Here is a 57386-nt window from a genome sequence, read left to right on the forward strand (position 1 = left end):
CCTTGTCCGGGCCGGGTCGTACATCGACTCGAAGTTGGCAAGTTGCTGCGGGTCGAACAGGGAATGAATGAGTTCCGGGCGCAATTGCAACATCACCACCGCCGCGATCAGCGACAGGAAGAACAAGGCGGCCGAGACTGCCATGACGCGCCATTGCGCCCGCACCAGACGTGGAAACTGCGAAGAGAAGAACGCAAGCATGTGCTGCAGGCGCGGCGGCGCGGGCTTGTACAGCACCTGGTGTCCGCGCTGGGCCAGTGCGCGCAGCCGGTCCCTCAGTCGCACGCTGTATTCGCGCCGCTCGGCCAGTGCCAGTTGCTGGCACAAACGACGCAAGGCCAGCGGGAACTGCCCGGCGGGTATGAGTCCCTCGGCCGTTTTGCGGTCGCGCTCGCGCCGCCCCGCGTGTGCGTCAAGCCAGCGCTCGAAGTTGAGCCAATCCTGCTCGTGCTGCGCCTGGAACGCTTCCTGCTTCATGCGCGCCCCAGGAATGAGGCCGCCAGACCATGCAATCGACGCACCGCGACCGATTGCCGCGCGCCAGTGAGCATCGGCAGCAGATCCGCGAGTTCCGCCTGCCGTTCGGGCGTAAGCCGCGCACTGCGCTCGGCGAACTCGATGATCGCCGCGCGCTCCGTTGCGGGCAGCGAAATGGACGAAGCCAGCGCAGGTACGCTCGGCAACTCGCCGACGCGAACAGGGACGTCGACGTACACCACGAGGGTACCTGCGACAAGGTCGCCCAGACGCCGGCCATATGGATCGGCCAGACTCGCCACCAAACCGAATCCATAGGCAATCGGCAACATGTCGACCGTGCGCATCAGGTTGCGCACGATCGAGGCAAGCCAGGTGACCGGCGTGCCATTGGCGTTGACGACCCGCAGGCGCATGATTTTCTTGCCTGGCGTCTGGCCCTCGAGCAGCACCTCGAACAGGATCGGATAGAGCCAGATCACGGTGAACAGCGCGAGCAAATAGACGCCCGAGCCGCTCGCGCCCAGCGCAGCCAGCATGCCCGCCAAGGTGAACAGCGCTGCGGCACGGATGAGGAAATCCAGCGCCCATGCACAGGCACGCGGCAAGGCGCCGGCCGCGCGCATCTGCAGGAAGATTCCCTCGGGCGTCTCGGCGACGCGCAGTGTATCGATCATCGCACCACGGGTTCAGGCGGCCTTGACCACGATCGTGTCGGCAATCAGGTCATGCAGGCAGCGACGGTCCTCGCGGAAGATCATCAGCGGATCGCCGAGTGAAAACAACCAGCCAACGAGCGGAATCGCGCCGAGCAGGCCCACCGGCAGGCCGCGCGCGAAAATCACTCGCAGCAAACTGCAGCGATCGCCATTGCTGCGCACGATGCGCACCTTGAGCAAGCGCTTGCCCAGCGTCTGACCGTAGCGATGCAGCCAGATGCAGTTGAGGACGATCAGGCCCACCACATAGACAAGGAAGACCAGGCCGATGCCACCCAGCAGGAACTCCGAGGGCCCACCCTCATCGGAACCACCTTGCGAAAACGCGAATGCCGGAGCCAGCACCGCCACCACAATCGCGGGAACCGCGTAGCTGGCGCCATCGATGATGGCCGCTCCCAGGCGCGTGACGCGCTCGGCAAGTTCCTGACTTTCCACACCAATCCCCGGATCGATCCGGGCGGTGGGTGCGGCGTAAGGGTTGGCTGAGGACGAGGGGTTGGGTGTTGACATGAGATCCGGTCTCCCGTTCGCGGATGGGCATCGAACTGAACGATAACGGCCATTCAGCTAGCTGACTCTATCAGGAACACCGCCGCGACCCGACGGGATCCGGGCAACGGACCGCAAAGCGCGCGCTGGCGCGCTCCCATTCGGTTTTCGGCCCCTGGATCGCCAGACGACCCCTGTCTTCAGTCATGGGGACATTCCCTTGACGCGACCAAATATGGTGTTATAGTTGACTACAACACTACTTCATCAAGCGCCGACGGAGGCGACCATGTCCAAGCCCATCAGCCGCACCTACAACTTCCTCAATACCGCAGCGCGTCTGCCCAGCCGCATCCTGAACGCCTTCTACCTCGCTACAGCTGTCGCGGTGACCGGTGCGACCTTGTTTGCACTGACCCACCTGCCCAAGGTCGACCATCCCGCGCTGAGCGCAAGCGCACATGCAAGCCGCCTGACCGACAACAGCGTCTGGCCGGGCGCCGTAACCTTGCCGACCGTGACCGTGCGCGCCAGCGATGGCCAGACGGGAACGCGCCATGCATCGAACCCGACGGCGCTGGACGCCTTGGGCAACGCGCCGGCCACTGCCGCGGCGGCGCTCTCGCGCCGTGCCAAGGCCAGTCTGGCAATGCCCTACTATTCCTTCGCCAATCCGCTGCAGGTTGCCACCGAGGAATGAACGCAATGAGCATCGCCTGGAGCGACTCGACGCCGATCTATCGCCAACTGCGCGACCGCGTGGTGGCCATGATCCTCGATGGCGTCCTCAAACCGGGTGATCCGCTGCCCTCGGTGCGACAGGTGTCCGGGGACTTCCAGATCAACCCGATCACGGTGTCGAAGGCTTACCAGGAGCTGGTCGACGAAAACCTCGTGGAAAAACGCCGGGGACTTGGCATGTACGTCAGCGATGGCGCGCCCGAAGCGCTGCTCAAATCCGAACGTGAGCGCTTCCTGCGCGATGAATGGCCGCAACTGCGCGCACGCCTGGTCCGGCTCGGACTCGATCTCAAGCAATTGTTGGCGGATGCCGCCAAGGAAGATCACTCATGACCACGCTCGTTCAAGCCCGCCATCTGAGCAAGGCCTACGGCACGACCAAGGCGCTCGACGACGTGAGTTTCGACATCGAGCCGGGGCGCATCGTCGGACTGGTCGGCCCCAACGGTGCCGGCAAGACCACCGCGCTCAAGGCCATCCTCGGCCTCACCGATTTCAGCGGCGAGCTGCAAGTCAACGGCGTCGACCCGCGCAAGGATCACCCGCGGCTGATGCAGGATGTCTGCTTCATCGCAGACGTCGCGGTACTGCCACGCTGGCTGCGGGTGCGCGAGGCGATCGAATTTGTCGCCGCGGTACATCCGCGCTTTTCCCGCGAGAAGTGCCTGGCCTTTCTCGCCCATACCAAGATCGGCCACGGCATGCGCGTGCGCGAGTTGTCCAAGGGCATGATCGTGCAATTGCACCTGGCCCTGGTGATGGCAATCGACGCGCGCCTGCTGGTGCTCGACGAGCCAACCCTCGGTCTGGACATCCTCTATCGCAAGGCGTTCTACGAGAGCCTGCTCAACGACTACTTCGACGCCGACAAGACCATCATCGTCACCACCCACCAGATCGAGGAAATCGAGCACATCCTCACCGACCTCATGTTCATCCGCGACGGCAGGATCGTGTTGTCGGCCAGCATGGATGCGATCGCCGAGCGCTATGTCGAAGTGATGGTCAATCCCGACAGGGCCGAGGCGGCACGGGCGCTGGCGCCGCTCAACGAGCGCCAGATTTTCGGCAAATCGATCTTCCTGTTCGACGGCGTCGACAAGGCAAAGCTGTCCGAGCTGGGTGAACTGCACAAACCCAGTGTGGCCGACCTGTTCGTCGCCACGATGAAGGGGACTTACTCATGAAGAACCTGCCCATCCTGCTCAAACGCGAATACTGGGAACACCGCGGTGGTTTCCTGTGGACCCCGGTGTGGGTGACCGGCGGCGTCCTGATCCTCACCGTGCTGGGCATGATCGCAGCGGAAATTTTCCGCGCCCGCGCCCAGGTGCAGCTCGGCGGCTTCTCGCTCGATGCGGTGCGCGCGAGCATCAGCGCCCATGACTATGCCAACGCCGGTCGTGCCTTCGACATCAGCCAGGTGATGCTGGGGGTGGTTCCGTGCATTGCCCTGTTCTTCGTGCTGTTCTTTTACCTGCTCGGCGCGCTCTACGACGACCGCCGTGATCGCAGCGTGCTGTTCTGGAAATCGCTGCCGGTCAGTGATGCCGCCACGGTGGTGTCCAAGGCCGCGTCGGCGATGCTGGTGGCGCCGTTGATCGCGCTGCTCATCTCGACGCTTGCCTATCTCGTGTTCGTGGTCATCGTCGGCATCTGGTTCGCCCTGCATGGCCTCAACGTGCTGCCCGCGCTGATGGCTGCGCATCCCCTGCGTACCTTTTGGCACATGCTGCTGACGGTGCCGCTGGACGCGCTGTGGGCCCTGCCGGCGATCGGTTGGCTGCTGTTCTGGTCGGCCTGGTCACGCAGCAAGCCTTTCCTGTGGGCGGTGATGCTGCCTTTGCTGGTGATCTTCGCCAACGCCTGGATCGGCATGCTCGGCGGCCCCAGTTTCGGATCGACCAAACAGGTCGCCCACGTGACCGGCCGACTCCTGCTGAGCGTGATGCCCGGCAGCTGGCTGACCTCGGACATCTCGGTCGCCGGCGACAGTTGGCAAGCGGCACTGCGCAGCGAAGGCAGTCCATCGATCCTGGATCCATCGCGGATGGCGGCGGTGCTCACTTCGGCCGAGCTGTGGATCGGAGTCGTGGTCGGCGCGGCGCTGATCGCTGCGGCAATCTGGGCACGTGGGCGGCGCATCGAGACTTCGGTGTGAATGCTCCGATCCGATGCATCACGGGATCCGGAACTGCATGAACGAAAAGGGCCGCTCACGCGGCCCTTTTTTTCGCATTGGGCAGGATAGCCCGCCGCCACGCGGCAACGGCATCCCTCAGTGGATCGAATCACTGATGATGCGATAACGATTGGCAGCTTCGCGCAGGATGCCTTTCTGGTTCAGATCGATCGATCCGTCCAGCCAGTAGCGCGTGAAGATGATGCCATCGCGGCGGGAGACCACGATTGCATCGCCGTCGACATTGAGCACATCGCCATTGCGCAGATCCTTGATCGACATGCTGTCGTTGATCGCATTGCCGCCATTGACGCTCATTTCGAGCGACTTGCGCGCAGTCGAGGTCGCCGACGGCAGCTTCGCCTCGACGCGCTTCTCGGTTGCGAATTCGCGCCGCAGGGTTCCTTCGCCCTGGATCAAACCCAGCACCTGGTAGCGGTTGGTCGCGGTCTCCTTGAGCTCGCTGCGACGCAGGTCGAGGTCACCCTCGAGCCAAAAAAGCAGCGGTTTGCCTGCATCGCGCCGAACCACCGCAATCACGCCATCATCGACATACAGCGTGTCGCCGGAACGCAGCTTGTTGACAGCCAAGTTGCCCGAAGCCGCGCGTCCATCGTTGAGCGATTTTTCCATGCGCTCGCGCACTGCAGCCTCACCCGTCAGCGCGCCCGCTCCGGTCGCCTGCCCCGCCGCTGCCCTCACCCCTGCGCGACCATTGCCATTGGCCGCAGGCGCGGTCGCAGCCGCGGCAAGCTCACGCTCCAGGCGCGCTTTCTCGGCGGCGACGCGCTCGGCCTCAAGACGCGCCTTGGCGGCTTCGGCCTCGGCTTGCACCTTGGCCGCATCGGCTTCCGCGCTGGCCTTTTCCGCTGCCGCCTTGGCGGCTTCGGCTTCAGCCTTGGCGGCTTCCGCTTCAGCCTTGGCAGCTTCGGCTTCGGCCTTGGCTTTTTCGACCTCGGCGCGGCTGCGCTGCGCTTCGATGCGCGCGCGCTCGGCAGCCGAAGGCTCCGCGGCTGCCTTGGCTGCATTCTTGTCCTCGATGCGCACCAGCACGTTTTCGTAGAAGCCATCGCGCATCACGACGTTGGCCTTGCCACCCGCACGAACCTTTGCCGCGATCCTGGCGTGCCATTCATGCGGCGCGGTAATGATCAGACGGGCGCCCGAAGCGGCAGCCTCGCGGCCAAGCTTGGACAATGTGGCGTCGGCGCTGCCGCTCTGGAAACTCGCTCCGCTGATGTCGGCGCTTTCCTGGGCAAACGCAGCCGATGCGACCAGGGCGAGGGCAAGGAAGGATTTTTTTAGCATGACGATTGCAACCTTGTGTTGAGCTTTCAGGCGCCGCCTTCAGTCAAGTCGACCGGCGCGACGAAATGCGCGACCCGATGGATCGCAGCTGCGTGAAGGCGTCAGGGCACGCCTTTTTGATGCGCCAATCGGGCGCAGAAGAAGCAGGCTTGTGCGCAGCCCCCGTTGGACCCGCGCGCCGCCGCGAGGGCGCCGATTATCCGGATCGAGCGCGCCCGTGCATATGCCATAGATCACATGTTGCGGTTTCGTTCAGCCACCGGCCGAACCCCCATGGGTTCCCCCCTTGGTCAGCGCCGTCGGGTCGAGCAATTTTTGCAATTCTTCACGCGGCAAACCGGTGGTTTCCAGCGCCACATCGAGAATCGGCCGGCCTTCCTTGTAGGCCTGCTTGGCGGTTGCGGCGCCCTTGTCGTAGCCGATCACGGCATTGAGTGCGGTGACCAGGATCGGATTCTTGTCGAGCGCCTGCCGGATCTTGTCCTCGCGCACCTTGAATCCCGCGATCGCCTTGTCGGCCAGCAGGCGCGAAGCATTGGCGAGCAGCTCGATCGACTGCAACAGGTTGAGAGCGATCACCGGCAGCATCACGTTGAGCTGGAAATTGCCGCTCTGTCCCGCGATCGTGATGGTGGCGTCATTGCCGATCACCTGCGCGCAGACCATCGCCATCGCCTCGGGGATCACCGGATTGACCTTGCCCGGCATGATCGAGCTGCCCGGTTGCAGGGCCGGCAATTCGATTTCACCAAGCCCGGCGAGCGGGCCGGAGTTCATCCAGCGCAGGTCGTTGGCGATCTTGGTCAACGTGACCGCGAGCGTCTTGAGTTGGCCCGACAGTTCGACCGCCGCATCCTGCGAGCTGATGCCTTCGAAATAGTTGTCGGCCGAATCGAACCGCACGCCGGTGAGCCTGGAGAGCTCGGCGCAGACACGCGGACCCAGCTGCGCATCGGCATTGATGCCGGTGCCCACGGCGGTACCGCCCTGCGGCAAGTGGCGCGTGCGCGAAAGTGCTGACTCGATCCGCGCGATGTTCGAGCGCAACTGCACCGACCAGCAGCCCAATTCCTGACCGAAGGTCACCGGCATCGCATCCATCAGATGCGTGCGCCCGGTCTTGGCCACGTTCTCCAACTCGGCTGCGCGTGCGTCGATCACCTGGCGCAGGTGCGCCAGCGCCGGCAGCAGTTGCTCGCTCGCGGTCAGCGTGGCGCTGAGCTGGATCGCAGTCGGGATCACGTCATTGGACGACTGGCCATTGTTGACATCGTCGTTGGGATGCACCGGAGTACCCGCAGCCGCGCACAGGTGCGCGATCACCTCGTTGGCGTTCATGTTGCTGGAGGTACCCGACCCGGTCTGGAACACGTCGATCGGGAAATGCGCATCGAATTCGCCCTTGGCCACGCGCTCGGCCTGCGCCCGGATCGCCTTGGCCTTGTCCTGAGCGAGATGGCCGAGATCCGCGTTGGCCTGCGCCGCCGCCGATTTGATCAGCCCGAGCGCACGGATGAACTGTCGCGGCATGGCCAATCCGGAGATCGGAAAGTTGTCGACCGCACGTTGGGTCTGCGCGCCATACAGCGCCTCGGCGGGAACCTTGAGTTCACCCATGCTGTCGCGTTCGGTTCGGAACTGGCTCATGACTTGCGTTCGCTCTGGCAGAAAAGGAAAGAGCGGAATTATAGCGGTTTTCCCGCAGCCCCCCGGGGATCGCGGCGGGTGAATGCTAGAATCGCCCGTTCCTGCCACTGCCCTCGCGGCAATGCTCTCCAATTTCGCCTACGTCGTCGCGGCGCTGCTGCTGGTCCTGATCAACGGCTTCTTCGTCGCGGCTGAATTCGCTCTGGTCAAACTGCGCCACACTCAGGTTGCCGCGCTCGCCGCGCGACATGGCTGGCGCGGCCGCGTGCTCGATCGCGTGCACAGGCATCTGGACGTCTATCTTTCGGCGTGCCAGCTCGGCATCACGCTGGCCTCGCTGGCACTGGGCTGGATCGGCGAGCCTGCCTTTGCGCACCTGATCACGCCGCTGTGCCTGAAACTCGGCATTGGGCCCGAAACCACCCAGATGATCGCGCTTGCGGTCGCGTTCACGCTGATCTCGTTTCTGCATATCGTGCTGGGTGAGCTGGCGCCCAAGACGTTGGCGATCCGCAAGCCTGCACCGCTGTCGCTGTGGACGGCGACGCCGTTGTATGTCTTCTACTGGACCATGTATCCGGCAATCTGGTTGCTCAACGCCAGCGCCAACGCGATGCTGCGCCTGTTCGGCGTTGCCAGTGCCGCGCAGGGCGAGGACACCCAGTATTCACGCGAGGAGCTCAAGCTCATCGTCCACGCCAAGCGCGCCAGTCGCAGCGGCGAGGAGTACGCAATGATGCAGCACGCGCTCGATCTGCCCGAACTCGTGGTCGGCGATGTGCTGCGCACCCGCGACCAGCTCGCCAGCCTGCGCGACGGCATGGATCGCGCGGCGGTATTCGCCGAATTCGGCCGCAGCCGCTACAGCCGCTATCCGTGGTTCGGCACCGACGGCGAAGTGCGCGGCGTGCTGCACATGAAGGACCTGTTGCACGCGATCGCCAGCGGCGAAGATGGCAGTGATCCGTCGCGCTGGCTGCGACGACCGATCCTGCTGCCGCTCAATGCGCCCTTGCTCGACGTGCTCAAGCGCTTCCGCGCCGGCGACACCCATCTTGCGCTTGGCGTCGAGGAGTCGGGTCGCGTGGCCGGCTTCTTCACGCTCGAGGACGTGCTCGAGCTGGTGGTCGGCGACATCGAGGACGAACACGCTCGCGGTCGCAGCGCTGCGGCAACGCGCAAGGCCGGTAGTGATTTCACGCTCGCCGGCGGCACACCGATCTACCGGCTCGAACGCCTGCTCGAACGCGACATCGCCGCGCCCGCCGACATCAATTCGGTCGGCGGTCTCATCGCCGATCGCCTCGAACGCCTGCCCGACGAGGGCGAAACGCTCGGCTTCGACGGCTTCGACCTCACCGTGCAAACCATGCGCGGGCCGCGCATCCAGACCATTCTCGTGCATCCGCACGACGCCGAAACCAAGGATTCACCATGAGCACGCGCCTCACCGCATTGTCGCCACTGGATGGCCGCTACGCCGGGAAAACCGCCGCCCTGCGGCCGATTTTCAGCGAGTTGGGCCTCATGCATCGCCGCGTGCTCGTCGAAGTGCGCTGGCTCGCCGCGCTCGCCGATGAAGCGGGAATTGGCGAAGTCGCACCGCTGTCGGCACAAGCACGCTCAAGCCTGCTGGCGATCGCCAATGAGTTTTCCGAAGCCGACGGCGAACGCATCAAGGCAATCGAGGCGACCACCAACCATGACGTCAAGGCGGTGGAATATTTCATCAAGGAAAAGATCTCCTGCCACGCCGAACTGGCGGCGGCGAAGGAATTCATCCACTTCGCCTGCACCTCCGAAGACATCAACAACCTCGCCTACGCGCTCATGCTGCGCGATGCGCGCGAACAGGTGCTGCTGCCCGCACTCGACGGCGTGATTGCGAAGCTGCGCGCACTCGCCCACGAACACGCCGCGCTGCCGATGCTCTCGCGCACGCACGGCCAGACCGCCTCGCCGACCACGCTCGGCAAGGAACTCGCCAATGTCGTCGCCCGCATCGAACGCCAGCGCAAGCAGATCGCTGCCGTCGAACTCACCGGCAAGATCAACGGCGCGGTCGGCAACTACAACGCGCACGTCATCGCCTGTCCCGAAGTCGACTGGCCCACGTTCGCCAAGCGCTTCGTCGAATCGCTCGGCATCGTGTGGAACCCGTACACCACGCAGATCGAACCGCACGACTGCATCGCCGAGATCGGCGACGCGACACGCCGCGCGAACACCATCCTGATCGACTTCGCGCGCGACGTCTGGGGCTACATTTCGCTCGGCTATTTCCGCCAGACGCTCAAGGTCGGCGAAGTCGGCTCCTCGACGATGCCGCACAAGGTCAACCCGATCGACTTCGAGAACGCCGAAGGCAATTTCGGCATCGCCAACGCGCTGTTCGAACATTTCAGCGCGAAGCTGCCGATCAGCCGCTGGCAACGCGACCTCACCGACTCGACCGTGCTGCGCGCGCTCGGCACCGCGTTCGGCCACACGCAGATCGCGCTCGACGCGCTCGCGCGGGGTCTGGGCAAGCTCAGTGCGAATCCGGATCGTCTCGCCGCCGACCTCGACGCGAGCTGGGAAGTGCTCGCCGAAGCCGTGCAGACCGTGATGCGCCGCCACGGCCTGCCCGAGCCCTACGAGCAGCTCAAGGCGCTCACCCGCGGCCAGGGCATCACGCGCGAGGCGCTGCGTGACTTCGTCGCCAAACTCGATCTGCCGGCGGATGCGAAACAGCGCCTGCTCGCGCTGACACCAACGGGCTATACGGGTCTGGCGCAGGCGCTGGCACGGGCCATCTGAACGGGCAACGGGCGCGCGGCCCTTCGGTGCGAATCAGGATTCGAAGCCATTGGCGAAAATCAGATCGCCCGCTCGCTCGATCGCGCCGATGTCGATCGTGCCCGAAGCCGCGCGCGATGTTGCGGCGCCCGGCGCAAGCTGTCCACGCACGGGCTGCCAGAGCGGTGGAAACAGCGTGCTGGGCACGGCGTATCCCGGAATCGGCTGCGGCGCCGGATCACCGGCATCGACCAGGGCGCTGGCTGCGCTCGGCGTGAGGTCGAACGCGGCAATATTGGCAAAGCCCGGATCGCTGCCCTGGATCGTCCCGCTCCACTCCGCGGGCAGATAGGTCGCGCCCGACTGCACCCAGTTGTTGCTGCCGCCGACCTGACGGCCATTGATCCAGCTCGCCTCGACCGTGCGCTCCACGCGCAGGGTGCCGCCGGCGCTCGCATACAGCACGTTGTTGTGGGCCTCGACCGCCTGGATGCCGTCGAAGATGCGGAATACAGTGACGTCCTGCCCCGAAGTGACGAGGATCGTGTTGTTGACGAAACGCGCGCGTCCGCGGCTTTCGCCCGAGCCGTCGCCGCCGACACGAATCACCGCATTGAATGCCGGGTTGCTGTGCACGATCACGTTGCCGACCACGTCGGCATCCTCACGCACCAGATCGGGCGTCCAGAGCGGATCCTGCGTTTCCTCGTCGGGACCGATCAGCTCGAGCTCGTGATAGGCCGCGCCCTCGAACCAGTTGTAGTAAACCTCGCTGCGCTCGTGCCGGCTCTTGAGCAGGTTGCCGCCGTTGCTGTCGTGAATGTAGTTGTGCTGCATGCGAAACACCGAGCCTGGATGGGCAACCTCGTCGCTCTGGATGTAGAGCGCATGCCGGGTGGTCGCGCTGCCAGCATCGAAGACCTCGCTGTATTCCAGCGTGAAGGAACCCGAATCCAGATCGGAGCTGAGGATGCCGTGATTGGGGCAGGCATGGATCACCGAATCGCGCACCGTGATGTCGTGGGCATGCACGAACACGCAGCGCGAACTGCCGCCAGTGATCTCGAAGCCTTCCAGCACCACGTGGTCGGACAACTCGAACTGCACGGTATTGGTGCCGCCGGCGATATGTGGGCGCTGGCCGCCGACGCGAATACCACGGATCAACAGCGGATTGGCGGCGGTGCCGCCGGCGTCCTGCGGCACACTGAAGCTCGGATAGGTGGCATTGCCATCGACTTCGACCACATCACCCGGCTGCAGGCTAACCGCATTGAACAACGCCGTGGGCGTCGCATAACTACGGGTCGGACCGACCTGCCAGGTCGCAGCAAGGGCAAGTCCGGGCAGGCAAGACACCAGGACGACAGACAGCACAATCGGCAGGCGGCGCAGCATTGGGCGTTCTCCGCAGCAGGCAGGGCAGCGTCCAGTATCGATGATTGCCTGCGGCCACGCTCGGAACCGCGTCACGCAATCACTCCTCCACAACGTCCGCGGATGTCGCTAGCGACGAGTCGTGTCACACTGATCGCCTGACGCGGGAGGCCGACATGGGCGAGGACGGATTCCACATCGAACTGGCGAACTGGGATGCCGATGGCGATGCCCTGCGCGCGGTGCGCGAGCAGGTTTTCGTGGTCGAGCAGCATGTGCCGGCGGACGAGGAAGGCGATGCGCTCGACGCCGACGCGATCCACGTGATCGCCCGCGACGGCGACGGCCGCGCGATCGGCACGGCACGCCTCACCACCACGCGCGCGATCGGGCGCATGGCCGTGCTTGAAGCATGGCGCGGCAAGGGTGTCGGCGCAGCCCTGCTGCGCACCTTGGTCGAACAGGCGCGCGCGCGCAGTTGGCCCGAGGTCGAACTCCACGCCCAGACCCACGCGCTTGCGTTCTATGCGCAGGCTGGCTTCGTGGCCGAAGGACCCGAATTCGACGAATGCGGCATTGCCCACCGGCGCATGCGACTGACGATCGCCGCCTTCACGCCGCCGCCACCGCGTGCGCCCGAGGCGCGGCCCGCGGTGAAGACCCTCCAGAGCAGCAACCTCGAGGAGGCCTTGGCCGCGACCCTGGCCATCCTCGCCGATGCGCGCTACGAACTCGTGGTGCAGACGCGCGACCTCGATTCCGGCCTGCTCGATGACGGCGCGGTGATCGACGCATTCAAACGCGTGGCGCTGTCGGGGCGCCGTGCACGCATCCGCATCCTCGTGCAAGAACCGCGCATGGCGATCAGCGAAGGTCATGCCCTGCTGCGCCTCGCGCAGCAGTTGCCGAGCGCGATCGCGGTACGCGTGCCCACCGAGGAGCGCGATCTGGGGGAGCCGAGCGCGATCCTGCTCAACGATCGTGGCGGCTTCCTGCTGCGCCCACTCGCCAGCCGCATGGATGGCGAAGGCAACACCTGTGCGCCGGGTCGGCACCGGCAACTGCTCGCCGGCTTCGACGAGCTGTGGGAGCGCGCCGAGCCCTGCGCCGACCTGCGCGTGCTCGGTATCTGAATCGCCATTCACGCGCGACGCAAACCTGTACCGAAGGACGCCGGCAAATTGACCGCCTTTGATCCGGATCCAGGGCGGCAAGTGATTGTGCAAGCGCAACAAAAACCCGGCTGAGCGGCTATAATCCCGAGTCGTGCCGGTTGCGTCTTGCGCAACGGCGCCCATCGGTTCGCGGCGCGCACCGCAGCGCGCTCTTCCCCGTGCAAGAAGGCAGCCAGCGTGAGCGCAAATCCGACACCCCAGAACCTGTTCGAACGATTCCAGGCCAGCTCCGCGATCGGCGGCGGCAATGCGTCCTACATCGACGAACTCTACGAGGCCTGGCTGACCGACCCGAATGCGGTCGATCCCGGCTGGCGCAGCTATTTCACCCAATTGCAGGGTGCACGCAATGGGCGTGATGTCTCCCATCTGGCTGCAATCGCGCGCATCGAAGCCGCACAGCGCCAGCCGCGCGCAAGCCAGGCCGCCGTCGCGGCAGTGGCCGACCCGGGCAAGGCACACAAGCAGGCCGCCGTACTCAAGCTCGTCACCGCCTACCGCTCGCGTGGCCACCTGGCCGCTCATCTGGATCCGCTCGAACTCGAGCGTGCCTTCCCCGCTTCCGACCTCGAAGCGATCGGCCTGCTGCCACGCCCGAGCGCGCCCGATCTGCAGCCCGAGTTCCATGGCCTGGGCGCTGCCGACATGGACAGCGAGTTCAATACCGGTTCACTCGGTGGCCCAGCCCGGCAGACCTTGCGCGGCCTGCTCGAGCGCCTGCGGGCAACCTATGCCGGCAGCATCGGCGCCGAGTTCATGCACATCTCCGACGTCGAGCAGCGGCAGTGGGTGCACGAGCAACTCGAACGTGCCGGCGGCAATTACGGACTGAGCAAGGCCGACCAGCTGCGCGTGCTCGAGAAGCTCGTGCAGGCCGATGGCCTCGAGCGCTTCCTGCACACCAAGTACGTCGGCCAGAAGCGCTTTTCGCTCGAAGGCGGCGACAGCCTGATTCCGCTGCTCGACGAATTCGTGCGCCGTGGCGGCAGCGACGGCATGCGCGACATGGTGATCGGCATGGCCCACCGCGGGCGCCTGAACGTGCTGGTCAACGTGCTCGGCAAGTCGCCGGAAAAACTCTTCGCCGAGTTCGACGGCAAGTTCGACCACCCCGACGACCCGGCCCATTCGGGCGACGTCAAATACCACATGGGTTTCTCCGCCAACGTCAAGACGCCGGGTCGCACCGTGCATCTTGCGCTCGCCTTCAATCCCTCGCATCTGGAAATCGTCAACCCGGTCGTGTGCGGCTCGGTGCGCTCGCGACAGGTGCGACGCAAGGACGAACATCGCGCCCAGGTGGTGCCGATCCTCATCCATGGCGACTCGGCCTTTGCCGGCCAGGGCGTCAACATGGAACTGCTCAACATGTCGCAGGCGCGCGGTTTCGCGGTCGGCGGCTCGATCCACGTGGTGGTCAACAACCAGGTTGGTTTCACCACCTCCAACCCGCATGACACGCGCTCGACGCTCTACAGCACCGATGTCGCCAAGATGGTCAATGCGCCGGTATTCCACGTCAACGGCGATGATCCCGAAGCGGTGCTGTTCGTGGCGCGGCTGGCATTCGATTACCGCCAGAAATTCAAGCGTGACGTCGTCATCGACATCGTCTGCTATCGCCGCCATGGCCACAACGAGGCCGATGAGCCGGCGGCAACGCAGCCGCTGATGTACCAGATCATTCGCAAGCGCCCGACCGCGCGCGAGATCTACGCACAGCGTCTGGTCGCCGCGGGCGTGATCGCCGATGGCGATGCACAGAAGCTGGTCGACGACTATCGCAAGCGCCTCGAGGCCGGCACGCCGATTCCGGAGCTCGATGCCGATTTCGAGGACGTCTACGCAGTCGACTGGAGCCAGCACATCGGCGCCCGCCTCGACCAGCAGGTCGATACCGGCGTGCCCAGGGATCAGCTCGCCGCACTCAACCACGCAATCCTCGAGCTGCCACAAGGTCTGACCCTGCATCCTCGCGTGGCCAAGATCTATGAAAGCCGCGTGGAAATGGCCGCTGGCACGCATCCGCTCGATTGGGGCGCGGCCGAGAACCTCGCCTATGCCTCGCTGATTGCCGATGGACACGACCTGCGTCTGGTCGGACAGGACAGCGGGCGCGGCACCTTCTTCCATCGCCATGCCGTGCTGCACGATCAGGGCAGCGGCGGCGAGTATCTGCCGTTGGCGCGCGTGCGCGACGGCGCGAGCGTCACCATCGTCGACTCGCTGCTCAGCGAAGAAGCGGTGATGGCCTACGAATACGGCTACTCCACCGCCGATGCCAACACGCTGGTGCTCTGGGAGGCCCAGTTCGGTGACTTCGCCAATGGCGCGCAGGTCGTCGTTGATCAGTTCATCTCCTCGGGCGAGGCCAAGTGGGATCGGCTGTCCGGCCTCGTGCTGCTGCTGCCGCACGGCTACGAAGGCCAGGGCCCCGAGCATTCATCGGCGCGCCTGGAGCGTTACCTGCAACTGTGCGCGCTCGACAACATGCAGGTGTGCGTGCCGACCACACCCGCGCAGATGTTCCATCTGCTGCGCCGGCAGATGCGACGCGACTGCCGCAAGCCGCTGATCGTGCTCACGCCCAAGTCACTGCTGCGCCACAAGCTCGCAGTGTCCTCGCTCGATGAACTGGCCAGCGGGCGCTTCCAGTGCATGATCGCCGACAGCACCGCCAAGGGTGGCAAGAAGGTGGCACGCGCCGTGCTGTGTTCGGGCAAGGTCTACTATGACCTCGTCGAAGAAGCCGCCAAGCGCGGCGTCGACAACGTCGCGATCATCCGCGTCGAACAGCTCTATCCGTTCCCGCGCGAGGAAGTCAGCGCGCAATTGCGCAAGTACCCCGCGCTCAAGGACGTGATCTGGTGCCAGGAAGAGCCGATGAATCAGGGTGCGTGGTACCAGATTCGTCACCATCTGCAGGCGGTCGCGCCCGCTTCGACCACACTTGGTTACGCTGGCCGCGGGCGCTCGCCCGCGCCGGCCTGTGGTCACCTGTCGACCCACGTGGCCGAACAGACAGCCCTGGTCGAGAAGGCGCTGGTTGGACCGGTCGGGACGGACAACGCCGCCGAATGACGTGAGCGCGAGCGTTCCGCATCAGGGGACGCTCGCCAAGCCCGAAGCGGCGCGCAAGCGCCACTTCGACCTACAATTGCCGTTTTGCAGCCCAATGCCTCCCCTCGCCGGGGCGGCGCTCCAGAAGCCCAAGGACATCCAGGTCATGTCGATTGAAGTCAAGGTTCCCGTTCTTCCCGAGTCGGTCTCCGATGCAACCATCGCCAGCTGGCACAAGCAGCCGGGCGAGGCGGTCAAGCGTGATGAGAACCTTGTAGATCTCGAAACCGACAAGGTGGTGCTCGAAGTTCCCGCACCGGCCGACGGCGTGCTCAAGGAGATCAAGTTCGCCACCGGCGCGACCGTGACCAGCCAGCAGGTGCTGGCGATCCTCGAGGAAGGTGCCGTCGCGGCCGCTCCCGCTGCCCCCAAGGCACCGGCTGGTGCAGCGAGCGCTGCGCCCACAGCCGCGCCTTCGCCGGCAACCGCTGCGAAGCCGGGGGATCTGTCACCGGCCGGTCAGCGCATCGTCGCCGAAAACAACATCGATCCGGCGCAGGTGGCCGCAACCGGCCGCGATGGCCGCGTGACCAAGGAAGACCTCGTCAACTTCATGCGCACCGGCTCACCCGCCGCGGCAGCGCCAGCCACAGCCGTCAAGCCGACGCCGGGCGCGCGTCCCGAGGAGCGCGTCCCGATGACGCGCATGCGCGCCAAGATCGCCGAACGCCTGATGCAGTCGAAGAATTCGATCGCGATGCTGACCTCGTTCAACGAGATCAACCTCGCCAAGGTCGCGGCGATGCGCAAGGAACTGGGCGAACAGTTCGAAAAGGCCAATGGCATCAAGCTCGGCTACATGAGCTTCTTCGTCAAGGCGGCCTGCGAGGCGCTCAAGCGCCATCCGATCGTCAATGCCTCGGTCGACGGCAACGACGTGATCTATCACGGCTATCAGGACATCTCGGTCGCGGTGTCGACCGACAAGGGCCTGGTCACGCCGGTATTGCGCGACGCGCAAGACATGGGCTTCGCGCAAATCGAGAAGGCAATCGCCGATTTCGCCCAACGTGCGCGCAAGGGCGGCCTCACGCTCGATGACCTGCAGGGCGGCACCTTCACCATCACCAACGGCGGCACCTTCGGATCGCTGTTCTCCACGCCGATCGTCAACCCGCCGCAGAGCGCGATCCTGGGCATGCACACGATCAAGGAACGCGCCGTGGTCGAGAATGGCCAGGTCGTCGCCGCGCCGATGATGTACGTGGCGATCAGCTATGACCACCGCATCATCGACGGCAAGGACGCGGTGCTGTTCCTGGTCGACATCAAGAACCAGCTCGAGAATCCGACCCGGATGCTGCTGGGAATGTGATTGCTTTTGCCCGTCTCCCGCCGGGAGACGGGTTGGGGTGAGGGTTCGGTACTCCCGCAACGTCTCGCTCCGTCCGTACCCTCACCCGCCCCTTGGGGCACCCTCTCCCGACGGGAGCGGGAAGAATCGAGAAAGCACATGAGCGAGCAGAACTTCGACGTCGTCGTCATCGGTGCCGGCCCCGCCGGTTATGTGGCCGCAATTCGCGCCGCCCAGCTCGGCCTCAAGACGGCCTGCGTCGACATGTTTGCCGGCAAGGACGGCAAGGCCGCACTCGGTGGCACCTGCCTCAACGTCGGCTGCATCCCGTCCAAGGCCTTGCTCGATTCTTCGCGCCAGTTCCACAACCTCACGCACAGCTTCGGGGTGCACGGCATCAGCGCCAAGGACGCGGCGATCGACGTTGGCACGATGGTTGGTCGCAAGGACAAGATCGTCAAGCAGTTCACCGGCGGCATCGCCGCGCTGTTCAAGCAGAACAAGGTGAGCGCGTTCTTCGGCAAGGGTCGCCTGCTGCCCAATCGTCAGGTCGAAGTCAGCGCTGCCGATGGCAGCAAGCAGGTGCTGGCCGCGAGCAATGTCATCATCGCCACCGGTTCGGTGCCGATCGAATTGCCGTTCGCGAAGTTCGACGGCAAGCACATCATCGACAATGCCGGAGCGCTCGACCTCGCAGGCGTTCCCAAGCGCCTTGGCGTGATCGGCGCGGGCGTGATCGGTCTGGAACTGGGCAGCGTTTGGAAGCGGTTGGGCAGTGATGTGACGATCATCGAGGCACTGCCCGATTTCCTCTCTGCCGCCGACGCGGAAGTCGCCAAGATCGCAGCACGCGAATTCGCCAAGCAGGGTCTCAAGATCGAACTCGGCGCCAAGCTGTCGAAGGCCGAGATCAAGGGCAACGAAGTCCATCTGACGTATGCGGCAAAGGACGGCGACAAGCAGCTCGTCGTCGACAAGCTGCTGGTGGCGGTGGGTCGCCGCGCGTACACGCAAGGCGTGCTCGCCGACGGTACCGGCGTCAACACCGACGAGCGCGGCCGCATCGTCGTCGATGAACACTGCTGGACCGGCGCCGAAGGCGTCTGGGCCGTGGGTGACTGCGTGCGCGGCCCGATGCTCGCGCACAAGGGTTCGGAAGAAGGCGTGATGGTTGCCGAACTCATCGCGGGCAAGGCCGGTCACATCAACATGGACACGATTCCGTGGGTGATCTACACCGAACCCGAAATCGCCTGGGTCGGCAAGACCGAAGCGCAATGCAAGGCCGACAATATCCCCTACAAGACCGGCAGCTTCCCGTTTGCGGCAATCGGCCGCGCGGTGGCGATGAACGAACCCGCCGGCTTCGTCAAGATGATCGCGCACGCCGAAACCGACCGTATCCTCGGCGTGCATCTGGTCGGCGCGAATGTCTCCGAGTTGGTCGCCGAATGCGTGGTGGCGATGGAGTTCAAGGGCTCGTCGGAGGATCTCGCGCGCATCGTGCACGCCCACCCGACGCTTTCCGAAGCGGTGCATGAAGCAGCGCTCTCGGTCGACAAGCGCGCGATTCACAAAGGCAACTGAACATCCGAAGATCGGGCGCCAGCGTGACGCGCAGGACAGCGAGCACACTACGATGAATGGCAGCAGCACGTTTTCCGCCTACCGCATCCACAATGACGCCGCCGGATATCGCGCCGGCATCGAGGAGATGCGTGCCGATGACCTCACCCCCGGCGAGGTGCTGGTCAAGGTCGCGTTCTCCTCGGTCAACTACAAGGATGCGCTGGCCGGCACCGGCAAGGGCAAGATCCTGCGCCGGTTTCCGCTCAATGGCGGCATCGACCTCGCCGGTTACGTGGCGGCATCGAGTGACCCGGCGTTCAAGGAAGGCGACGAGGTGCTGTGCACCGGCTGCGGCCTGTCGGAAACGCGCGACGGCGGCTACGCGCAGTACGCGCGACTCGAATCGCAATGGGCGATCCCGCTGCCACCGGGCCTCACGCTGCGCGAGTCGATGCAGATCGGCACCGCGGGCTTCACCGCAGCGCTCGCCCTCACGCAGATGATCCGCAACGGGCAAACGCCGGCGATGGGCCCGATCGTCGTCACGGGCGCGACCGGCGGTGTCGGCTCGTTGGCGATCGACATTCTCAGTCGCGCCGGCTTCGAGGCGCACGCGATCACCGGCAAGGTCGATCTGTTCGACTATCTGATCGGGCTGGGCGCCAAGCAGTGCATCGCCCGTGAGGGTCTGCACTGGGGCCAGCGCCCGCTCGAAACCGCGCGCTGGGCCGGCGCGATCGACAACGTCGGCGGCGATACCCTTGCCGGCCTCAGCCGCGTGATCAAGCCCTACGGCAACATCGCCACCTGCGGCAATGCGGCAAGCATCGAACTGGCAACCACGGTGATGCCGTTCATCATTCGTGGCTTGTCCCTGCTCGGCGTCGCATCCGCCGGCACGGCGCGCGTGCTGCGCGATGAAATCTGGCAGCAGCTCGCCGGGCCGTGGAAGCCTGCGCATTTGCAAACCATTGCAAATCGCGAAATCGGCCTTGCGGAACTGGCCGAAACCTTTGCCGCTCAGCTTGCCGGCGGAGCCCACGGCCGCGCGCTGGTCCGGATCGATTGAGCGCACTTGGCGCGAACGCGAAACCGGGCCTAGAATGACCCGTCCACAGGGGGTATACCGAACATGTCCAAAGTCTTGATCATCGACGATTCGCCTTCGCAGCTCGTCAGCATGAAGCGCGCGGTAGAAAAGCTCGGCCACGAAGTCGTCACCGCCGAAGATGGCGCGGCTGGCGTCGAAGCCGCCAAGCGCGAATTGCCCGACCTCATCCTCATGGACGTGGTCATGCCCAACCTCAACGGATTTCAAGCCACCCGCACGATTTCAAAGGATGCGAGCACGAGCCACATTCCGATCGTGCTGGTGACCACCAAGGATCAGGACACCGATCGCGTGTGGGGCATGCGCCAGGGCGCCAAGGCCTACGTGACCAAGCCGATCGACGACGCCGAACTCATGCGCGTCATCAAGGAATATCTGCCCGGCGCCTGAGGTTTCGCTGCCGGGCCAGCGTCCGGCGCACGCGCTCGCAAGCTCCGCGTGGGTGCAATCGCCCCACGCCACTCAGGCCTTGCGCGGATCAAACCCCGGAAACGCCTGCGCCAGCTCTGCCCAGGCCTCGCGCTGCTTTTCGTTGTGCGCAGGCGGGACGTGCACCACCAGCGTGACGATTTGATCTCCCGCGGTCTTGCCCGGCCAGCCACGGCCGCGCAGTCGCATCTTGCGTCCGCTGTCCGACCCCGCAGGAATGCGCAGCTCGACGCTGCCGCCAAGGGTTGGCACGGTCACCGTTGCACCCAGCGCAGCCTCCCACGGCGTGACCGCAAGCGTGCTCAACACGTCGCGCCCATCCAGTTCAAAGCGCGCATCATCGCGCAGGGCGATTTCGAGGATGAGATCACCCGCGGGGCCACCCTGGCTGCCCGGATGCCCCTGTCCGGCCAGACGGATCTGCTGCCCCGGCAGGATACCCGCGGGAATCCTGACCTCGAGGGTGCGCGCACGCTGGCCATCTCCGAGACTGATGCGCTCAAGGCCACCGCGCCATGCACTCTCGATACTGATCGCGACCTGTGCCTGCAGGTCGCGGCCACGACGCGGCCCGGCCTGACGTGCCCCACCCGCCGCACGCCCGAACAGCGATTCGAAGAAGTCGCTGAAGTCGGCTTCGTCGGCAGCCCCACCCTGCGGGTGATGCCAGTTTGGCGGCGGTCCGCGGAACTGGTCGCCGGCACGGTAGCCCCCCGCGCGCAGTTGATCGTAGGCCTTGCGCCGGTCTGGCTCCTTGAGCGCTTCGTAGGCCTCGTTGACTGCCTTGAACTTGTCTTCGGCCCCGCTTTCCTTGCTCACATCGGGGTGGTATTTGCGCGCGAGCCGGCGATACGCCGACTTGATGTCGGCATCGCTGGCGTCGCTCTTCACACCAAGGGTGTCGTAGTAGTCCTTGAACTCCATACTCTGCTCCAGGCAGAAACGAAAACGCCCGCGCACCAGCCAACTGGTCCGCGGGCCGACTCCGCTCGCTCAGCGCAGCGGGGCGGACGGCAGGGTAACAAACCCTTGTCGTGCGCCATGCGTGCCGAACGAATGCGCGTGCGCCTCAGGCGTTGATCGTGATGCGCCGCGGCGTGGTCTCGGGCTTCTTCGGAATCGAGATCTCGAGCACGCCATGGCGACCCGCTGCCGTGATGCCATCGGCATCGGCGCTGTCGGGCAACGCGAAACGGCGATAGAACGTGCCGTGCGTGCGCTCGACGCGCGTGAACTGGCCGTTGGCTTCCTTGCTCTCGGATGCGCGCTCGCCCTTGAGCGAGAGGATGCCCTTGTCCATGTGAATCTCGATCGCCTTGGGGTCGACACCCGGCACATCGGCAAAGATCACGAAGCGCTTGTCCTCTTCCTTGATGTCCACGCGCGGCGCCCACTGGCTGGTCACCACGTTGGATTGGTCGGCATCGCCTGAATTGAAGAAACGGTCGAAAACGCCCTTGAGTTCGTCCTGCAAATTGGCTTGCGTAGCGAACGGCGAATAACGGGTAATGGTCATGGTCTTGTCCATCGGGTCGGAGCGGCGCGGTGTGCCGCGATGAACACCAGATGGGGGCCGGCGCGGTGCATTCAAGAGTTCCGCTGCGCAGCGGCACCACGGCTTATGATGAGACTCCTTCTGTTCGCACGGAGCCAGCCCATGACAATCCAGATCGGTACGCGCATTCCCGACACAAGCCTCAGCGTGCTCACCGATGGCGTGCAGTCGATCACGTCCCGCGACCTGTTCGCGGGACGCAAGCTGGTGTTGTTCTGCGTGCCCGGCGCGTTCACGCCGACCTGTTCGGAGCGTCACCTGCCGGGCTACATCGAGGCGTACGATGCCTTTCGCCAGCGCGGCATCGACGTCGCCTGCATCGCGGTCAATGACGCCTACGTGATGGCGGCCTGGGCGAAGGCCCAAGGCGTTCCCGCGGGCTTGCAGATGCTGGCCGACGGCAATGCACAGTTCGTGCGTGCGCTTGGCCTGGAGATGGACGCAAGCAAGTACGGCATGGGTGTCCGCGGCAAACGCTTTGCCTTGTACGCCGAGGACGGCGTGGTCAAACACCTCGCAGTCGAAGCCCCGGGCGAACTGCGCGTGAGCAGCGCCGCGGCGATGCTCGCCGCGATCGACTGAAGCCATCGGCGCGCGGGGCGATCGTCGGCACGGGACGTTCGGGACGGGAATGCGAAATGCAATGGTCCGCATCGAGCCGACAGGCCTGCGCCTACTCCACGGGCATCGAGCCCTCGGCCATCGCGTCGCCCTCGCCGCTGTCTTCATCATCGCCGTTGCCGTTGAGGCCTTCGACCTTGACGATGCCGGCAAGTGACTCGTCTCCGGGCAGGCTGATGAGCTTGACACCCTGGGTATTGCGGCCGACGCGCGCGATCTCGCTCGCCCGCGTGCGCACCAAGGTGCCCTGATTTGAAATCAGCATGACCTCGTGGGCGTCGTCGATGAGCACCGCGCCCACCAGCGCACCGTTGCGCTCGGAGCACTGGATGCCGATCACGCCGCGAATGCCGCGACCCTTGCGTGGATACTTCGACAATGGCGTGCGCTTGCCGTAGCCGCGCCCGGTCGCACTGAGCACGCAGACCTCGTTCGAAATGGACTCGGTATCGGGCGTTTCGTTCTCGGGCACGTCGCTGGCGTCGTCCTCGCCCTCTTCCTGCTGGTCGGCATGCTCGACCACCAGCAAGGACACGACCTGCGCCTCGTCGGCGAGGCGGATGCCGCGCACGCCGCTCGCGGTACGGCCCATCGCCCGCACCTCGTCTTCGGCGAAGCGCACCGCGCGACCGTTGGAGGCAAACAGCATGATGTCGCGCGTGCCGTCGGTGATCTCGACATCGACCAGCGCGTCGCCCTCGTCGAGATTGATCGCGATCTTGCCGCGCTGCAGCTGGAAGGCGAACTCGGTGAGCGGGGTTTTCTTCACCGTGCCGTTGCGCGTGGCGAAGAACACGAAGTGGCCTTCGTCATACTCGCGCACGGGTTGGATCGCCTGCACCTTCTCGCCCTCGACCAGCGGCAGCAGGTTGACGATCGGCTTGCCACGCGTGTTGGGGCCGGCATCGGGCAGGCGATGCACCTTGAGCCAGTAGACGCGACCCGCGCTGGTGAACACCAGCAGGGTGTCGTGGGTATTGGCAATCCACAATCGCTCGATGAAATCCTCTTCCTTCATGTTGGTCGCCGAGCGACCTTTGCCACCGCGGCGCTGCGCGCGATACAGGCTGACCGGCTGGCGCTTGGCGTAACCGGCATGCGAAAGCGTGACCACCACGTCCTCGGGCTCGATGAGGTCGAGGATGTCGAGGTCTTCCTGGCTGGCCTGGATCAGGGTGCGGCGCGTGTCGCCGTACTGCTCCTTGAGCGCAACCAGCTCCTCGCGGATGAGCCGCAGCAGCACATCGGGGTTTTCGAGGATCTCGATCAGGCCGGCGATGGTGGTGAGCAAGTCGCGGTATTCGTCGCTGAGCTTTTCCTGCTCGAGGCCGGTGAGGCGCGCCAGGCGCATCTCGAGGATTTCCCTGGCCTGGATTTCCGACAGCTGGTAGCCATCGGACTTGAGCCCGGCAAGCGGGTCGAGATCCTCGGGCCGCGAGGCTTCGGCGCCGGCGGCGGCGAGCAGTGCACCGACCATGCCCGGCTCCCAACGCCGCGCCAGCATGCGCTCGCGTGCGACGTCGGGCGAAGGCGAAGTCTTGATCAGCTCGACCATCGCATCGATGTTGGCCAGCGCGACCGTCAAGCCCTCGACGATGTGTGCGCGCGCGCGCGCCTTGCGCAGATCGAAAATCGTGCGCCGCGTGACCACTTCACGACGATGGCGGATGAAGGCATCAAGGATCTCGCGCAGGCTCAGCGTGCGCGGCTGGCCATCGACCAGCGCCACCATGTTGATGCCGAATGTGACCTGCAGCTGGGTCTGCTGGAACAGATTGTTGAGCAGGACATCGGCCATCGCGTCCTTGCGCACGTCGATGACCACGCGCAATCCGTCCTTGTCGGACTCGTCGCGCAGCTCGCTGATGCCCTCGATCTTCTTTTCCTTGACCAGTTCGGCGATCTTCTCGATCAGGCGCGCCTTGTTGACCTGGTAGGGAATCTCGGTGACGACGATCGACTCGCGACCGTTGTCATGCGTGACGATCTCGGCTTTGGCGCGCACGAGGATGCGACCACGACCCGTCTTGTAGGCCTCGACGATGCCGGCGGCACCGTTGATGATGCCCGCGGTCGGGAAGTCCGGCCCCGGGACCAATTGCATGAGCTCGTCGAAACCCAGCTCCGGGTCATCGATCAGGGCGATGCAGGCCGCTAGCACTTCGGAAAGATTGTGCGGCGGCACATTGGTCGCCATGCCCACCGCGATTCCGGCCGACCCATTGACGAGCAGGTTGGGCACGCGCGTCGGCAACACCGACGGCTCCAGTTCCTTCTCGTCGTAGTTGGGGACGAAATCGACGGTTTCCTTGTCGAGATCGCTGAGCAGCTCCGAGGACAGGCGGTCGAGGCGGCATTCGGTGTAACGCATCGCCGCGGCGTTGTCGCCATCGACCGAACCGAAGTTGCCCTGGCCATCGATCAAGGGGTAACGCAGTGAAAAATCCTGCGCCATGCGCACCAGCGCGTCGTACACCGCGCTGTCGCCATGCGGGTGGTATTTGCCGATCACGTCGCCGACCACGCGCGCGCACTTGACGTACGGGCGGTTCCAGACGTTGTTGAGTTCCTGCATCGCGTAGAGAACGCGGCGATGCACCGGCTTGAGGCCGTCACGCACGTCAGGCAAGGCGCGCCCGACGATCACGCTCATCGCATAATCGAGGTAGCTCTTCCTGACCTCGTCCTCGATATTGACGCGAATGATCTCTCTGGCCGTCTCAGCCATCGGCAACCTCGAAGTCCATGATGATGCGTACCGGGGCGGCAACCAGACCGATGCTGCGCAGCGCCCGCAACCCACCCGGAAGCGGTTCTCCACGCTGCGCGTGGCCGGGTGCCGGCACGCTCAGAATCAAAGGCGGAATTCTAGCACATACGGCCCTTGATCAGGCAGTTTCCGCAGCGATCCAAGGTGCTGCAAGACACGGCAAATCAAGGCCTTGCGCGGCCACGCCAAGCGCACGCCTGTGAACACGGATCGCGGGTCCCCAAAGCGCACCCGGAGCAGCTCAGATCCGCTCGCCGGACTCGATTTGCTGCGCATCGGGCGAGGTGCGCGGCGCGCGGAAGATCCAGTATTTCGAGCTCAGGAAATTGACGATCGCGCCGGCGATGGAACCGACGGCGACGCCGATCGCCGGCCATTGCCGCACCAGCGGCCAGCTCGCCACACAGATCGCGTAGGCACCGTAATTGAGCGCGAACCCGGCCGCCATTGCCAACAGATAGCGCAGCAACTGGCGCCGCTTGCTGCCACCACCGTGACCGGCGAAGGTGTAGCGGCGGTTGAATGCCCAGGTGGTGGTCGCGGCGGCAAGAAAGGAAAACAGCCGCGCCAGATATGGATTGACCGCCCATTCACGCACGAGGAACTGCACGATACCGGCATCGACGACGAAGCCGAGCACGCCGCTCAGTGCAAACAGGACGACCTGGCGACGCAGGCTCATCGTCGGGCTTCAATACCGGCCCAACAGCGCTGCCATGCGCGCCGCATCGGGGCATTCGACCACACCGCGCTCGGTCACGATCGCGTCGATCAGCGTCGCGGGCGTCACATCGAACACCGGATTCCACGCCTTGGCGCCGGCGACCACGGTGCGCGTGCCGGCATAACCGAGCAATTCGTCACCTGCGCGCAGCTCGATCTCGATGTCTTCACCCCCCGCGGTGGCGAAATCGACCGTCGAGGTCGGCGCCACCACCATGAAGCGCACACCGTGGTGACGCGCACTGATTGCGAGCTGGCAGGTGCCGATCTTGTTGGCGGTGTCGCCATTGGCGGCAATGCGATCGGCGCCGACGATCACCCACTGCACCTGACCGCTCTTCATCAGGTGTGCGGCGGCCGAGTCGGCAATCAGGGTCGCATCGATGCCGTCGCGCAGCAGTTCCCACATGGTCAGGCGCGCGCCCTGCAGCCACGGCCGGGTTTCCCCCGCGAATACACGCGCAATGCGGCCCGCAGCGACGCCGGCACGGATCACGCCCAAGGCGGTGCCGAAGCCCGCGGTTGCGAGCGAGCCGGTATTGCAGTGGGTGAGTACGCCGCTGCCCGGTGCAATCAGCGCGGCCCCGCGTTCACCCATCCGGCGATTGGCGGCAAGATCTTCGTCTTGAATCGCCTGCGCCTCGCGCGTGAGTGCAGTCAGATCGCCCCCCGCCCCCAGCACGACCTGCATGCGATCGAGCGCCCACATGAGGTTTACCGCGGTGGGCCGCGCCGCGCGCAACCGCGCACACGCCGCCAACACTTCAGCACGTCCCGCTTGCGCCGCAAGCACCACGCCCCACGCCGCGGCAATGCCGATTGCGGGCGCGCCGCGCACGGCCAGATCACGAATCGCCGCGGCGACCTCGTCGGCGCTGCGGCAATCCAGATACTGCTCCTGCATCGGCAACAGCCGTTGGTCGAGCAAGCGCAAGTGGTCGCCCTGCCAGAGCACGGCGCGGATCGAATCGTGGGCGGTATCGGCAGCAGTCATCGGCAATCGAACGAAAAGTCGGATGGGTGATTATGCCGGGCTTTGCCTGCCGCGAGTCCGCATGGCATCAAGGCGTTGGCATCGACCAAGGCTGCACCTTGATGCGCCCAGCGATCACCTGTGCGCTGACATCGACGAAACGCCCATCCTGCCAACGCAGGAACTGCGTCGTCGCGAGCGTGTGCGCATCGAGCTGTGTCGGCGCGCTCAGGTAGGCATAGCGCAGTGCGCCCACCCGCGGCCACGGCAGCGGCTTGCCATCGACCGCCAGCGGCATCCACGGCGCCGCATTGGCCGGCACGGCTGCCGCGTCCTGCAGGTGGAACCAGGTCGGCGCATCGGCATGGATCCAGCAGTGTGCGATTTGCGACCGATCCCTGGCCAGCGCCTTGACGATCGAATCCATCGCCACGAAACCGCCCCACTCGCGCGCTTCTTCGACACCGACAAACACGATCCGGCACGGCGCATCGCTGCGCGGCAGGGCGTCGACTGCGGCAATGGCTGCGTGTGCCATCGACGCGATCTGCGCCGAACGCTGCGCGAATGCGCGAGCCGCCTGCCACGAGGCGCTGCCGAACACGATCAGGACGATCGTGACGATGCCTGCGGCAAACCATTGCCGCTGTGGCCGCATGCTTGCAAGCGCGGCGCCGAGCACGAGCGCGATGCCGGCGCTGCCGAGGTAGTACAAGCGCGCCTGCATCGCCGCCTCGACTGCCGAGTACGCGGCAGAAAGCGACTGTGCATTGAGCCGCGCGACCGGCGCCTGCAACAGCGCCGGTACCAGCAACAGCAGCAGGCCGCAGACCACGAGGTCGATGCGCAGGTCGGCCGCGCCGACCACGTGCACGGCGGGCGCAGTCCGGCGCGATCTCTCGCGCCAGCGCGCGCGCAGCTCCAGCGCCAGCAGCGCAAGTCCCGCGAACATCGTGCAAGCCAGCACAGCGCGCTGCCAGGGCAACCAGCGCGCAGCCCATGACAGATAACCGCCTGCATCGCGCAGCCAGACGCCGACGCCCGCAAGCAGCGCGGACAGCGGCGAAGCATCGCCTAGCAGGTGGCTCGATGCGGTGCCGAGTACCGCCGCGCGCCAAGCCAGGAACACCAGCGCGCACGCCAGCGCTGCCGCGCAGGCGCGCAGCGCCCGCACGCGCGACGCACGATCACGCCATGCCCAACGCGCCCAGATCAGGATCAAGGCAGCGGGCGCGAGCAGGCCGATCTCCTTGCTCGCCATCGCCGCGAATGCCGCGACCGACGCCAGCAGCAGGGTGCGTGGCCGCGGGCGCAGTCGATACGCCAGAGCGGCCTGCACGGCCAGCAGCACGAACAGGGTCGCGAGCACGTCGAAGCGCGCCGACCACCACTGCGCAGTCGACGCCGCAGCCGGATGCAGGGCAAAAAAAAGTGCCGCAAGCGCCGCCGCCAAGATCGGCACGCGCGCCTTGCACAGCACGCCGAACAAGGCCAGCGCGACGCCCGCATGCAGAAACAGATCCACCAGCGCATGCGCGGCATAGTTGGTGCCGAACAGACGCGTATCCAGCCACATCGATGCGAAACCCAGCGGCCGAAACACCGAGCCGGGCACCGGATAGTGGTCGCTCACGAACAGCGGCCAGGGTGAGCCGACCATGCGCGCAAGCGCGAGCTGGAAAAAATCGTCACGGCCCCAGTCACCGGCAAGGCCAGACCAGCCGATCACGATCACGATTGCAGCGATGAGGATCGCGGCGAGCCAGCCGCGGCGACGCGGCGCCAGGATCGCATCGACGGCGGCGGCAGGCGCGCTCATCGCCACGACGATGCCGCCGCCAGTCGCACCGACACGCTCAGATCAGCTTGATTTCGCGCAGGCGTTCCTGCAGGTAGTCGTGCGCGCTGATCGGCTGCGGGTAGCGATTGGGATTGTCGGCGCTGATGCACGAAGGCAAGGCGTCAATGATGAAATCCGGATTGGGATGCAGGAAGAACGGCACCGAGTAGCGAGGCTCGCGCCCCGCCGCACCGGGCGGGTTGACCACACGGTGGGTGGTCGACGGATAGACGTGATTGGTCAGGCGCTGCAGCATGTCGCCGATGTTGACGACGATGGTGTCGGCATCGGCGGTGAACGGCACCCACTCGCCCTTGCGCGAAAGCACTTCCAGACCTTGCGCGCTGGCGCCTACCAGCAGGGTGATGAGGTTGATGTCCTCATGCGCACCCGAGCGCACATTGGGCACGTCGGCCGTGGTGATCGGCGGATAGTGGATCGGTCGCAGGATCGAATTGCCGAAATGGGTCTTGTCGTCGAAGTAGTGCTCGGGCAGGCCGATGTGCAGGGCGAGCGCGCGCAGCACGCGCGAACCCAGTCCATCGAGTGCCTGATACAAACCATAGCCACGCGCATGGAATTCGGGCACTTCGGCTGGCCAGACATTGGGCGCCATCACCTGCGCGTAGCTTGATTCGCGCGGGATCTCGCGACCGATGTGCCAGAACTCCTTGAGATCGGGATACTGCGAGCCCTTCGCGGTCTCCACACCGAACGGCGTATAGCCGCGCGCGCCGCCGCCACCGGCGAGGTGGTATTGCATCTTGACTTCGGTCGGCAATGCGAAGAACGCCTTGAAAACCGCATAGGCGCCATCGATGTCGGCTTGCGAGATGCCATGATTGCGGATGCCGGCAAAGCCCCATTCGCGATAGGCCGCACCCAGTTCGGCGACGAAGCCGTTGCGATCACTGTCGTAGCGGCGGATATCGAGAGTCGGAATGACTGCGCTCATCATCGTTCACCGTGCGGACTGGAAGCTGCGGATTCTACGGCGTGCGCAAGGTCGCCGGCGAGTTCGCGCACCAGCGCGGCATCGTCCGCCTCGATCGTCACGCGCACCACCGGCTCGGTGCCCGAGGGCCGCAACACCACGCGGCCATGACCGTCGAGCCGCGCCTGCACCCGCGCCAACGCCGATTGCACTTCGGCTGCGCTCACCACCGCTGCGGCATTGCCAGCAACGCGGACGTTTTCGGTGTGCTGGGCGACCTTGCGCATGCCGGCCACGGCGGCATCGAGGCTGTGCCCGCGGCGCACGAGCACCTCCAAAACCTGCAAGGCGGCAACGATGGCATCGCCGCTGGTGGCGCGGTCGAGGGTGAGAATGTGGCCCGAAGTCTCGCCGCCGAGCACACCGTGATGCTGTTTGAGCAGTTGCAGCACGTAACGGTCGCCGACATTGGCGCGCAGGAACGGCACACCCAGCTCGCCAATGGCGCGCTCGAGCCCGAAATTGCTCATCAGCGTGCCGACCACGGGCCCTTGCAGACGACCTTCGGCGTGCCAGTCGAGTGCGAGCAGATAGAGCAGCTGATCCCCATCGACCAACGCGCCGTGGCGATCGACCATGAGCACGCGATCGCCGTCACCGTCGAAGGCAATGCCCAGATCGGCCTTGCGTTCGGCCACCGCACGCATCAACGCCTGCGGATGCGTCGAGCCGACCTCGTGATTGATGTTGAGGCCATCGGGCTGCGCGCCGATCGATTCGACGCGCGCGCCCAGTTCGGCAAACACCGTCGGCGCCACCTGGTAGGTTGCGCCGTGGGCGCAGTCGAGCACAAGCGACAGGCCGCGCAGGTTGAACGTCGGTGGTACGGTCGATTTGCAGAATTCGGCGTAGCGCACCACCGCATCGCGCACGCGCACGACCTTGCCGATCGAGGCCGATTCCACCGTGGTGAACGGCGCTTCGAGCTCGGCTTCGATCGCCGCTTCAAGCGCATCGTCGAGTTTCTCGCCCGCGCCGGAAAAGAACTTGATGCCGTTGTCGTGATGGCTGTTGTGCGAGGCGCTGATGACGATGCCGGCACTGGCGCGCAGCGAACGCGTGAAATAGGCCACCGCGGGCGTCGGCATCGGCCCGAGCAGGCCGACATTGGCACCGGCCGCAACCAGCCCGGCTTCGAGTGCCGACTCGAACATGTAGCCGGAAATGCGCGTGTCCTTGCCGATGATGACGTTGACTTCGCCACCGCGTGCGCCGAGCACGGTGCCGACCGCACGTCCTAGGCGCAACATGAATTCAGCCGTGATCGGCCACCGGCCGACGCGGCCGCGAATGCCATCGGTACCGAAATAGCGCTTGGTGCTCACGGCAATCGGGAAACCCTGGAACCGACAACGCGCCGCTGTGGCGATTCCCGCGTCGCGATTGCCGATTCCCGGTCGTCTTCCACTCAGTCGCCCATCTGTTTCTGGCGATGTTCCCAGCGTTCCTGAGCATCGAGACTCAGGGTTGCGATCGGGCGCGCTTCGAGGCGATCGATGCCGATTTCCTCGTCGGTTTCCTCGCAGAAACCGTAATGGCCTTCCTCGATGCGCTTGAGCGCCTTGTCGATCTTGGCGATCAGCTTGCGATAGCGGTCGCGCGTGCGCAATTCGAGCGAGTTCTCGGTTTCGCGCGTGGCGCGTTCGGCCTCATCGCCGACATCGCGCACTTCATCGCGCAGGCTCTCGATGGTCTGGCGGCTCTCCTCGACCAGCTCTTCACGCCAGTTCGACAACTTGTCGCGGAAATACTGGAGCTGACGCGGCCCCATGTACTCTTCCTTGGCCAGCGGCTTGTAGCCCTTGGGCAGCGGAATCTGCACATTGGCCGGGAGCGCATAGCGGCCGTCCTGCATGGTGGCGCCGGAATCGCTTTCCGGTGGCCGCTTGACGCCCTTGGCGACGTTTCCTTCGGTTCTTGCTGTACTTTCTTTCACGATTGGCTTGTTCGGTGCCGCGTGTACCGCGGCCACCTTCTTCGATGGGACGGAGGATGACTTGTGACTGACCGCAGGCCCCTTCGACTTTGTCGGCTTGGCCGCCGGCTTGACCGGTACGGCCTTTTTGGCAACGACCTTTGCCTTGGCCTTGCTTGCCGCGACAGGCTTCACCGGCTTTTTTGCAGCCGGCGTCCTGGCCTTGGCCGGAGCCGCCTTCCTGGCCGGCGCAGGTTTCTTCGCCGGCGCAGGTTTCTTCGCCGGCGCGGACTTCTTGGCGACAGGCTTCTTGCCAGCGGCCTTCTTCGTTGTCGCGGGCTTGGCCGCCTTGCGTGCGGGTGCGGGCTTGGCTTTGACTTTCGCCTTGCTGTTGGCCATGTCTTCGGTCGTCTGGTGACTCTAGCGGTCGCGTGTTATAGCCCAAGAACCGACCACGGGCAACCGCAGCAAAGCCGCGCAATCGGCGCGAAAATCCCGCGGCCGTCCGCATTCCTCCTGGCACCACGATGTCACGTTGGTTGATCCACCTGCTGCGCGGCTACAAGCGCATGCTCAGTCCCCTGCTCGGTGCGCGCTGCCGCTTTCACCCAAGTTGCTCGGACTATGCGCGCGTCGCGCTGGCGCGCTTCGGTTTGGCGCGCGGCCTGTGGCTGGCGGCGTGGCGCATCGTGCGTTGCCAGCCGATGTGCAGCGGCGGACTCGATCCGGTACCGTTGCAGTTTCGCTGGTTCCCCGGCCCCGACGCCGCCACTCACGAGCATCCGCATGACTGACTCCGACGCGCGTTGGCTGATCCGCAATGCCGAACTGGTGAGCGACGGACGCCGCTTCCATGCCGACCTACGTATCCGCAACGGCCGCATCGAACGCATCGATGCCGGCCTGAGCGCGCAACCGGGCGAACAGGTGATCGACGCCGCGGGCTGTTGGCTGCTGCCGGGCATGATCGACGACCAGGTGCATTTCCGCGAACCCGGCCTCACCCACAAGGCCGACATCGAGAGCGAATCGCGCGCCTGCGCCGCGGGCGGCATCACCAGCTTCATGGAAATGCCCAACACGCGGCCGCCAGCGACCGACCACGCCGCGCTGGAAGCCAAGTACGCGCGCGCCGCGCAGGTTTCGCGCGTGAATTACGCGTTCTACCTGGGCGCGACCAACGACAATCTCGAACAGATCCGCACGCTCGATCCGCGCAGCGCGCCGGGCATCAAGGTATTCATGGGCGCCTCGACCGGCAACATGCTGGTCGATGATCCGGCCACGCTGGATGCGATCTTCCGCGAGGCGCCCACGCCGATCATCACCCACTGCGAGGACACGCCGATGATCCTCGCCAATGAAGCCGCCGCGCGGCAACGCTGGGGCGAGGACATCCCGGTCGGCCAGCATCCCCTGATCCGCTCGCGCGAGGCCTGTCTCAAATCCACGCAGCTGGCGATCTCGCTGGCGAAGAAGCACGACACACGCCTGCACGTGCTGCATATCTCCACCGCCGACGAGTGCGCGCTGTTCGAGCCCGGCCCGGTCAAGGGCAAGCGCATCACCGCCGAAACCTGCGTCCACTTCCTGCACTTCTGCTGCGAGGACTACGCGCGACTGGGTTCGCTCATCAAGTGCAATCCGGCGATCAAGGATGCCGCCGATCGCGAGGGCATCACCCGCGCACTTGCGCAAGGCCGCATCGACGTACTTGCCACCGACCATGCACCGCATCTGGTCACCGAAAAATCCGCGCAGTACGGCAAGGCGCCTTCGGGCCTGCCGCTGGTGCAATACGCGCTGCAATGCGCGCTCGAACGTGTGTTCGATGGCGCGCTCAGCCTCGAGCGCGTGGTCGAAGCGGTGTCGCATGCACCAGCCACCCTGTTCGACGTGCGCGAGCGCGGCTGGTTGCGCGAGGGTTTTCACGCCGACCTCGTGCTGGTCGATCCACGCAAGCCACACACCGTCTCGGCACGCGAAGTGCTGTCCAAGTGCGGCTGGACGCCGTTCGAAGGGCACACCTTCCGCTCGAGCATCGCTGCGACCTTCGTCAATGGCGAACGGGTCTGGGATGGCACGCAGGTCGATGATCGCGTGCGCGGCCAGCGACTGGCGTTCGCGCGATGATGCGTGGCGTCCCGAGCGTGTCGCAGACGCCCGTTCTGCGCACCGGCCTGCTGCTGATCGCACTCGCAGGCGTGCCGATCGCCTGTCACGCAGCCGACAGCGGCAGCGCCTTTCCTGCCAGTGTCCCGCAGGGCTCGCTGATCCGCGCCAAGGTCGATCCGCATGCAACCGTGGTCTTTGCCGAGCGCAAGCTGCGCGTCGGCCCGCATGGCGAGATCGCCTTCGGCGTCGGGCGCGATGAATCGGGTCCAGTCACGGTCGAAGTTCAGACTGCGGGTGGCAAACGCGAACACGTATCCATCGAAGTCACGCCGCGCGACTGGCCGACCGAGCGCATCGTCGGCGTGCCGCCCAAGACCGTCGAGCCACCACCCGAGATCGCCGCACGCATCAAGCGCGAGCAGGCACGCGTGGTCGCCGCGCGCGCGCGCGACGATGCCCGCGTGGATTTCGCGGAAACCTTCCAATGGCCACTGCAGGGCCGCATCAGCGGACGCTTCGGCAACCAGCGCGTCTACGTCGTCAACGGCAAGGATGTACCCAAGTCGCCGCATTCCGGCATGGACATTGCCGCGCCCGAAGGCACGCCCGTGCACGCGCCCGCGAGCGGCATCGTGAGCTTTGCCGAGAACGGGCTCTACCTCACCGGCGGCACCGTGCTGATCGACCACGGCCACGGCGTGAGCTCGAACTTCCTGCACCTCTCGCGCATCGACGTGAAACCCGGTGAGCATGTCGCCCAAGGCCAGGTGATCGGCGCCGTCGGCATGACCGGCCGCGCGACCGGCCCGCACCTGCATTGGGGCATGAACTGGTTCAAGGTGCGCCTGGATCCCCTGCTCCTGCTCGAACCCGCGTCTTGAGAGCAGCCGGCCGTCAGGCCCGCTGAGCCCGCGCTGCGTGTTGCAACGCATTTCACCCAATGCGGCAGCGGCACGCGCCGACACCGCAGCAGAGGAATAGAATGCCCCCACGACCGGCATTCAGGGGATCGGCCATGCGCATCATCTTCACTCTCCTTCTTGCTCTGTGCAGCGCGACGGCGCTCGCGGCACGCCATGAAATGGCGCTGTCGGCGTCGATGTCCAGCCAACTCGATCGCTTGCCGCTCGACACGCAACTGGTGATCAGTGGTTTTCCCGATGGCCATGGCGGCACGCATACGGTGCAGTTCAAGCGCATCGACGTCTATGCGCCGGGCGCGCGCCTGATCGTGATCGATGCCAACGGTGAGCGGGAGATTCCGCGCAGCCAGCGCATCGAACTCATCGGCACCGACGAAGACGGCCAGATGCGCGTGCATCTGGGTTTCGATCCGGGCCTGCGCAATCTCGTCGGTTCGGGTTCGGCGCCCGCGGGCAATTTCGCGATCCATGCACAGGCCGACAGCCACGGCAGCCGGCTCGTGGTGCAACCGAGCGAAGAAGCCCTGCCTGCGGGCGTGACGCCGCAGATCCTCGGCACCGACGATGCCATTCCCAACCCGCAGGCACGTCCCTTGCCGCCACTCACGCTCGGTCTCGACGCGGTCACCGCGGCCTCACGCAGCGCGGTGGTTGCGGTCGATGTCGATCAGGAGCTGCTGGTCAAGCGTTTCGGTGGCGCCGGCAACACGGCAGCGGCCGCAAGCTGGATCGCCGACCTGTTCGCCTCGATGAACGTGATGTACGAACGCGATCTCAACATCACCCTGCTGCAGGGCACGACGATCTTCCGCAGCGGCGGCACGCCGTACACGATCTCCACGAGCAACGCGGACGGCACCGATCTCGACAACTTCGGCAATTACTGGCAGGCCCACCATGCCGGCGTCTCGCGCGTGTTCGCGATGCTGCTGTCGGGCCGGATGACCAGCGGCAACAGCGCCTCGGGCATCGCCTGGGTCAATGCCTATTGCAGCAGCACCTACAGCTACAGCGTCAACAAGGTGTTCTGGAATTCCGGTATCGGCGTGGACTCGTCGGCACGCATCGTCGGCCATGAGCTCGGCCACAATTTCGGCGCCGACCACACCCATTGCACCAGCGCCAGCAATGGCACATACCCCACGGCTTCAAACACCATCGACAAATGCTTCAACGCCGAGAGCGGTTGCTATGCGGGCACGCCGAGCTGTCCGACCTCCGGTCCGGGTTTTCCGAAGGGATCGGTGATGAGCTACTGCCACGTGGGCACGTCCAGCGGCGGCGCCAACTGCGGCTCGAACGTGCTGCAGTTCCATCCGGTGCAGGTCACGACGCTGTCGGCCCTGATCGCACAGAACACGCCGGCCTGCATCGCGCCATCGGTCGACCAGATCTTCAAGAACGGCTTCGATTGATCCCCGCCATCGCGGCAGCGCATTGCGTGCTGCCACGATCGCCGGGCCCCGCGCCTACTTGCGCTGCGCCGCACTGGCTTCGCGCGCGGCGCGGAATTCCGAATCCTTCGACCACGTCGGCCACTGCCGCGAATTGGCCAGGTCCGAGCCCACGCGATAAAGCAGTTCCAGATCCTTGGCGAGGCCCGTGAACGGCCAGCTCGCATGCCATTCGTCGGCAGGCTGGTGGTAGCGGTTCTTGCCGTAGTCGGCCTGCTCGGCCTCACTGGCCTTGGCATCGCCATCGATCAGATCGCTGCCCGAGCCGAACGAAACCGCCGGCACGCCGCGCTTGGCGAACGGGAAATGATCGGAGCGGAAGAAGTAACCCGCCTCCAGATGCGAGTCGGGCTTGAACACGCGCCCCATTTTCTTGCCGTCGGCGATCAGCAGATCGAGGAGCTGCGATGAACCCTTGCCCGAGGTGGAAAAATCCCTGGTCGGGCCGAGTGGACTGAGCGCATCGGTGTTGAGCACGCCGGCGGTGGTGGCCAGCGGATAGAGCGGATTGTCGGCGTAGTACTCCGAACCCAGCAGGCCCTTTTCCTCGGCAGTCACCGCAAGGAACACCACCGAGCGCTGCGGCCTTTGCGCATGCGCGAAGGCGCGGCCCAGTTCGATCAACGACGCGGTGCCGGTCGCATTGTCGATCGCGCCGTTGTAGATGCGATCGCCCTTGGCGTCGGGCTGGCCGATGCCCAGATGATCCCAGTGCGCGCTGTAAAGCACGGTTTCATCCGGATACTTGCTGCCTTCGACGCGACCCACGACGTTGTGCGAAGTGATCACTTCGCTGCGCACCGCGTAGTGCGCCGAGAAGTTCACGTCCTTGAGCACGGTCGGCTTGAACTGGCGCGTCTGCGCCTGCTTCTTGAGGGTGTCGAAATCCAGCCCCGCGCGCTTGAGCAGATCGGCCGCGACATCACGCTGGATCCAGCCTTCGAGGGCAGGATGGGTTTGCGCGGGATTCTTGCGCACGATGTCGAACATCGTGTTGGTGTTGGAGTTCTTCACCGTCGGCCAGCCATACGAGGCCGGCGCGGTTTCATGGACGACCAGGAGGCCGGCGGCGCCACGGCGCGCGGCTTCCTCGAACTTGTAGGTCCAGCGGCCGTAGTAGGTCATCGCCTTGCCGCCGAAATCGCCGGTGCCGGTTTCGAAATCCGGATCATTGACGAGGCAGATGAGCAGCTTGCCGCGCACGTCCATGCCCTTGAAATCGTCCCAGTTGCGCTCGGGCGCGGACACGCCGTAACCGACGAACACCACCGGCGCCTTGTCGATCGAGACCTCCTTGCTGCCATCGAGCGGCGCGCGCACGGCGATCTGCTTGCCCTGCTCCATCGCATCCGCCTTGCCCGCGATCGTGAAGTCGAGCCTGGGCGTGCCATCGATGTCGGCGCGCAGCAAGGGCACAGCCTGCGTCCAGCCGCGCTTGCCGTCCTTGAGATCACCGCCGGGCTGCAGGCCGGCGCCCTGCATCTGCTCGATGATCCAGGCCACGGTGAGCTTCTCGCCTTCGGTGGCCGGGCCTCGACCCTGGAACGCATCGGAGGACAGCGTCTTGACTTCGTCGGACAGGCGCTGCGGATCGAACTTGGGGGCGTCGAGCGCGAAGGCGCTGGTGGACAGCGCCAGCAGCACGGCCAGCGAAAGCGGATGTTTCATCGGAAGGATCCTCTGCTTGGAACGTGGGAGCGAGCCGCGGCGGAACGGCTGCGGTGTTTCACTGTTGCGGCTCGGCGATGTCCTGGAAATACGGCACCACCTCACCCTTGATCTTGAGCGTAATCGGACGGCCACGGCGATCGCGCGCACGCCCGGCAGCCACGCGGACCCAGCCTTCGCTGACGCAGTATTCCTCGATGTTGGTGCGTTCCTGGCCGTTGAAGCGGATACCGACCCCGCGCGCAAGCACGGCTTCGTCGTAATGCGGATTCTGCGGATCCACGCTCAGGCGATCGGGCGGGGTGTCGGTCATCGGCGTTCCTCGATGGATGGGTTGCGTAGCAGGCAAGGATAAGCGGATGTGATCGCGGCGGCGATGTGCCGAAGGTGCGTGCCCGTTTCAACGCAACTGGCTGTCCTTGCTGCCGCGCCGGTTGTAGAGCCCCGCCGCAGCGGACTCGTCTTGGGCCTGCTGGCAGGCCACGCACAGGCGCACGCCCGGCACCGCCTTGCGGCGCGCTGCGGGAATCGGCGCATCGCACTCTTCGCAATGGCTCAGGCCCGGCCCTTTCTGCAGGCGGCTGCGCGCGCGCCGTACCGCATCAGCCACGGTTGCATCGATCTGGTCCTGCACGGCGCCATCGCCCGCCCAACCCGTTGCCACAGCACCCTCCAACGTCCCGTCCTGCACCAAAACAACTGAAACATCGCGGCGTTGCCGCTGCGGTGATCGCCGCGACGAGCAGAAACATCGACCCGCGGATCACAAGCGCACAGGGTAGCCCTGTGCGCCCATCACGTCATGTCCCGCTCGGCCGCGCACCCTGAAGAAAAACCGCAGCAAGGCGCGCTATCAACCGATTTCGGGGTTGACAGCGGCATGCCAAAACGTAAACTGCGCGTCCCACGCGGGAATAGCTCAGTTGGTAGAGCACGACCTTGCCAAGGTCGGGGTCGCGAGTTCGAGTCTCGTTTCCCGCTCCAGGACACAGATGAAACCCCGGCGTGCCGGGGTTTCTTTTTTCCGCCGCACGCCGCGATCGGCAGCGTGCGGTGCGCCAGGATGGCGAACAAACAATTCAAGTCACCGGCCTGGTCGAGGGCGCTCCCCGGAGCGCACGAGGGCGAGCCAGGATGGCGAGCGGCGGCACTCCATGGATGGATTGGAATGTTTGCGTAGTTGAAACATCGTCACCGGCCTGGTCGAGGGCGCTCCCCGGAGCGCACGAGGGCGAGCCAGGATGGCGAGCGGCGGCACTCCATGGATGGATTGTAATATCTGAAGCGTAGTCACCGGCCTGGTCGAGGGCGCTCCCCGGAGCGCACGAGGGCGAGCCAGGATGGCGAGCGGCGGCACTCCATGGATGGATTGTAATATCTGAAGCGTAGTCACCGGCCTGGTGGCAGAGTGGTCATGCAGCGGACTGCAAATCCGTGAACGCCGGTTCGATTCCGACCCAGGCCTCCATCGCTCCCGCAAGGAGCGCTCGCCCCCTTTGATGCGGCATCATGCCCGCGCACGCCGAGCCCGGGTGGCGAAATCGGTAGACGCAAGGGACTTAAAATCCCTCGACCGCAAGGTCATGCCGGTTCGAGTCCGGCTCCGGGCACACCCTGTTTTCTCGGAAAAACCCCTTCAGTTGTGCCGACGCAGGATCGGCCAGGCCGCACGCCTGCAGACTTCCCCCTCACACGCGAGCGGCGCGGATCGACACCACTCAGCGGATTGGCCCCGCTGCATGCAAATCGCACGTTTGCCGCGATCACAAGCACTGGCACGACGATCCATCTTGGGCACTCACGAGCAGCTGCAAGCTTGTCCTTCGCACATGTGACTTCACATATCATCTGGTGATAGCATAACAGCCGTGCGCAATCACGGCCTGGATAACTTGTTGCTGCTGCACGGAGAGGTCTGCGACCAGGGCGGCGGCTATTGGATCAAGATCGAAGCATGGGAAGTGGCGGCAAACGAGCACATGCCGCATGGCGTGCGCTACGCACTCACCCTTCATGATCGGCATGGCACGCGCTTGCTGGGCTATGACAACGCGCATGCCGTGAAGCCGCCCAAGCGCAACAAGTTCACCGGACGGCGCTTGGCTTACGACCACAAACATCGGCACTCACGAGACAAGGGCGTGCCTTACGAATTCACCAGCGCCAATCAGTTGCTCAAGGATTTCTTCGACGAGGTTGACCGTGTATTGAAGGAGGCAAAGGCATGAAGAAGATCGTCATTGGCATCGCCACTCAAGAGGCCATCCGCGACCGTGCAATGGCCATCGCACGCGGCGAGCGCAAGCCTGCGCCTGGCGAGCCGAAAATCTGGTTCACCTCGATGCGTTCGCTGGCGGAGGTGTTGTCCGACGACAATCGCGCCTTGCTCAAGCTCATCCGCGAGCAGAAACCCGAGTCGCTGAATGCCTTGGCGACCTTGAGCGGCCGCGCACCCAGCAATCTATCGCGCACCTTGAAGACGATGGAGCGCTACGGGTTGGTGGAACTGCGTCGGCAGGCGCGACAGGTGCAGCCGGTAGTCAAGGCCAGGGAATTCTTGATCCAAGCCGCGTGAGAAGAAGACCCGCGCGATCTGATCGCCCCCTGTTTTTGTGACGCTTGACCATCAAGAAATCGGAAAGACACTCTCTCGCAGAACCCCGATTGGCCGCACAAGGTGTCCGGGACAACCTCGAGTCCGGCCCCGGGCACACCCTGTTTTCTCGGAAAAACCCCTTCAGTTGTGCCGGCGCAGGATCGGCCAGGCCGCGCGCACGTAGAGCATGCCCGACCAGATCGTGAGGATGGCCGCGATCACCAGCAGGGACTCACCGACACGGTACAGGCGCAGCTCCTCGAGATCGTGCTGATACAGCAGCACCACGATCGCGATCATCTGCATCGTGGTCTTGATCTTGCCGATCATCGCCACCCGCACGGTGGCGCGCTGGCCGATCTCGGCCATCCACTCGCGCAGCGCCGAGATGCTGATTTCGCGGCCGACGATTACCGCACTGGTGATCGCGAGCAGCGGCGTCGGATTGTTCTGCACCAGCAGGAACAAGGTCACCGCGACCATCAGCTTGTCGGCAACCGGATCGAGGAAGGCACCGAAGGCCGAGCCCATGTCGAAGCGACGTGCGATCCAGCCATCGGCCCAGTCGGTGACTGCAGCGGCAATGAACACCAGCGCCGCGGCGATGTTGGCGCCACGGAACGGCAGGTAGAACACCACCGCCATCACCGGCAGCAGGGCGATGCGGAACAGCGTCAGGACGGTGGGGATCGTGATCGTCATCGGCAGCGATTATCCGTGGAATGCGCCGTAAATGCGCTCCGCGAGTTGCCGATTGATGCCCTCGACCTGCATCAGCTCCTCGACACCGGCGCGGGTAATGCCGCCGAGGCCGCCGAAATGCTTGAGCAAGGCCGCGCGCCGGCGCGCGCCGACGCCGCTGATTTCCTCCAGCGAACTGGTCTCGCGTGCCTTTTCACGCCGACCTCGATGGCCGGTGATCGCAAAACGGTGGGCTTCGTCGCGCACCGCCTGAATCAAGTGCGAGGCTGGCGACTCGGGCCCCGGGACCAGGGTTTTGCCGCTGCCCGCAAGGATCAGGGTTTCATCCCCCGCGCGACGTGCCGGGCCCTTGGCGACGCCAACGATCGGCACGCCTCCCACGCCCAGCTCGTTGAGCACGTCGACCGCCTGCTGTACCTGGCCGGCGCCGCCGTCGATCAGGAGCAGGTCGGGCAGCTTGCCCTCGCCTGCCTGCACACGCTTGTAGCGTCGCTGCAGCGCCTGATGCATCGCCGCGTAGTCGTCACCCGGCGTGATGCCGGAGATGTTGAAGCGCCGATACTGTGATTTCTCCGGCCCCTCCGCACCGAACACCACGCACGAGGCCACCGTGGCCTCGCCCATCGTGTGACTGATGTCGAAGCATTCGATGCGCTGCGGCAGCTCGTCCATGCCGAGCAGCTCGCGCAGCGCCTCGAAGCGCGCGAGCAGGGTCTGCTTGCTCGCCAGCCGCGCCGCCAGCGCCGCCTGCGCATTGCGCCGCGCGAGGTCGAGAAAGCGCGCTCGTTCGTTGCGCACGGCGTGCTTGATTTCCACGCCGTGTCCGCTGCGTCCGGCCAGTGCCGCGGCCAGCGCCGGCGCTTCCTCGGGCGCGCTGCTGACAATGAGCTCGCTCGGCACCGGGCGATCGAGGTAGTACTGGGCAATGAACGAGGCGAGGATCGCGGCCAGATCGCTGCTGCCGGCCAGGCGCGGAAAGAAGTCGTGCGAACCCAGGCCGATGCCATTGCGGAAAAACAGCACGCTCACGCAGGCGATCCCGCCTTCGAGCGCGCAGGCGATCACGTCCATGTCGGTAGTCGCACCCTGCACGTAGTGATGTGCCTGCACGCGCTTGACCGCGGCGATCTGGTCGCGAATCGCCGCTGCGCGTTCGAACGCAAGCTCGGCGCTGGCACGCTCCATCTGTGCCACCAGCTCCTGCATCACCGCCTCGGCCTTGCCGTCGAGGAACAATTCGGCGTGGCGCACCTGCTGACCGTAGGCGACCTCGTCGACGAAACCCACGCAGGGCGCGGTGCAACGCTGGATCTGGTATTGCAGACAGGGTCGCGAGCGGTTGCGGAAATAGCTGTCGGCGCAGTTGCGCAGGCGAAACAGCTTCTGGATCAGGTCGAGACTCTCGCGCACCGCGCCCGCACTCGGGAACGGGCCGAAGTAGCGCCCGCCGCCGTCGCGCGCGCCACGATGGAACTCCAAGCGTGGAAAACGCACCGTCAGCTCCGCCTCGCCCTCGGCTTCGCGGCGACTGCGCACGCCTGGTTTCGCGCCGGTCAGATGGATGTAGGGATAACTCTTGTCGTCGCGCAGCACGATGTTGTAGCGCGGCTTGAGCGACTTGATGAGCTGGGCTTCAAGCAGCAGCGCCTCGGCTTCGGTGCGAACGACGGTGGTTTCCATGCGCGCGATCTGGCCGATCATCGAGGTGATGCGCGGTTCGAGCCGGGGTTTGAGGAAGTAGCTGCCGACACGCTTCTTGAGGTTGCTCGCCTTGCCGACGTAGAGCAGGACATCGTCGGCATCGAACATGCGATACACGCCCGGCGCGCTGCTGAGCGTGCGCACGAAGGCCTTGCCGTCGAACGCGGTGGCTGGCGTGTTCATGGCTGCAATCCCGCGGGCACGCGCTGAGACATCACCGGGCTCAATGCCCTGCCGAACGCATCTGGCTGATCAACGCGGCCATGCCTTGCCTTGCAAGTGCGATCACGCGCTCGAAATCGGCGTCGCGACCGTAGTAGGGATCGGGCACTTCCTCATCCCCGAGGAACAGCGCAGGCCGGGTGCCGCATTCGGGACGCAGGCGCTCGAGATCACGCAGATTGGCACGGTCGGCGGCGAAGATGCGATCGAAGCGCGTGAAATCGACGCTCACGATCTGGCGCGCACGCAGCACCGAAAGATCATAGCCATGCATCGCACCCGCGGCGATCGAACGCCGATCCGGTGGTTCGCCCACGTGGTAATCCGCGGTGCCCGCCGAGTCGACTTCGACATCGAGCCCGGCGCGCGCGAATTCCACGCGCGCAACCGCTTCGAGCGTGGGCGAGCGGCAGATGTTGCCCAGGCACACGAACAGGATGCGGCTCATCGCGCACGCCCGGCGAATGCGCGCTCGACCCGCGCCAGATCGGCGGCGGTATCGACGCCCGCCGGGAACGGTTCGGGCGCGATGCGCACCGCGATCGCATGACCGTGTTCGAGCGCGCGCAATTGTTCCAGCGACTCGGCACGTTCGAGTGGCGTGGGCGCAAGCTGCGTGAACGCGCGCAGGAAACCGGCGCGGTAGCCGTAGATGCCGATGTGACGCAGGAACGGCACCGCCGCGGGCAAGGCGTCACGCGCATGTGCAAACGCATCACGCGGCCACGGCAGCGGCGCGCGGCTGAAATACAGTGCGCGGCCATCCTCTCGGCGCACCAGCTTGACCACGTTCGGATCGAACAGCTCCTCGACCGCCATGAGCGGCGTCGCCAGCGTCGCCATCGGTGCGTCATCCTCGGCCAACGCCTGCGCCACCGCGGCGATCCCGCTGGCCGGCGCGAGCGGCTCGTCACCCTGCAGATTGACCACGATCGCATCATCGGACCACGCCAGTTGCTGCGCGACTTCGGCAAGGCGATCGCTGCCCGAAGCGTGATCGCTGCGCGTCATCACCACGCGCACACCGCTGCCGGCCAGCGCCGCCTCGATGCGCGCATCGTCGGTTGCCACCACCACTTCGCGTGCACCCGCAGCAAGTGCGCGTCGCGCCACGTGCAGCACCATCGGCTCGCCCGCAATCGGCAACAAGGGCTTGCCCGGCAGGCGCGTGGATGCGTAGCGCGCGGGAATGGCAACGATGAAACCGGAATCGGTGCGTGGCATGGAGCAGGTCTTGCGGGACGACGAGCAAGCCTAAGGCAAGGTCGATCCAGTGACCACTGCCGCGGATCTGAAGCTGCCTTGCGCTGCCCGGCGCAGCGCGACCTATCTCCCAGCAGGCAATCGTCACGCAGGCGGACGCCGAATTGCGGCTCCTGCGAGCAGGTTTGTTGCGCAGTTCGGCGAGGTTCGCCAGGCGCCGGTATCTCTCCCGCGCCGGCCGACATCCCGCAAATGTACGGCTCGTCCCTGCCCCTCACCATCGGCAGGGGCCCGGACAATGACTGCGGTGTTAGCATGCGCGCCCCACCGCCTCGGGCGTGCGATCTTGAACCTGCCGGCTGCTGCTTCGTCCACGCCCGCCGCGTTGCCACGCCGCGCGGTGCTGCTGATGGTCGCCAGCACGGTCTGCTTCGGCAGCATGGCGGTGTTGATCCGCATCGCGTCGAAACAACTTCACCCCTTCGAGATCGCCTTCCTGCGCAGCTTTTTCGGCGCGCTCGCGGCGCTGCCGCTGCTGTGGCGCAACGGTTTGGCGACCCTGCACACCGATCGGATCGGCTTCTATGTCGTGCGCTGCGCGATCGGCGCAGTAGCGATGCTGGCGGGCTTCTGGGCGATCGCGCACCTGCCCCTCGCACAGGCGATCGCGCTGTCGTATTCCTCGCCACTGTTCGTGACCATCGGCGCGGTGATCTTTCTCGGTGAACTGGTGCGCCGGCGACGCTGGAGTGCGGTGATCGCCGGTTTCATCGGCGTGCTGGTGATCGTGCGGCCGGGTACTGACGGTTTCACCGCCGCGAGTCTGGTCGCGCTGTTTTCGGCGTTGTGCTCGGGCGCGGTCACGATCAGCATCAAATTCCTCGCGCGCCGCGACCCGCCCGACACCATCGTCGTGCTCACCACCTGGCTGTGGGTGCCGCTGTCACTGCCAGCCGCGGTGCTGGTGTGGCAGTGGCCCACTGCCGACCTGCTGCCGCTGCTGATCGCGCTCGGAATGCTCGGCACCGCCGGACAATACCTGTGGACACATGCGCTCAAGCTGGCCGAAGCATCGACGCTGGCGCCCTTGAGCTATCTGCAGTTGGTGTTCGTCTCGGTGCTGGCGTGGTGGCTGTTCAACGAGACCCCCGACGAGTGGACCGTGGCCGGCGCGGCCATCGTGATCGGTGCCAGTTTCTACATCGCGCGCCGCGAAGCCAAACTCGCGCGTGAACGCATCCTGCGCGAGCGCATCGAGGGTGAACCACAGATTTGAGCCTTCGGCAATGACGGCGCGCATTGCCTTTTCACGCGCGGCGGGCAAGGCTGTGGCCTCGACCGATCACCACTCGCGGGAGCCGTGAATGAAACAGTCGATATCGTGGTTGCTGACGGGAATCGCCTGCCTGCTGTCCCTGCTGATCGGCGCGATGATCGGGGTGTGGCTGTTCTTCAAGGTCTACGGCGGCGCCGACGAACGCCTGGTCTCCGGCTTTCTCGATCAGGCGCGCGTGATCGAGCTGGCCAGCCGCGATGGCCTCAGCGCGCAGAGCGAGCTGATGCGTGATGTCCTGCCGCGCGTGCAGGCCAGCACCGCCGACCTCGCCTTCATTTCGGCGGGCAGTCTCGATCCGGCGTTCACGCGCAGCATGCGCGAGGCGCTGCAGAAACTCGGCGCCAACCCATTGGTGCAGGACGATCAGGGTGAATGGAGCGTCGCCGCAAAAGCCGCGCGCGAATGCATCCTGTTGATGCCCGCCGAGCGCAACGACTGGATGTCGTGCCGCCGGCCAGTCAAGGCCGTGTGGCCGCGCAAGGGCCCGGCCAAGCCCGACTGAGATTGCCGACCGACTCAAGCGCGCTGCGTGTAGCGGCGCGCGACGTAGTCTTCGAGCACGCCGACGAATTCCTCGGCAATGTGTTCGCCGCGCAAGGTCATCGCCTTCTCGCCGTCGATGAACACCGGCGCCGCCGGCGCCTCGCCCGTGCCCGGCAGCGAAATGCCGATGTTGGCGTGACGCGATTCGCCCGGGCCATTGACCACGCAGCCCATCACGGCGAGCGTTAGGTTCTCGACGCCGTCGTACTTGATGCGCCATTCGGGCATCTTCGCGCGCACGTGATCCTGCACGGTCTTGGCGATCTGCTGGAACAGCGTGCTGGTGGTGCGCCCGCAGCCCGGGCAAGCCGTCACCAGCGGCATGAAGGCACGCAAGCCCATTGTCTGCAGCAGTTCCTGTGCAACGATCACCTCGCGCGTGCGCGGTTCGCCCGGCTCGGGCGTGAGCGAAATGCGGATGGTGTCGCCGATACCTTCCTGCAGCAGCACCGCAAGCGCCGCGGCCGAGGCGACGATGCCCTTGCTGCCCATGCCTGCCTCGGTCAGGCCCAGATGCAGGGCGTAGTTGCAACGTGCGGCGAGATCGCGATACACCGCAATCAATTCCTGCACGCCCGAGACCTTGCACGAAAGGATGATGCGATCGCGCGCCATGCCCAGTTCTTCGGCACGCGCGGCCGAATCGAGCGCCGAGCGGATCAGCGCCTCGCGGGCCACGCGCGCGGCATCCCAGGGCTGCGCGCGCGCATGGTTTTCATCCATCAGCGCGGCCACCATCGCCTGATCGAGCGAGCCCCAGTTGGCGCCGATGCGCACCGGCTTGGCATGGCGCAGCGCGATCTCGATGATGGTGGAGAACTGTGCGTCCTTCTTGCGCCCGAAGCCGACATTGCCGGGATTGATGCGGTACTTGGCCAGCGCCTGCGCGCAAGCCGGTTCGCGCTCGAGCAGTTGATGGCCGTTGTAGTGGAAGTCACCGATCAACGGCACCGCCACACCCATCATGTCGAGGCGCTCGCGGATGCGCGGAATCGCCGCCGCCGCCTCGGGCGTGTTCACGGTCAGGCGCACCAGTTCGGAACCGGCGCGGGCGAGCTCAGCCACCTGTTTGGTCGAGCCGACGACATCGGCGGTGTCGGTGTTGGTCATTGACTGCACCACCACCGGTGCGCTGCCGCCGACAACAATCGAACCGACCGCAACCGGCACGCAGGCGCGGCGCGCAAGCGGGGATGGCGCTGTTGAACTCATGGAATGGATGGCTCCGGACACGGCCGCAAGTGCGGATTTTCGCACAACCACGCCTGCGCCAGCCGGCGTCCGGCAACGGGCATGCCGCCTTTGGCTACACTCGGCGCATGTCCAAGGCCGCCTTCGTCAGCCCTGCCGCGCGCCGCCTGCTCGGCGAGCAGGCATTCAGCCGCACCGCCGGTGCTCCCTTGCTGCCCGGCAATGCGGTGTCGCTGCAGATCGACGCACGCGCCGCTTTCGATGCATGGCTGGCGGCCATTGCCGCGGCGCGCGAGCGCATCCTGTTCGCCAACTACATCTTCCGCGATGACGACCTTGGCCGCAGCTTCGTGACTGCGCTGGCCGAACGCGCGCGCGCCGGCGTCAGGGTGTGCGTCACGCGCGACTGGCTGGGCTGTCTGGGCCAATCCTCGGCGCGATTCTGGCAGCCACTGCTCGCTGCCGGTGGCGAAGTCCGCGCGTGGAATCCACCGCGACTGCTCAGCCCGTTCGGCTGGATCTCGCGCGACCATCGCAAGCTGCTGGTGGTCGATGACCATGTCGGTTTCGTCTCCGGAATCTGCGTCAGTGGGGCCTGGCTTGGCGACCCCGCGCGCGGCATCGCGCCGTGGCGCGACACCGGTGTGGCAATCCGCGGTCCCGCAGTCAGTGACCTGGCACAGGCCTTCGCCGAAGTCTGGGCGCAGATGGGGCCGCCGCTGCCCGCCGAACACGCGCCCGGGCACCGCGTCATTGCCGAGGCCGGCACGGTCAACCTGCGCGTGATTGCGACCCAACCCAACATGGCCGGGCTGTACCGCCTCGACCAGCTGATCGCCGCGCTCGCTCGCAAGAACCTGTGGCTGGCCGATGCCTACTTCGTCGGCGTCACGACCTATGTGCAGGCGCTCGGCTCGGCGGCGCGCGATGGCATCGATGTGCGCCTGCTGGTGCCCGGATCGAGCGACATTCCCGCGGTTGGTGCGATCTCGCGCGCGGGCTACCGCCCGCTGCTCGAAGCCGGTGTTCGCGTGTTCGAGTGGAACGGCTCGATGATGCACGCCAAGACCGCGGTCGCCGACTCACGCTGGGCGCGCGTGGGTTCGACCAATCTCAACCTCGCCAGCTGGCTGGGCAATTGCGAGATCGACGTGGCGATCGAAGACGAGACCTTCGCGCAGCAGATGGAGGCCCAGTACGAGCGCGATCTGACCAATGCCACCGAGATCGTGCTCAAGACAACGCACGGTCCGCGCACGCGCGGCGGCCACGAGCCTGCCTCCGGACCGCAGGGTGGCAGTTCCGGCCGCGTCGCCGCGAGCGCCTTGCGCCTGGCCAATTCGGTCGGCGCAATCATCACCGACCGTCGCGCGCTCGGCGCCGCCGAGGCGACTCCGCTGCTGGTTGGCGCCTGCATCCTGCTGGCGCTGTCGCTGGTCGCCTTTCTCTGGCCGCATCTGTTCGCCTGGCCGCTGGGTGCCCTCGGGCTGTGGTGCGCACTCGTGCTGTTGCTGCGACTCGTGCGCCTGCGCAAGAAGCGTCAGGCATCGGCAGCCTCGCCCACGAGCGAGGACGACGCACCTTGATGCCGGCGCAGTTGTCGCCGCGCGCGCAATCGCGCAGACTCGGCTGCCGCGTCGAGCCGCCATCATGCCCACGCCGCCCCTTGCCATCGAAGCCGAAGTCTATTCACCAAGCGCGCTCACGCGGCTGGTGCGTGACCTGCTCGAAGATGCGCTGCCGCTGATCTGGATCGAAGGCGAGATCTCCAATTTCGCGCGACCGGCCTCGGGCCACGTCTACTTCACGCTCAAGGACGCCGGCGCGCAGATCCGCTGCGCGATGTTCCGGCCCAAGAGCACCTGGCTGCGCTTTCGTCCCGCCGACGGCATGCGCGTGCTCGCCCGCGCTCGCGTGAGCCTGTACGAGGCGCGCGGCGAGTTCCAGCTCATCATCGAGTCGCTGGAGGAAGCCGGCGCCGGTGCGCTGCAGCGCGCCTTCGACGAGCTCAAGGCGAAGCTCGAAGCCGAAGGCCTGTTCGATGCCGCGCTCAAGCGGGACTTGCCGCGCATGCCGCGGCGCATCGGCGTGATCACCTCGCCCACCGGTGCCGCGGTGCGCGACGTGCTCAGCGTGCTCGCACGGCGCTTTCCACTCGCGCAGGTCGAGGTCCTGCCGGTGCCGGTGCAGGGCAAGGACGCGCCGCCGGCGATCGTAGCGATGCTCGAAGCCGCTTCGCGCACGCACCGCCATGACGTGCTCCTGCTCACGCGCGGCGGCGGTTCCCTCGAAGACCTGTGGGCCTTCAACGACGAGGCGCTCGCACGCGCGATCCGCGCCAGTCCGGTGCCGGTGGTGTCCGCGGTCGGCCACGAAACCGATTTCACGATCGCCGACTTCGCCGCGGATCTGCGCGCGCCGACACCTTCGGCCGCGGCCGAGCTCATCGTGCCCGACGCTCGCGATCTCGCCCGCCTGCTCGCTACCCAACGCAATCGCGCGGGCCAACTCATGCGCCGCGTGCTCGAAACGCGCGCGCAGCATCTGGATCACCTGCTCGCGCGCCTCAACGCGCAGCGCCCGCAAGCGCGCATCACGCGCGGCAGCGAGCGCCTGCTCGCGCTGCAAGCGCGCCTGCGCGAAGCGGGACGGCGCGCGATCGCCGAGCCGCACACACGGTTGCGTGAGCTACGCGCGCGTTTGCAACCGGGCGCACCGGCGACCCTGATCGCGCGACGCGCGTTGCTGCTCGACAATCTGCAGGATCGCCTGCGCGGTGCGCAGCGCCATGCACTCGAACGGCGCGCTGCACAATTGAGCGTACTCGCGCGCACCCTGCACGCGGTCAGCCCGCTGGCCACGCTGGAGCGCGGCTACGCGATCCTCATCGATCCACAGTCCGGCCGCGCCGTGCGCACCGTCGCGCAAGCCAAGTCCGGCCAGGTGCTGCGTGCGCGCCTGGCCGATGGCGAACTGGCACTGCGTGTCGAAGACCATCGCAGCTGACTCTTCGACGCACGAACACGGGCCGCAGGCAAGGACACGCCGCTCGGCGGGAGCCCGGATTGCCGTCGATCCAACTCAGGGACACACCGAACTGGTCGCTTCGGTGCTGCAGGCGAAGGTCGAACGGTGCACGAACACGCCGTTGTAGTTGGCAAGCCTGCCGGGCTGCGCGTTCGCGTTGATCACCTTGTAGGCCATGAAGCCGGTCGCGGGCAGACCGTGCAGCGCCACCGCGCGGCCATCGGCCTCGAGTTGCCCGCCCGCCAGCACGCGGGTGTCGCCGTCCAGATCGAGATCAACCCAACCTGCGCCCAGCGGCGGCAGATCCGTTCCTGGCGTGAAGGCGAACGGCAGCAGCGCCGTCGACAACTTCGAAGTGAATACTTCGGATGGTTGCGCCGCGGTGTGCAGCGGCAGGATGCGCACCACGTTGACGGCATAGGGCAAGGCGAGCGGTGGCGATGGTGGGCAAAGGAATCCGCAGCCATCGGGTGGCGCATGCGTGGCCTGGGCGCCTTCCTCGTGATCGAAGAAGTCTGCCTGCACGGTGACATCGAGTCGCCCTGGTCCTGCGAACGGAAAATCGAATGGCGCGGTCGGATTGTCTTCGTAGTATTGCTTGGTCGGAAACGTCACGAGCCAATCCGTCGCCGCGCCGAGGGCGGAGGCATTGAAGAATTCATTGCGCAGTGTCTTCGCCATGAAGACGGCGCTGACTGCGTCTTCGCCGCGCGCATAGTCGAGCGCAAGCGCCTTCCTGCCGGTGAACACGTAGGCACGCGCGACGCCATGGGTGGCTTCGGCCGAGTTGGCCGACCCCAGGTAGGGCCCTTCCATCACGGTCGGCGCATACAGCACCTGCGATGTGAAACCGGCCAGCGCGTCGGCGTTGTAGGGATAGTAGGTACCGGCGCCCACGTCGACGATCGCACCGGCACCGAACAGCTCGTCACCGGGCGTGCCAAGGTCGGCCGCGACGTTCGCCGTGGTGATCTCGCCACAGCCCGGCGGAGTACCGTCGTTCGGTTGGCCATGATTCTCGTGGGCAGTGCGAGTGTCGGTCGCGCTGCCGGGAACGATGTCACCCAGCGCGAACATCTGGATCGAACCTTCGCGCGTGCGCTCCATTCCGCTTGGCCAGCCGTTGTCGTTGCCGGCAGCAGGGGCACTGAACGCGATGCCCGCTGCCGGAAGCGCAGGCAAGGTGCAAGAGTGATCTTGGCTGATCAAACGCGCGCCGCCTGCGGCATCGGCCGTGATGGCGCCGGTCCAGACATCTTTCGGGGACAGGAACAGGTCGAAGTCGATCACGTCCTGGTTGTTGTAGCCTTCGAGGAAGCGCAACCTCACGGCCTTGCCCCGGTTGCCCGTGTTGGTCACGGAGATGAGCGTGTCCTGTCCGGCGTTCACTGTGTAATACGGAAAGATCAGCACTTGTCCGAGGCCGCGCGGGTTGAGCGTGACCGCTTCGGCCATGCCAGCCGGGAACATCAAGAATGAAAGCAGGCAAACGCAGATGAGTAACGGATTGCGCATGACGGATTCCTCCCTTTTTGAATCGTGTGTCATCACATTGCGGCGTATCTCTCACTGACGCAGCACCAGCATCATTTGTGCCATCGCGGTGCGGCGATTGCCTGGCCGGCTCCATGCCGAGACCGAATCAATGACAGGAATACGCCCCTTGGGCGACGCTGATCAAGTGGCGCCACCGTCACGACACCTGTCTGCGTGCAGATCGAGGTGCGTTGCCGCATACGGCCTGGCCAATCCCTGCAAGCGCGTCTGGCCGATGGCGAACTGGCGCTGCGCGTCGAAGGCCCTGCAGGGTAAACCATCCGCAGTCGCCTCAGCGCGTCTGCGCGGCTGCAGACCGTGCCTGCAACTGTGCGATGTGCGCGCGCACCTGGGCCAGCGGCAGCGGCGTGCCTTGCCACAACCTGCCCATGCGACGCTCGGCTTCACGCAGGTCGACCAGCGCCTGCGCATCCTGCCCACGCGCCGTTTCGATGCGGGCCGCCAGTGCCAACAGACGGGCGTCGGCGGCATCGTCCTGCGTCGCAGCGCGGGCCTGCTCGAGGCGCGGTGCCAGCATCCGCGCGGCGCCCTCGGCATCACCGGCAGTCAAGTGCGCTTGCGCCTGGATCGCGCGCCAGCGCCCGCGCACCGCAGTGGCGTCGGCGCCGATGCGCGCGTCGAGACGGTCCAGCGCTGCGCGCGCATCCGCTCGATCACCGTGCGCGAGCAGCGCTTCGGCACGATTGAGCCCGATCACCAGGCACGGCGGCGTGGCCGCATCGTCCGCGCACAGCAGGTGCAGCGCCTGTTCGAATGCCGCCAGCGCTGCGGCCGCATCGCCACGCGCGCTTTCCGCATTGCCCAGTGCGTTGTCGATCGCGGCAAGATTCGCGCTCTTGCGATCGGCGCGACCCGCCAGTGCGCGCAGCCCGCGTGCAGCCTCGTCGAAACGCCCCAGGCTCAACTGCACATTCGCCAGTTCCCAACTGATGCCGTCGATGAGCAGTTGATCGGTGCCGGGCGTCGACGAAGCGCGCTGCAGGGCTTCATGCAGCAAGGGCTCGGCTTCGGCCACGCGCTGGTTGTCGACCAAGGCGCCTGCATACTGCTGCTCGACGTAGCACAGCGTGCTCGGCGGTGCGATCTCGGCCAGTTCCTGCAGGATCGCCCAGGCCTTGCGCGCCGGTTCCAGCGCGTCGGCGGGACGCCCGATCGCGCGCAACAACGATGCCTGATTGCCCAATGCCACCGCATAGCGCGGTGACGTTTCTCCGTCGGTCAGGCGATGCAGCCTGGTCGCCTCGGCCGACAATGATGCGATCGATGCGTAATCGCCGCGATTGAACGCTGCATCCGCCTTGAACTCGAGCGCTTGTGCCAACTGTGCCTGTCCGTCCGCGCCCGCTGCGCGCAGGCGCGTGATCGCCAAGTCGAGCATGGCTGCGCCAGCCGCGTCGCCATCATCGACCAAGCTGTAGTGCGCCAGTCTCGCGCGCGCGCCCTCAGTCCACGGCGTTGCAGCCGCGCCTGCCCGCTCGCCTGCGGCCAATGCCGCGCGCAGCGCTTCCTCCGCCTTGGCTCGGTCGCCCAGGGAAACATGGACGTTGCCGATTTCAGTGAGCAGGCGTGCGGCGAGCACGGGATTGGCATTCGCCTTGGCGGCGACTTCAGCGCGCTCGACAAGGTCGAGCGCCCGTGTATCGCCGCCCTTGGCAGCATAGGGGTCGGCGCTCAGGAACACCTCTTCGAGCATCGCCAACGCGCTTTGGCTGGCCTGCTCGGCCTGGCTGCGCTGCCATGCTTCGTGCAGCGCCAGCCCCGTACCCAGCGCAAGTGCACCCAGCACCGCCGAGGTGGCCGCCACTGCGACACGATGGCGACGCAGGAACATGCGCGTGCGATAGGTCCAACGGTCGGCCGTCGCGCTGACCGGCTCGCCGCGACGCAGGTGGCGCAGGTCTTCAGCCAGCGCGGCGACACTCGCATAGCGACGTCCGGGTTCCTCCTGCAAGGCCCGGCACAGGATGCGGCCGAGATCGCCCTGCAGGCTGCGCAGCAAGGCCTTGCCCGAGCTGCCGCGCAACTGCGCCATCGCCTCGAAGACCTGCGGGTCGCGCGCCTGCCACTGGCGCAGCTGCGCCACCGCTTGCGCGCAATGCCCGGGCCATTGCGGTCGCACACCGGCGACCAGCTCGTGCAGCAGCACGCCAAGCTGGAACACGTCGGTCTGTGTCGTCACGCTGCCGCGCGCGACCTGCTCGGGCGCGGCGTACTCGGGCGTGAACAGGGGCGCGGCGCCGTGCGTGGCGCCATCGTCCGCCGCATCGAGCAGCTTGGCGATGCCGAAATCGAGCAGCTTGAGCGTGCCGTCCTGCGTGACCAGCACGTTGGCGGGCTTGATGTCGCGATGCACGACGAGATTGCGATGCGCGTAGGCCAGTGCCTCGCAGGCATCCAGCAGCAGCGCCAAGCGGACGTCCAGGCCCAGCTGCCGCGCATCGCACCAGGCCAGCAGCGGTTGCCCATCGACCAGCTCCATCGCAAACCACGGCCTGCCATCATCGGCAAGGCCGCCATCGAGCAGGCGCGCAATGTGCGGATGATCCAGCCGCGCGAGGATGCCGCGCTCGCGCATGAAGCGCGCGAGGATCTCTTCGGAATCCAGACCGCGCTTGATCAGCTTGAGTGCCACCGGCTGGCGCGTGACGCCGGCGACCGGTTCGGCGCGATACACCGTGCCCATGCCGCCGCTGCCCAGGCGCTCCACGATGCGGAAGCGCCCGATGCAGGTACCGATCAGCGGATCATTGGCCACCCCATCATCGAGTGCCGACAAGACCGGTTCCAGACCGGGTGCCGGCACCCGATCGAGCGCGAGCAGCGCCAGCGCCTCGTCGCGCAAGGAGGTGTCGACGCTGCACTGAGCCGCCAACCATTGCTCACGTTCGCTGTCAGGTCGATCCAGCGCCGCGCGCGCGAGTTCGAGCGCGCGGCGCATCCGGTCGACCCGATCAGTTGCGCTTTGCATGGTCGCCCTCCGTTCACGCCGATCATGCTAGCGCGCTGCACGTGCGTTCGCTCGCTGCTGCGCTTGCCGGTTCAGTCGAAGCCGTTACCGAAGATGCGGTCATCGGCGATTTCGACGACGCAATTGCCGATCTCCGAGGTGTTGCCAGCCGGGTCGGTCGCGCTTGCACTGAGCGTACCCAATGGCACGCTGGCATCGATCCCCAGATCGAGACTGAAGGTCACGCTGCCGGTCGCGCCGGTAGTGACCTGGAACGGTGCCAGCGCCGTGATCGCGGTGCCGCGGCCGTCGGCACGACAGCTCGATCCGCCCCAATACACGTCGATGCGATACGGCGTGCCTGGCGCGCTGGAGAGCGAGCCACTCACGCGCGTGGTGGCGCCGGCCGCAGCGCGCATTGCGCTGGTCAAGAGTGGGTGATTCTGCAGGTTGTTCGGCCCGCTCGCCGGGTTGCCGGACTGGTTGGCGCTCGGCCCGGCCTGCGCCAGGTCGATGGCCAATCCGCTGTTGTAGGAGATGCGGTTGGACAGCACGCGATTGCCGGTGCCGCCACTGGGCGAGATCCACACACCCGGGCCATCGTTGTAGAGGATCATGTTGCCACCCCAGGTGGCAGTCAGGGGCGCGCCGATGGTGTTGTCATGCGCGCCGAAGCTCATCAGCACGGCACCGGAACCATTGGGGGCGATCACCGCGCCACCCTGGTTTGCGCCCAGCATGTTGTACTGGATGGTGTTGCCGCTGGTGGCGGGACCGGACAAGTTGATGCCCCAACCCGTGTTGTTGCCGATCTGGTTGTACTCGATGCGATTGCCGGGCGAGTTGTACGCATAGATGCCGGTCTGGTTGCCGCCATTGCCGCTGCCGTCGGCCTGGAAGCCGATCAGGTTGTTGGCGATGGTCGAGCCGCCGGCGACGTTGTCGAGGTAGATGCCCGGCCCGCTCGCCACCGCGATGAGGTTGCTGGCCTCGGGATTGTCGTAGCCGCCGATGAAGGCGCCGCCCGAGTTGCCGGTGACGCGGATCGCGCTGTAGCTCGCCGGCGTGAAGGCCACCGGGCCGAACAGGTTGCCGTAGATGCGGTGATTGCGCCCGCCTTCGAGCTTGATCGCCGCATCGTTGAAGCCGGCCAGGCCCAGGCCGCGCACGACCAGGCGCGCCGAGTTGGCGGCGCTGGCAGGCACGTGCAGCGCCCAAGGCGTGTTGGTGTTGCCGGCGCCGTTGATGTAGAGGCAGAGGTTTGAATCGAACACGCCGTACCCGGTGTTGGGCGTCCAGCCCGGCTGGGTGGTGCCGTCGACGGTGACATCCCCCTTGATGTCGAGCATCGGCGCGGCAAGATGCAGCAATGCCGGACAACCGCCGGGGATGTTGAAGATGATGCGGAACGGGCCGCTGGCCGCATTGCCCGCCTTGATTGCGGCACGCAGCGAACCGGCTATCGGCGCGGTGTTGTTGCCGTTGTCGGCGGTGGTGGTCACCACCGCCATGGTGGTGTCGTCGATCGACGATTCGTAGGCCCCCAGGTCGATGCGGCTGCCGATGATGCGTGCATGGCCGTCGAGATCGCGCGCCGGAAAACCCAGCAGCTGGACAAAGCCGCCCTTGTTGATGGCGGGCGAATTGGAGGCAAGCCGGAAGTTTCCGTTCGCTGCATCGACGAAGCGCGGGTCGGCATGAAGGTCGCCCGTACCCTGCGGAAAATTGCCGTTGGCGGAGTTGTAGAGATTGAAACTCGCCAACAAGGGATAGACGTACTGCGTGCTGCCGGTGAACACGATGTCCAGGCCCTGGTTGCTCCACAGGATGTTGTTGCTGACCTCGCTGATCCGGCCACTGCTGCCTGTGATCAGTGTCCCCAGACGCATGGCCGGGCCACCGCTCGTGCGCACGATCGTGTTGTTGGTCGCGGTCACGGCACCATCGACATCGGCATCGAGGGTGACGGTGAAGGCGCCCATGTCGATGCCGCTGGCCTCGTGTGCGAGCGTGCTGTCGGCGACGAAATTGTTGACGAAGCGCATCTGTGCTCCGGACATCCTCACCACGTTCTGTCCGGAGTTGTACGTGAAACGGCAGTGCCGGACTTCGAACACCTGGCTCTCGCTGCGATCGCTGCCGTAGGTCAGCAGCAGGACTTCGCTCTCCGCGTAGGACAGGTTGGACTTGCCCTTGAAGCGCGTGAAGGTGACGCCTTCGATCAGCACATTGCTGTCCCCTCCGAGCTTGAAACCCATGCCGGAGGCCGCCGCGCCCAAACCATCGAGCACGGTGTTGACAGGGTTCACCAAGCGGCCCGAGCAGCTGGTCGTGTAGCCGCCCAGCAGGCGCAAGCTGGCCACTTCGTCGGCATTGGCTCCGTACATGCGG

Annotated in this window: 50 protein-coding genes and 3 tRNA genes (2 of these 53 cut by a window edge); 27 read left to right on the forward strand and 26 right to left on the reverse strand. The window is 65.8% G+C overall.

All coding sequences use genetic code 11. The annotated features are described in order from the left end of the window. The 3 genes in view from KF759_RS05460 to KF759_RS05470 are tightly spaced (at most 12 nt apart) and all read right to left on the reverse strand, a layout consistent with a single transcriptional unit that may run on beyond the window. Nucleotides 1-477, reverse strand: the 5' portion of a protein-coding gene (locus tag KF759_RS05460) for a stage II sporulation protein M (protein WP_291223399.1). 528 nt of this gene lie to the left of the window's left edge; the window shows 477 of its 1005 coding nt (coding positions 1-477); its start codon is at nucleotides 475-477; its stop codon lies beyond the left edge, outside the window. Continuing rightward, entirely contained in the window at nucleotides 474-1154 is a 681-nt protein-coding gene (locus KF759_RS05465) for an RDD family protein (protein ID WP_291223400.1), read from the reverse strand. The genes KF759_RS05460 and KF759_RS05465 overlap by 4 nt, the downstream gene beginning before the upstream one ends. Before the next feature lie 12 nt (nucleotides 1155-1166). Further along, nucleotides 1167-1709: an RDD family protein gene (locus KF759_RS05470; protein ID WP_291223401.1), complete on the reverse strand. Its 543-nt coding sequence runs from the start codon at nucleotides 1707-1709 to the stop codon at nucleotides 1167-1169. Between the two features lie 268 nt (nucleotides 1710-1977). On the opposite strand from KF759_RS05470, the gene KF759_RS05475 reads away from it, so the two are divergent. Genes KF759_RS05475 through KF759_RS05490 form a run of 4 tightly spaced genes read left to right on the forward strand, consistent with a single transcriptional unit; the run spans nucleotide 1978 to nucleotide 4590 of the window. Next, the gene (locus KF759_RS05475; protein ID WP_291223402.1) at nucleotides 1978-2388 is read left to right on the forward strand and encodes a hypothetical protein; all 411 of its coding nucleotides are present in this window, start codon (nucleotides 1978-1980) and stop codon (nucleotides 2386-2388) included. A 5-nt stretch (nucleotides 2389-2393) separates the two neighbouring features. After that, entirely contained in the window at nucleotides 2394-2762 is a 369-nt protein-coding gene (locus KF759_RS05480; RefSeq protein ID WP_291223403.1) for a GntR family transcriptional regulator, read from the forward strand. Continuing rightward, nucleotides 2759-3616, forward strand: a complete 858-nt coding sequence (locus KF759_RS05485; RefSeq protein WP_291223404.1) for an ABC transporter ATP-binding protein — start codon at nucleotides 2759-2761, stop codon at nucleotides 3614-3616. The genes KF759_RS05480 and KF759_RS05485 overlap by 4 nt, the downstream gene beginning before the upstream one ends. Next, nucleotides 3613-4590, forward strand: coding sequence for a hypothetical protein (locus tag KF759_RS05490; RefSeq protein ID WP_291223405.1), 978 nt, complete (start codon nucleotides 3613-3615; stop codon nucleotides 4588-4590). The genes KF759_RS05485 and KF759_RS05490 overlap by 4 nt, the downstream gene beginning before the upstream one ends. Nucleotides 4591-4707: 117 nt before the next feature. Here the strand turns inward: KF759_RS05490 and KF759_RS05495 are convergent, their stop codons facing one another. Continuing rightward, on the reverse strand, nucleotides 4708-5919 hold the full coding sequence (locus KF759_RS05495; protein WP_291223406.1) for a hypothetical protein: 1212 nt from the start codon (nucleotides 5917-5919) through the stop codon (nucleotides 4708-4710). A gap of 252 nt (nucleotides 5920-6171) precedes the next feature. Beyond that, a complete protein-coding gene (locus tag KF759_RS05500) occupies nucleotides 6172-7566 on the reverse strand; it encodes a class II fumarate hydratase (RefSeq protein ID WP_291223407.1) in 1395 nt (464 codons plus the stop codon). A 121-nt stretch (nucleotides 7567-7687) separates the two neighbouring features. Here KF759_RS05500 and KF759_RS05505 point away from each other — a divergent pair, with 121 nt between their 5' ends. After that, a complete protein-coding gene (locus tag KF759_RS05505; RefSeq protein ID WP_291223408.1) occupies nucleotides 7688-9004 on the forward strand; it encodes a hemolysin family protein in 1317 nt (438 codons plus the stop codon). Next, nucleotides 9001-10365 carry an adenylosuccinate lyase gene (gene purB / locus KF759_RS05510; RefSeq protein ID WP_291223409.1) on the forward strand — a complete coding sequence of 455 codons (1365 nt, stop codon included), beginning with the start codon at nucleotides 9001-9003 and terminating at the stop codon, nucleotides 10363-10365. Before KF759_RS05505 ends, purB begins: the two co-directional genes overlap by 4 nt. Before the next feature lie 33 nt (nucleotides 10366-10398). Here the strand turns inward: purB and KF759_RS05515 are convergent, their stop codons facing one another. After that, nucleotides 10399-11742, reverse strand: coding sequence for a hypothetical protein (locus tag KF759_RS05515; RefSeq protein ID WP_291223410.1), 1344 nt, complete (start codon nucleotides 11740-11742; stop codon nucleotides 10399-10401). A gap of 155 nt (nucleotides 11743-11897) precedes the next feature. On the opposite strand from KF759_RS05515, the gene KF759_RS05520 reads away from it, so the two are divergent. The 6 genes from KF759_RS05520 to pilH all read left to right on the forward strand — a co-directional run bounded on the left by KF759_RS05520 (nucleotide 11898) and on the right by pilH (nucleotide 20380). Then, nucleotides 11898-12854 carry a GNAT family N-acetyltransferase gene (locus KF759_RS05520; protein WP_291223411.1) on the forward strand — a complete coding sequence of 319 codons (957 nt, stop codon included), beginning with the start codon at nucleotides 11898-11900 and terminating at the stop codon, nucleotides 12852-12854. Between the two features lie 147 nt (nucleotides 12855-13001). Further along, nucleotides 13002-15977, forward strand: coding sequence for a 2-oxoglutarate dehydrogenase E1 component (locus KF759_RS05525; RefSeq protein ID WP_291223412.1), 2976 nt, complete (start codon nucleotides 13002-13004; stop codon nucleotides 15975-15977). A 145-nt stretch (nucleotides 15978-16122) separates the two neighbouring features. After that, nucleotides 16123-17331, forward strand: a complete 1209-nt coding sequence (gene odhB, locus KF759_RS05530) for a 2-oxoglutarate dehydrogenase complex dihydrolipoyllysine-residue succinyltransferase (protein WP_291223413.1) — start codon at nucleotides 16123-16125, stop codon at nucleotides 17329-17331. Between the two features lie 138 nt (nucleotides 17332-17469). Beyond that, nucleotides 17470-18897, forward strand: coding sequence for a dihydrolipoyl dehydrogenase (gene lpdA / locus KF759_RS05535; RefSeq protein WP_291223414.1), 1428 nt, complete (start codon nucleotides 17470-17472; stop codon nucleotides 18895-18897). A 52-nt stretch (nucleotides 18898-18949) separates the two neighbouring features. Next, nucleotides 18950-19948: a YhdH/YhfP family quinone oxidoreductase gene (locus KF759_RS05540; protein ID WP_291223415.1), complete on the forward strand. Its 999-nt coding sequence runs from the start codon at nucleotides 18950-18952 to the stop codon at nucleotides 19946-19948. A gap of 63 nt (nucleotides 19949-20011) precedes the next feature. Beyond that, nucleotides 20012-20380, forward strand: coding sequence for a twitching motility response regulator PilH (gene pilH / locus KF759_RS05545; protein WP_291223416.1), 369 nt, complete (start codon nucleotides 20012-20014; stop codon nucleotides 20378-20380). Between the two features lie 72 nt (nucleotides 20381-20452). Here pilH and KF759_RS05550 read toward each other — a convergent pair whose 3' ends face one another. Both KF759_RS05550 and KF759_RS05555 read right to left on the reverse strand, forming a co-directional pair. Beyond that, nucleotides 20453-21343, reverse strand: coding sequence for a DnaJ C-terminal domain-containing protein (locus tag KF759_RS05550; protein WP_291223417.1), 891 nt, complete (start codon nucleotides 21341-21343; stop codon nucleotides 20453-20455). Nucleotides 21344-21488: 145 nt separating this feature from the next. Beyond that, entirely contained in the window at nucleotides 21489-21935 is a 447-nt protein-coding gene (locus KF759_RS05555) for an Hsp20/alpha crystallin family protein (protein ID WP_291223418.1), read from the reverse strand. Nucleotides 21936-22076: 141 nt separating this feature from the next. Here KF759_RS05555 and KF759_RS05560 point away from each other — a divergent pair, with 141 nt between their 5' ends. Continuing rightward, on the forward strand, nucleotides 22077-22556 hold the full coding sequence (locus KF759_RS05560) for a peroxiredoxin (protein WP_291223419.1): 480 nt from the start codon (nucleotides 22077-22079) through the stop codon (nucleotides 22554-22556). A gap of 91 nt (nucleotides 22557-22647) precedes the next feature. Here the strand turns inward: KF759_RS05560 and gyrA are convergent, their stop codons facing one another. From gyrA to dksA, 7 genes are all read right to left on the reverse strand, one after another. Next, nucleotides 22648-25323 carry a DNA gyrase subunit A gene (gene gyrA, locus KF759_RS05565; RefSeq protein WP_291223420.1) on the reverse strand — a complete coding sequence of 892 codons (2676 nt, stop codon included), beginning with the start codon at nucleotides 25321-25323 and terminating at the stop codon, nucleotides 22648-22650. A gap of 283 nt (nucleotides 25324-25606) precedes the next feature. Beyond that, entirely contained in the window at nucleotides 25607-26047 is a 441-nt protein-coding gene (locus KF759_RS05570) for a GtrA family protein (protein ID WP_291223430.1), read from the reverse strand. 9 nt (nucleotides 26048-26056) lie between these two features. Then, nucleotides 26057-27082, reverse strand: coding sequence for an S-methyl-5-thioribose-1-phosphate isomerase (gene mtnA, locus KF759_RS05575; protein WP_291223431.1), 1026 nt, complete (start codon nucleotides 27080-27082; stop codon nucleotides 26057-26059). 67 nt (nucleotides 27083-27149) lie between these two features. Continuing rightward, a complete protein-coding gene (locus KF759_RS05580; protein ID WP_291223433.1) occupies nucleotides 27150-28880 on the reverse strand; it encodes a hypothetical protein in 1731 nt (576 codons plus the stop codon). A gap of 37 nt (nucleotides 28881-28917) precedes the next feature. Next, on the reverse strand, nucleotides 28918-29856 hold the full coding sequence (locus KF759_RS05585) for a 2-oxoglutarate and iron-dependent oxygenase domain-containing protein (protein WP_291223435.1): 939 nt from the start codon (nucleotides 29854-29856) through the stop codon (nucleotides 28918-28920). Next, nucleotides 29856-31220, reverse strand: coding sequence for a phosphoglucosamine mutase (glmM, locus tag KF759_RS05590; protein ID WP_291223437.1), 1365 nt, complete (start codon nucleotides 31218-31220; stop codon nucleotides 29856-29858). The genes KF759_RS05585 and glmM overlap by 1 nt, the downstream gene beginning before the upstream one ends. Nucleotides 31221-31303: 83 nt before the next feature. After that, a complete protein-coding gene (dksA, locus tag KF759_RS05595; RefSeq protein ID WP_291223439.1) occupies nucleotides 31304-31831 on the reverse strand; it encodes an RNA polymerase-binding protein DksA in 528 nt (175 codons plus the stop codon). Between the two features lie 109 nt (nucleotides 31832-31940). Here dksA and KF759_RS05600 point away from each other — a divergent pair, with 109 nt between their 5' ends. The 5 genes from KF759_RS05600 (at nucleotide 31941) to KF759_RS05620 (ending at nucleotide 36263) form a co-directional block, all read left to right on the forward strand. After that, nucleotides 31941-32228, forward strand: coding sequence for a hypothetical protein (locus KF759_RS05600; protein ID WP_291223441.1), 288 nt, complete (start codon nucleotides 31941-31943; stop codon nucleotides 32226-32228). Nucleotides 32229-32337: 109 nt separating this feature from the next. Then, on the forward strand, nucleotides 32338-32604 hold the full coding sequence (gene yidD, locus KF759_RS05605; protein WP_291223443.1) for a membrane protein insertion efficiency factor YidD: 267 nt from the start codon (nucleotides 32338-32340) through the stop codon (nucleotides 32602-32604). Beyond that, entirely contained in the window at nucleotides 32597-33943 is a 1347-nt protein-coding gene (locus KF759_RS05610; protein WP_291223445.1) for a dihydroorotase, read from the forward strand. The genes yidD and KF759_RS05610 overlap by 8 nt, the downstream gene beginning before the upstream one ends. Further along, nucleotides 33943-34806, forward strand: coding sequence for a M23 family metallopeptidase (locus KF759_RS05615; protein WP_291223447.1), 864 nt, complete (start codon nucleotides 33943-33945; stop codon nucleotides 34804-34806). Before KF759_RS05610 ends, KF759_RS05615 begins: the two co-directional genes overlap by 1 nt. A gap of 134 nt (nucleotides 34807-34940) precedes the next feature. Further along, on the forward strand, nucleotides 34941-36263 hold the full coding sequence (locus KF759_RS05620; protein WP_291223449.1) for a M12 family metallo-peptidase: 1323 nt from the start codon (nucleotides 34941-34943) through the stop codon (nucleotides 36261-36263). 54 nt (nucleotides 36264-36317) lie between these two features. Here the strand turns inward: KF759_RS05620 and KF759_RS05625 are convergent, their stop codons facing one another. The 3 genes from KF759_RS05625 to KF759_RS05635 all read right to left on the reverse strand — a co-directional run bounded on the left by KF759_RS05625 (nucleotide 36318) and on the right by KF759_RS05635 (nucleotide 38634). After that, nucleotides 36318-37970, reverse strand: coding sequence for a M28 family metallopeptidase (locus KF759_RS05625; protein ID WP_291223451.1), 1653 nt, complete (start codon nucleotides 37968-37970; stop codon nucleotides 36318-36320). Between the two features lie 58 nt (nucleotides 37971-38028). Further along, on the reverse strand, nucleotides 38029-38283 hold the full coding sequence (locus KF759_RS05630; protein ID WP_291223453.1) for a DUF3297 family protein: 255 nt from the start codon (nucleotides 38281-38283) through the stop codon (nucleotides 38029-38031). Between the two features lie 87 nt (nucleotides 38284-38370). Beyond that, entirely contained in the window at nucleotides 38371-38634 is a 264-nt protein-coding gene (locus tag KF759_RS05635) for a DksA/TraR family C4-type zinc finger protein (protein WP_291223455.1), read from the reverse strand. 244 nt (nucleotides 38635-38878) lie between these two features. Between KF759_RS05635 and KF759_RS05640 the strand changes: the two genes are divergently transcribed. The 5 genes from KF759_RS05640 (at nucleotide 38879) to KF759_RS05660 (ending at nucleotide 40545) form a co-directional block, all read left to right on the forward strand. Beyond that, nucleotides 38879-38954: transfer RNA gene (locus KF759_RS05640), tRNA-Gly, on the forward strand. 410 nt (nucleotides 38955-39364) lie between these two features. Next, nucleotides 39365-39438, forward strand: a tRNA-Cys gene (locus KF759_RS05645). 58 nt (nucleotides 39439-39496) lie between these two features. Further along, nucleotides 39497-39580, forward strand: a tRNA-Leu gene (locus KF759_RS05650). 258 nt (nucleotides 39581-39838) lie between these two features. After that, on the forward strand, nucleotides 39839-40198 hold the full coding sequence (locus tag KF759_RS05655) for a DUF6516 family protein (protein WP_291223457.1): 360 nt from the start codon (nucleotides 39839-39841) through the stop codon (nucleotides 40196-40198). After that, nucleotides 40195-40545, forward strand: a complete 351-nt coding sequence (locus tag KF759_RS05660) for a helix-turn-helix domain-containing protein (RefSeq protein ID WP_291223459.1) — start codon at nucleotides 40195-40197, stop codon at nucleotides 40543-40545. Before KF759_RS05655 ends, KF759_RS05660 begins: the two co-directional genes overlap by 4 nt. A 162-nt stretch (nucleotides 40546-40707) precedes the next feature. On the opposite strand, the gene pgsA is transcribed toward KF759_RS05660, so the two are convergent. The 4 genes from pgsA to kdsB are packed head-to-tail and all read right to left on the reverse strand — an operon-like array spanning nucleotide 40708 to nucleotide 44415. Next, the gene (gene pgsA, locus KF759_RS05665) at nucleotides 40708-41268 is read right to left on the reverse strand and encodes a CDP-diacylglycerol--glycerol-3-phosphate 3-phosphatidyltransferase (RefSeq protein ID WP_291223461.1); all 561 of its coding nucleotides are present in this window, start codon (nucleotides 41266-41268) and stop codon (nucleotides 40708-40710) included. A gap of 9 nt (nucleotides 41269-41277) precedes the next feature. After that, a complete protein-coding gene (gene uvrC / locus KF759_RS05670; protein WP_291223463.1) occupies nucleotides 41278-43152 on the reverse strand; it encodes an excinuclease ABC subunit UvrC in 1875 nt (624 codons plus the stop codon). Between the two features lie 40 nt (nucleotides 43153-43192). Continuing rightward, nucleotides 43193-43639, reverse strand: coding sequence for a low molecular weight protein-tyrosine-phosphatase (locus KF759_RS05675; RefSeq protein ID WP_291223465.1), 447 nt, complete (start codon nucleotides 43637-43639; stop codon nucleotides 43193-43195). Beyond that, nucleotides 43636-44415 (reverse strand): 3-deoxy-manno-octulosonate cytidylyltransferase, encoded by a 780-nt coding sequence (kdsB, locus tag KF759_RS05680; protein ID WP_291223467.1) that lies wholly within the window; start codon nucleotides 44413-44415, stop codon nucleotides 43636-43638. Before kdsB ends, KF759_RS05675 begins: the two co-directional genes overlap by 4 nt. Before the next feature lie 322 nt (nucleotides 44416-44737). On the opposite strand from kdsB, the gene KF759_RS05685 reads away from it, so the two are divergent. Continuing rightward, on the forward strand, nucleotides 44738-45670 hold the full coding sequence (locus tag KF759_RS05685) for a DMT family transporter (RefSeq protein WP_345777422.1): 933 nt from the start codon (nucleotides 44738-44740) through the stop codon (nucleotides 45668-45670). 88 nt (nucleotides 45671-45758) lie between these two features. Next, on the forward strand, nucleotides 45759-46232 hold the full coding sequence (locus KF759_RS05690) for a hypothetical protein (RefSeq protein WP_291223469.1): 474 nt from the start codon (nucleotides 45759-45761) through the stop codon (nucleotides 46230-46232). A 14-nt stretch (nucleotides 46233-46246) separates the two neighbouring features. Here the strand turns inward: KF759_RS05690 and ispG are convergent, their stop codons facing one another. Continuing rightward, entirely contained in the window at nucleotides 46247-47485 is a 1239-nt protein-coding gene (gene ispG / locus KF759_RS05695) for a flavodoxin-dependent (E)-4-hydroxy-3-methylbut-2-enyl-diphosphate synthase (protein WP_291223471.1), read from the reverse strand. 107 nt (nucleotides 47486-47592) lie between these two features. On the opposite strand from ispG, the gene KF759_RS05700 reads away from it, so the two are divergent. Together KF759_RS05700 and xseA are read left to right on the forward strand one after the other, a co-directional pair. Next, nucleotides 47593-49050, forward strand: a complete 1458-nt coding sequence (locus KF759_RS05700) for a phospholipase D-like domain-containing protein (protein ID WP_291223473.1) — start codon at nucleotides 47593-47595, stop codon at nucleotides 49048-49050. A 64-nt stretch (nucleotides 49051-49114) separates the two neighbouring features. Then, on the forward strand, nucleotides 49115-50470 hold the full coding sequence (gene xseA / locus KF759_RS05705) for an exodeoxyribonuclease VII large subunit (RefSeq protein ID WP_291223475.1): 1356 nt from the start codon (nucleotides 49115-49117) through the stop codon (nucleotides 50468-50470). Between the two features lie 75 nt (nucleotides 50471-50545). On the opposite strand, the gene KF759_RS05710 is transcribed toward xseA, so the two are convergent. The 3 genes from KF759_RS05710 to KF759_RS05720 form a co-directional block, all read right to left on the reverse strand. Then, complete coding sequence (locus KF759_RS05710; RefSeq protein WP_291223477.1) at nucleotides 50546-52006, reverse strand: hypothetical protein; 1461 nt, start codon at nucleotides 52004-52006, stop codon at nucleotides 50546-50548. A 313-nt stretch (nucleotides 52007-52319) separates the two neighbouring features. Next, nucleotides 52320-55016, reverse strand: coding sequence for a serine/threonine-protein kinase (locus tag KF759_RS05715; RefSeq protein ID WP_291223479.1), 2697 nt, complete (start codon nucleotides 55014-55016; stop codon nucleotides 52320-52322). 71 nt (nucleotides 55017-55087) lie between these two features. After that, nucleotides 55088-57386, reverse strand: partial view of a right-handed parallel beta-helix repeat-containing protein gene (locus KF759_RS05720; RefSeq protein WP_291223481.1) — the 3' portion only. It continues 203 nt past the right edge of the window; 2299 of the gene's 2502 nt are visible here — the last part of the coding sequence; the start codon falls outside the window, past its right edge; the stop codon is at nucleotides 55088-55090.

This window comes from Dokdonella sp. (assembly GCF_019634815.1).
In the GTDB taxonomy this organism is placed as follows: domain Bacteria; phylum Pseudomonadota; class Gammaproteobacteria; order Xanthomonadales; family Rhodanobacteraceae; genus Dokdonella_A.

Bases quoted from the DNA above. Each gene is read 5' to 3' on its own strand.
- KF759_RS05465 (WP_291223400.1), bottom strand. From the start codon at position 1,154: ATGATCGATACACTGCGCGTCGCCGAGACGCCCGAGGGAATCTTCCTG.
- KF759_RS05470 (WP_291223401.1), bottom strand. From the start codon at position 1,709: ATGTCAACACCCAACCCCTCGTCCTCAGCCAACCCTTACGCCGCACCC.
- KF759_RS05475 (WP_291223402.1), top strand. From the start codon at position 1,978: ATGTCCAAGCCCATCAGCCGCACCTACAACTTCCTCAATACCGCAGCG.
- KF759_RS05480 (WP_291223403.1), top strand. From the start codon at position 2,394: ATGAGCATCGCCTGGAGCGACTCGACGCCGATCTATCGCCAACTGCGC.
- KF759_RS05485 (WP_291223404.1), top strand. From the start codon at position 2,759: ATGACCACGCTCGTTCAAGCCCGCCATCTGAGCAAGGCCTACGGCACG.
- KF759_RS05490 (WP_291223405.1), top strand. From the start codon at position 3,613: ATGAAGAACCTGCCCATCCTGCTCAAACGCGAATACTGGGAACACCGC.
- KF759_RS05495 (WP_291223406.1), bottom strand. From the start codon at position 5,919: ATGCTAAAAAAATCCTTCCTTGCCCTCGCCCTGGTCGCATCGGCTGCG.
- KF759_RS05500 (WP_291223407.1), bottom strand. From the start codon at position 7,566: ATGAGCCAGTTCCGAACCGAACGCGACAGCATGGGTGAACTCAAGGTT.
- KF759_RS05505 (WP_291223408.1), top strand. From the start codon at position 7,688: ATGCTCTCCAATTTCGCCTACGTCGTCGCGGCGCTGCTGCTGGTCCTG.
- purB (WP_291223409.1), top strand. From the start codon at position 9,001: ATGAGCACGCGCCTCACCGCATTGTCGCCACTGGATGGCCGCTACGCC.
- KF759_RS05515 (WP_291223410.1), bottom strand. From the start codon at position 11,742: ATGCTGCGCCGCCTGCCGATTGTGCTGTCTGTCGTCCTGGTGTCTTGC.
- KF759_RS05520 (WP_291223411.1), top strand. From the start codon at position 11,898: ATGGGCGAGGACGGATTCCACATCGAACTGGCGAACTGGGATGCCGAT.
- odhB (WP_291223413.1), top strand. From the start codon at position 16,123: ATGTCGATTGAAGTCAAGGTTCCCGTTCTTCCCGAGTCGGTCTCCGAT.
- lpdA (WP_291223414.1), top strand. From the start codon at position 17,470: ATGAGCGAGCAGAACTTCGACGTCGTCGTCATCGGTGCCGGCCCCGCC.
- KF759_RS05540 (WP_291223415.1), top strand. From the start codon at position 18,950: ATGAATGGCAGCAGCACGTTTTCCGCCTACCGCATCCACAATGACGCC.
- pilH (WP_291223416.1), top strand. From the start codon at position 20,012: ATGTCCAAAGTCTTGATCATCGACGATTCGCCTTCGCAGCTCGTCAGC.
- KF759_RS05550 (WP_291223417.1), bottom strand. From the start codon at position 21,343: ATGGAGTTCAAGGACTACTACGACACCCTTGGTGTGAAGAGCGACGCC.
- KF759_RS05555 (WP_291223418.1), bottom strand. From the start codon at position 21,935: ATGACCATTACCCGTTATTCGCCGTTCGCTACGCAAGCCAATTTGCAG.
- KF759_RS05560 (WP_291223419.1), top strand. From the start codon at position 22,077: ATGACAATCCAGATCGGTACGCGCATTCCCGACACAAGCCTCAGCGTG.
- gyrA (WP_291223420.1), bottom strand. From the start codon at position 25,323: ATGGCTGAGACGGCCAGAGAGATCATTCGCGTCAATATCGAGGACGAG.
- KF759_RS05570 (WP_291223430.1), bottom strand. From the start codon at position 26,047: ATGAGCCTGCGTCGCCAGGTCGTCCTGTTTGCACTGAGCGGCGTGCTC.
- mtnA (WP_291223431.1), bottom strand. From the start codon at position 27,082: ATGACTGCTGCCGATACCGCCCACGATTCGATCCGCGCCGTGCTCTGG.
- KF759_RS05580 (WP_291223433.1), bottom strand. From the start codon at position 28,880: ATGAGCGCGCCTGCCGCCGCCGTCGATGCGATCCTGGCGCCGCGTCGC.
- KF759_RS05585 (WP_291223435.1), bottom strand. From the start codon at position 29,856: ATGAGCGCAGTCATTCCGACTCTCGATATCCGCCGCTACGACAGTGAT.
- yidD (WP_291223443.1), top strand. From the start codon at position 32,338: ATGTCACGTTGGTTGATCCACCTGCTGCGCGGCTACAAGCGCATGCTC.
- KF759_RS05610 (WP_291223445.1), top strand. From the start codon at position 32,597: ATGACTGACTCCGACGCGCGTTGGCTGATCCGCAATGCCGAACTGGTG.
- KF759_RS05615 (WP_291223447.1), top strand. From the start codon at position 33,943: ATGCGTGGCGTCCCGAGCGTGTCGCAGACGCCCGTTCTGCGCACCGGC.
- KF759_RS05620 (WP_291223449.1), top strand. From the start codon at position 34,941: ATGCGCATCATCTTCACTCTCCTTCTTGCTCTGTGCAGCGCGACGGCG.
- KF759_RS05625 (WP_291223451.1), bottom strand. From the start codon at position 37,970: ATGAAACATCCGCTTTCGCTGGCCGTGCTGCTGGCGCTGTCCACCAGC.
- KF759_RS05630 (WP_291223453.1), bottom strand. From the start codon at position 38,283: ATGACCGACACCCCGCCCGATCGCCTGAGCGTGGATCCGCAGAATCCG.
- KF759_RS05660 (WP_291223459.1), top strand. From the start codon at position 40,195: ATGAAGAAGATCGTCATTGGCATCGCCACTCAAGAGGCCATCCGCGAC.
- pgsA (WP_291223461.1), bottom strand. From the start codon at position 41,268: ATGACGATCACGATCCCCACCGTCCTGACGCTGTTCCGCATCGCCCTG.
- uvrC (WP_291223463.1), bottom strand. From the start codon at position 43,152: ATGAACACGCCAGCCACCGCGTTCGACGGCAAGGCCTTCGTGCGCACG.
- KF759_RS05675 (WP_291223465.1), bottom strand. From the start codon at position 43,639: ATGAGCCGCATCCTGTTCGTGTGCCTGGGCAACATCTGCCGCTCGCCC.
- kdsB (WP_291223467.1), bottom strand. From the start codon at position 44,415: ATGCCACGCACCGATTCCGGTTTCATCGTTGCCATTCCCGCGCGCTAC.
- KF759_RS05690 (WP_291223469.1), top strand. From the start codon at position 45,759: ATGAAACAGTCGATATCGTGGTTGCTGACGGGAATCGCCTGCCTGCTG.
- ispG (WP_291223471.1), bottom strand. From the start codon at position 47,485: ATGAGTTCAACAGCGCCATCCCCGCTTGCGCGCCGCGCCTGCGTGCCG.
- KF759_RS05700 (WP_291223473.1), top strand. From the start codon at position 47,593: ATGTCCAAGGCCGCCTTCGTCAGCCCTGCCGCGCGCCGCCTGCTCGGC.
- xseA (WP_291223475.1), top strand. From the start codon at position 49,115: ATGCCCACGCCGCCCCTTGCCATCGAAGCCGAAGTCTATTCACCAAGC.
- KF759_RS05710 (WP_291223477.1), bottom strand. From the start codon at position 52,006: ATGCGCAATCCGTTACTCATCTGCGTTTGCCTGCTTTCATTCTTGATG.
- KF759_RS05715 (WP_291223479.1), bottom strand. From the start codon at position 55,016: ATGCAAAGCGCAACTGATCGGGTCGACCGGATGCGCCGCGCGCTCGAA.